The organism is Bacillus sp. T33-2 (assembly GCF_002860205.1).
In the GTDB taxonomy this organism is placed as follows: Bacteria; Bacillota; Bacilli; order Bacillales; family Cytobacillaceae; genus T33-2.
Map to the genome: position 1 here is coordinate 1 of NZ_PGVB01000009.1, position 52,099 is coordinate 52,099.

Genomic DNA, 52,099 nt, shown 5'->3' on the forward strand with positions numbered 1-52,099 from the left:
GTTAACATGCCTGCCTGTCACGCAGGAGATCGCGGGTTCGATTCCCGTCGGGACCGCCATTTTATTATCCTAAGAAGTAAATACGGCTCAGTAGCTCAGTCGATAGAGCAGATTGCTCGCTTCAATGAACCGCTTCTGTGGCAATCTGCGAGAAAGACCAGGAGGTCTTTTGAGCAAAGGTTAACCCAAAAACAATGTTTAGGACACAATTATTATTATGGCTCAGTAGCTCAGTCGGTAGAGCAAAGGACTGAAAATCCTTGTGTCGGCGGTTCGATTCCGTCCTGAGCCACCACTAAAGAATATTTGTTCAGGCATTTTCAAGCATATCTGGGAATAACATTACAGAATAGGTTTCTTTGAAAATATTTTTCCGAAGGCCAAATTATGTTATAATGGAGGGGTAGCGAAGTGGCTAAACGCGGCGGACTGTAAATCCGCTCCCTCAGGGTTCGGCGGTTCGAATCCGTCCCCCTCCACCATTAAATTATAGGGGTATAGTTTAAAGGTAGAACAGAGGTCTCCAAAACCTCCGGTGTGGGTTCGATTCCTACTACCCCTGCCAATATTATTATGAATATGGCGATCGTGGCGAAGTGGTTAACGCATCGGATTGTGGTTCCGACATTCGTGGGTTCGATTCCCATCGGTCGCCCCATTAAAATAACATGAATATATGATTTGAATATATGAATAGTGGGCTATAGCCAAGCGGTAAGGCAACGGACTTTGACTCCGTCATGCGTTGGTTCGAATCCAGCTAGCCCAGCCATTTGCGGAAGTAGTTCAGTGGTAGAACATCACCTTGCCAAGGTGGGGGTCGCGGGTTCGAATCCCGTCTTCCGCTCCAATTTATATGGCGGCATAGCCAAGTGGTAAGGCAAAGGTCTGCAAAACCTTTATTCACCGGTTCGAATCCGGTTGCCGCCTCCAATTAAATTAAAGATTCTGCCGGGGTGGCGGAACTGGCAGACGCACAGGACTTAAAATCCTGCGGTAGGTGACTACCGTACCGGTTCGATTCCGGTCCTCGGCATTGCAGGACTTGTCCTTGCATTGCAGAAAAATTTAATATGCCGGTGTGGCGGAATTGGCAGACGCGCACGACTCAAAATCGTGTTCCTTCTGGAGTGTCGGTTCGACCCCGACCACCGGTACCAATTAGCGGGTGTAGTTTAATGGTAAAACTCCAGCCTTCCAAGCTGATGTCGTGGGTTCGATTCCCATCACCCGCTCCATACATACTGTTTATAACGCAGTGTTTCGTTTCAGAATGAACGAAGCATTGCGTTTTTTCTTTATATCAAGTGAACTGTGACAGTATGGGACTAAAACTAAAAAAGGATGCCTATGATTTAGCATCCAATCAGTTTACAATCGGCCTTTCCTCCATGAATCTGAAGAAACATATTCATCAGGGATTCGGTCATTTTTCTATTAAGTTCTGTATCTGCAGTGGGCCGCAAATAAATAATTTGTACTGCATTTTTCGTTGAGGGAGAGACGGCGCTGCGTTCAGAATCAACGAATGGGCTGCCAAACGGGCCATTGGCATCTGCTGACACAATCAGGTTTTGCAGGCTGTTCTGCCTGCCGTTCAGGCCCATGTATTCTTCTCCCACGGCGCCTGTGCGTAAAACGATGCTGCCAGTGAGCTTATCGGAGTCATAAATTCCGATGGGAACCTGGTATTGCAGCGAAAAAAAGTTGTTTAAATCAGTCGCGCTATGTACAGACTGCAAGTAATTTTGCTTCTTTATTCTCCTAAACAGGGCTTCCGCAGAATGCCTGTAACGGTTTGGATCCTTTCCGGTGTGCTTGAAAATGGCGCGCCATTCCTGGATACCGTCCAGGTCCGTCACATTCTTGTCTTCCAAGTCAAAATAAATCGACTCCTGGAAAAGCTGAAGCCTGCCTTTCAACATTTGGGGCGAGGGCCCAACCTGAATGTTGCGATATTCGATGAAACCAACCGTAAACTGGGGAATTAAAGAGCATAATTCGCTCGACAATTGAATTTCCAATGTTTCCACCTCCAAAATCGCTTAAAAATAGTTTATCATATTAACCGGTACAATGAATAAACACGTCTTCGATATTTACGGGAAAGGAGAGAGGCGGATGAACGTTCATGAATTAAAAAAGGATATCATTGAATACAGTAAAACGATAGGAATAGACAAAATCGGATTCGCAGCACCGTCCACATTTGTCGAAATGAAAAATCGACTGTACGTGCAGCAGGAAATGCAATTCCAATCCGGATTTGAAGAACCTGACATAGAAAAACGAACTGATCCCGCGTTGATTTTTGAACAGCCTAGATCCATTATCTCCATTGCCCTGGCATACCCATCAAAAATGAAAACAACGGTTATAAGCAAGAAAGGTGAAAGACGGGGAATTTTCTGCCGTGCGTCCTGGGGTACAGATTATCATGCTGTACTAAGAGACAGGCTAAAAAAACTAGAGGATTATATTGCGTCCAAAGTTCCTGGCGCCAAGTTTAAGTCAATGGTCGATACAGGGGAATTGGTCGACCGTGCTGTTGCCCAGCGTGCAGGGATAGGATGGAGCGGCAAGAACTGCGCCATCATTACCCCTGAATTCGGCTCTTATGTATATCTGGGTGAAATGATAACCAATATCCCATTTGAAGCAGATACACCAATGGAAGACCGCTGTGGATCCTGCAATAAATGCGTGGATGTGTGCCCAACAGGTGCACTGGTGCAGGGCGGACAGTTGAATGCACAGAGATGCATCGCTTTTCTGACACAGACAAAGGGTTTTCTCCCTGATGAGTTCAGGGACAAGCTGGGAAACCGGTTATATGGCTGTGATACTTGCCAGACTGTCTGCCCAGAAAATAAAGGAAAAGACTTTCATTTCCATGAGGAGATGGAGCCAGATCCAGAGATTGCAAAGCCTCTGTTGAAGCCGCTTCTCCATATCGGCAATCGTGAGTTTAGAGCGAAATTCGGGCACGTCTCCGGGTCCTGGCGAGGGAAAAAGCCCATCCAGCGCAATGCGGTCATTGCACTTGCCCACTACAAAGATGATAGTGCCGTACCGGATCTTATTAAAGTCATGAAGGAAGACCCACGTCCCGTGTTGCGGGGGACAGCAGCCTGGGCTCTTGGGAAAATTGGCGGCGAAACAGCCAGGAATGCCCTGGAAACTGCTATGGAACAGGAAACAGATGCAGAAGTATTAGCAGAAATTGAGAAGGGGCTCAATTACTTCGCACCAAAAGTGTAAATCAGGCATTTAAATATGTAGTGGAAGGATGGATCGTGTCGATCCATTCTTTTTTTTGAAAAAGGGGCGAAGATTGTTTTTATGCCTGAACCATCTACTTTTTTCATAAGTATGATTATGAAAGGAGTGAAGGAGATGCGTGATCAGCTGCAGAAGTTACTGGACCAGCGTGTACGGCAGTGTGTCTCACAAGAGAGGGATTCATTGCATGAATGTGAAGTGATTGAAAGGAAAAAAGAAAGCTGTGCAAAAAGGTCTGCTGAAATAGTAAAAGCGAATGCAACGGGCAGAATAATCACTATAACCGAACACGAAGAACTGACTGATGTTCTGTATAATGTGCATTTCCAGTACTTGATCAAACAAAAGGGACAATTTTACCTTGAGGAAGAGGTTGAACAAAGAAAAGCGGAGTTTTACAAAGGGGTACTGGTCGAGGAGGACACGGATAGTGACCAGTATGATTTACGGACAGCTGAGGTTCCGGACTATAACCTGCTTGGCTTTCGTGCAGACCGCAGCATAGATGAATTTCAACCCTCATCGGATGAAGTCGGAAGGCCGTACGGGTATGACCGGAGAAAAGCGGTGCAGTACGCAGAAAGATGGTGGAACGACTACAATCCGGCCTATAAAAAATTTGACGTTGATTGCAGCAATTATATATCACAATGCCTACACGCTGGCGGAGCGCCAATGACAGGTTACCCAAACAGGGGAAAAGGCTGGTGGATGATGAAAAATAATTGGAGTTTCAGCTGGTCAGTGGCCAACGCTTTAAGATGGTATCTGACTTCATCAAAAGCAGGTTTAAGGGCAAATGAAGTCAAAAGCCCTGACGAATTGCTGCCGGGGGATGTAATCTGTTACGACTTTCAGGGAGATGGCCGCTTTGACCACACGACCATTGTGACAGCCAAGGATGCATATGGTATGCCGCTCGTAAACGCCCATACACATAACAGCCGGCTTAGATATTGGGCGTATCAGGATTCTACGGCTTATACACCTCAAATAAAGTATAAGTTTTTCTCGATTGTTGACGACCAGTAATCCCGCTTGTCCGGCTGGCATGAAGTGGTATAATAGCTTTTAGAGCTTTTGAATGAGGTGAAGAAACTTGGCATTGCATGTTGTTTTATACCAGCCTGAAATACCGTCAAATACCGGAAATATAGCAAGAACGTGTGCGGCGACAGGTACGGCTTTACATTTGATCAGGCCTCTTGGCTTCTCAACAGATGATAAAATGTTAAAGAGGGCGGGCTTGGACTATTGGGAGTTTGTAACAGTCAATTATTACGATTCATTGGATGAGTTTTTTGAGAAGAATGCTGGCGGAGAACTCTTCTACCTAAGCAAATTTGGTGAAAAGCCCCATACGACATTTGATTATAGTGACAAAGACAAGGAATATTATTTCATGTTTGGCAAGGAAACAACCGGGCTGCCCAAGGAATTGATCCATGAAAATAAAGACAGGTGCCTGCGCATTCCAATGAATGAAAATGTTCGATCATTGAATCTGTCCAATACCGCCGCCATTCTAGTATATGAGGCGCTCAGGCAACAGAACTACCCCGGTTTGCGCTGAAAATCAAGGACCTGTGTTTTCAGGTCCTTTTAAATGGGAATCTCTTAATTGTGAAGAAACGCAGGAAGGGTTTTTCCAAATAGCTTCGAACGCAGATAATTTACATATAGGATATCCGTTACCGGAAGAGGGGTTTTGCATGAATAACGTGATTGAACTAATTTTAAACCACAGGTCTGTACGAAGTTTCCAGGACAGGGCCCTGACAAAAGAAGAGATTGAAACGATTGTAAAAAGTGCGCAGGCCGCGTCGACATCAAGCTTTATCCAGGCTTATTCGATCATTGGAGTCACAGATGCGGAAAAAAAGAAATTGCTTGCTGAAATCGTTGGTAATCAGGCATATGTGGCTGAAAATGGGCACTTTTTTGTTTTTTGCGCTGACCTGTACCGCCATGAAACAATTGGTGCGATGGAAAAACGTGATGTTATCCCTGCAATTGAAAGCACGGAAAAGTTCATGGTTGCTTTAATTGACGCGGCACTTGCCGCCCAAAATGCAGCGATCGCGGCGGAATCAATGGGGCTGGGCATTTGTTACATAGGAGGGATCAGAAACAATCTTGAGGCAGTGACGAGCCTCCTGAAAACACCGGATCGGGTGATTCCTTTATTCGGATTGGCGGTCGGCCATCCAGATAAAATCAATGAAAAAAAACCACGGCTTCCTCTCGAACATGTTTACCATGAAAATGAATATGAACAAAATGGTGAGATATATAAAGGGCAGCTTGAGGAATACAATCAGATTGTAAGTAACTATTATTTTGAAAGGACAGGCGGCAGGCGGGATGATACGTGGACAAGCCAGATAGCCCAGATGTTGGAGCGGCAATCCCGCATGTACATGAAACAATTTGTGCAGGATAAAAAACTGGACCTCCGTTAGAAAAACGCTGCCGATTCGCGTCCGTTAAAGGGAAGAAAGAGGTGCAGAAGAGCATATACTAAATGCCATCAGCGCCGAATTGCCAGATTAAACAAAAAAGCTGCTGACATTTCAGCAGCTTTCCTATTTATTTCCTGACTCCTGGCTTATCATCGTAACCGGATGTAAAAATAGCAGCAAGGAATGCGACAGCAACCCCTAAAATCAAAATAGTCCCCATGTTATGTAAGCCCCCCTAAATTCCGTTATACAGCATATAAATTTATTATAGCCCATATTTTGAAAACTGTGAATAAAAACACAACCAATTTCCCGAAAACCGCTCAACAACCAAAAAAGGACAGGGCTGATGACATGTTCAAATCCTATGCCGCATAAGTATTATTAATCGTCTCTGATAAAGCGACATGGGGAGGTCTATATGGATATTTTAAAGAAGATTGAGATGTATCGCGAGGAAGAGGAGAAGCTGAGATGGGAAGGGTCGTTCAGAGAGTATCTCGAATTGATAAAGGTAAAGCCCTGGGTAGCTCAATCCGCACATTCACGGGTTTTTAATATGATTAAGGATGCAGGAATTGAAGAGGTTAAAGGAAAAAAACGGTATTCATTTTTTAGCAGCCAGCTGTTTGGACTGGAGGAAGCGCTGGAGCGCCTCGTACAGGAATATTTTCATCCGGCGGCAAAAAGGCTTGATGTGCGAAAAAGGATCCTGCTGTTGATGGGGCCAGTGAGCGGCGGGAAATCAACCCTTGTCACGATGCTCAAAAGAGGACTGGAAGCCTATTCCCATACAGACCGGGGATCTATTTTCGCAATAAAGGGCTGCCCAATGCATGAGGATCCGCTCCATCTTATCCCGCACCATCTCAGACAGGATTTTTATGATGAATATGGCATCAGGATCGAAGGGAATCTGTCACCGCTAAATATGATGCGCCTTGAAAAAGAATATGGCGGTAGAATAGAAGATGTGTTGGTTGAACGGATATTTTTGTCCGAGGACCGGAGGGTCGGCATCGGCACATTCAGTCCTTCAGACCCAAAATCCCAGGACATCGCCGACTTAACAGGAAGCATTGATTTTTCAACAATTGCCGAATATGGCTCTGAGTCTGATCCGCGCGCGTACAGGTTCGATGGTGAACTGAACAAAGCCAACAGGGGAATGATGGAGTTCCAGGAAATGCTCAAATGCGATGAGAAATTCCTGTGGCATCTGCTGTCGCTCACCCAGGAAGGGAATTTTAAAGCGGGCCGGTTCGCGTTAATCTCTGCGGATGAGCTTATCGTTGCGCATACAAACGAAACTGAGTACCGGTCCTTCATCTCCAACAAAAAGAATGAGGCGCTGCACTCCAGGATCATTGTGATGCCTATCCCGTATAATTTAAAGGTCACCGAGGAAGAGAAGATATATGAAAAAATGATTAAGGAGAGTGATGTTTCAAATGTCCACATTGCTCCACATACTCTAAAGGTGGCCGCCATGTTCACGATCTTGACACGGCTGAAGGACCCGAAAAAAGGTGACATCGACCTTGTCAAAAAAATGCGGCTTTACGATGGGGAAAACGTGGAAGGCTATAATAATGCCGATGTTGAAGAATTGAAAAAAGAATACCAGGATGAGGGAATGAGCGGAATCGATCCTCGTTACGTCATTAACCGGATTTCGTCTACAATCATCCGGAAAGAAGTCCAGTCCATCAACGCCCTCGATGTTCTCCGTTCATTAAAAGAAGGGCTGGACCAGCATCCTTCGATTACTTCAGAGCTGCGTGAACGGTATTTGAATTATATTTCACTGGCCCGTAAGGAGTATGATGATATCGCCAAGAAAGAAGTCCAAAAAGCATTTGTTTATTCCTATGAAGAATCGGCCAAAACTTTGATGGACAATTATCTGGACAATGTCGAAGCCTATTGCAACAAGGCAAAGCTTCGGGATCCGCTTACTGGTGAAGAAATTACACCGGATGAAAAACTGATGCGTTCGATTGAAGAACAAATTGGCATCTCGGAAAATGCCAAAAAAGCGTTCCGGGAAGAGATACTGATCAGAATCTCAGCTTACGCCCGAAAAGGAAGAAGATTTGATTACAATTCACATGACCGCTTAAGGGAAGCGATCCAGAAGAAGCTGTTTGCCGATTTAAAGGATGTGGTCAAAATTACAACATCCACTAAAACTCCTGATGAGCTGCAGCTGAAGAAAATTAATAATGTCGTTGCAAGGCTGATTGACGAGCACGGCTATAATTCAACATCAGCAAACGAATTGCTCCGTTATGTTGGCAGCTTGCTGAACAGATAAACAAATTGCTCCGTTACGTTGGCAGCTTGCTGAACAGATACACAAATTGCTCTGTTATGTCGGCAGCTTGCTGAACAAATACAATTTCTCTGTTATGTTGGGCTTAACAAAAAAACAAATTTCAAACAGGGGGATCTGCTCATCGCTGGCAGGTCCCCTTGTTTATTATTAGACAATTTCGGGTAAAGGAGGGGCAGAGGTGACGCCATGAATAAGAATGAATTGCCTAAAAACTATGTCCCGAAAAATGGTTCAATGGCCCCTGATGTGGAAGACATGAAAAATCTGGGCAAGCAGATGGAAAATCGCCGGACAAATGAAGAACTGGTAGAAGAATACGATAAATACCCTGATCCAATCCAGTATGATGAAGATAAAAGGTAGCCCTCGCCCCAGCAATAAGCGGGGGCTTTTTCTTTGGCATCCGGATAAATGAACTTGGGAGGTTCATTCGATCAGCACTGCACATCAATGAAATATGCCTTTTTTAAAAATTTATAAACAACATAATGAGCGGCGGCCCTTAATAGCATATATTAATAGCTTCTGAGAGGGACAGTCAGGTTGAAAATCAATTGGACTAATATTCTGTTAAGCATATTGTTATTTTATATTTTTAAAGAAGGACAGGCATTTGCCATAACGATAGATTTAAAAGCCGGGTACAGGCCAGCCCAGCCTGTTGAAGAAATGCTGAATATAGAAAACCGTACCTCTGCCATTAAAGTATCCGTACATTCGCTGGACAAACGTCTTTTGATTGGATCTGCCCACAGTAAAAAAATGCTGGGAAAAGAGGTGAAACAATTGCAAAGCAAGGACCCTGTTTCAGCCGTCCGGTCAGCATATTATTGCCTGTAAATCAAGGAACGGTTGCTGCTGCTTATCATCGACTATTTAAATTCAGGGGGATTATCCTGTGAGGCCTATAAGCCCGACTCACATTTCCAGAAGAAGTTTTGGAAAGATGAACGGCTGTAAAAATGGGCTTGTCCATATAAACAAGTATCAGCTCAATTGTCAAAATTCTTTGTAAATTATTTAGCCTTTCTGCATAGGATAGAGTAATTACAATTTCTGCCTGCCAAAAGCACATCGGGATATTGTATGTAGAAAAGGAGAAATTCGTTCCTTTCAAACTTTAAAACATAAGGAGGGGTAAAAAATGACCGATGAAAACAATCACCAGTACGTTATTTCCCAGGAAGATTGGTCCCTCCACCGCAAAGGCCATGATGACCAACAGCGCCATCAGGAAAAAGTCCAGGAGGCGATCCAAAATAATCTGCCTGATCTCATTACAGAGGAAAATATTATCATGTCTAACGGCCGAGAAGTTGTCAAGATTCCTATCCGTTCATTAGATGAATATAAAATCCGGTATAACTATGATAAAAACAAGCATGTCGGCCAGGGCAAGGGAGACAGCAAGGTAGGAGATGTTGTTGCCAGGGATGGTTCTGATGGCAAGCCCGGTCCTGGAAAAGGCCAGGGGGCAGGCGACCAGGCAGGAGAAGACTATTATGAAGCTGAAGTATCAATGATGGAGCTTGAAGAAGCATTGTTTAAACAGCTCGAGCTGCCTAACCTGCAACGGAAAGAGCAGGAAGAGCATCTTGTTGAAAACATTGAGTTTAATGACATCCGAAAAACCGGCTTAATGGGCAATATCGATAAAAAACGGACAATGATGACCGCTTATAAACGGAATGCAATGTCAGGGAAGCCAGCCTTTCATCCGATTTACCGGGAGGACCTGAAATTTAAAACATGGAACGAGGTCGTTAAACCAGATTCCAAAGCCATTGTGCTCGCGATGATGGATACGAGCGGCTCAATGGGGCTGTGGGAAAAATACATGGCCAGGAGCTTCTTCTTCTGGATGACCCGCTTCCTGAGATCCAAATACGAGACCGTTGAAATCGAATTTATCGCGCATCACACCGAGGCTAAAGTAGTGTCGGAAGAAGATTTTTTTTCAAAAGGGGAAAGCGGCGGAACCATCTGTTCATCCGCATACCGCAAAGCGCTGGAATTGGTTGAAGAAAAATACGATCCAAGAAAGTTTAACATTTATCCTTTCCATTTCTCCGACGGTGATAATCTGACATCAGACAACGCCCGCTGCGTAAAATTGGTAGAACAATTAATGAAGGTCTCCAACATGTTCGGCTATGGGGAAGTAAATCAGTACAATCGCCACTCGACCCTGATGTCCGCTTATAAAAACATTAAGGATGAGAAATTCCGCTACTATATCCTCAAGCAAAAAGCTGATGTGTTCCACTCGATGAAAAGCTTCTTCAAGAAGGAAGAAAACAAGATGTATGCTTAACACAGTAACCGACAGGTATAAGTGCCTGTCGGTTTTTCATTAATGCCCGCTGTACATATAAGCAACGAGTTTACTATGACAACAGTTCTATTTTGGTGAAACCCCTTTCAAATTCTGCTAGTTTTATAGTAGTATTATTTTTAAATCGACACCAGAAAGAACCCGTTTGCCTATAATGTTATGCCGAATTACCAAAAAGAGAATATTCCTAAGCCAAAAAATATTTTGTACCGGCTTCTGTCACATTCGGACAGGAGTTTTAATAAATGTAAAACCATTGGGGGAAAAGAAATGCTTACAAAGTCAGCCACGGTGATGTTAACAACTGAGGCCAAGGAAAAAATCACCGCGATTGTCGGCCGGGAAAATTTTGATGATTCACAGACTGGCTGCCTCGTCTATTCATATGATGCGACGCCGAATTTCCAGTCTATGCCTGATGCTGTCGTAAGCCCCAGGAATACAGAGGAAATCTCTCAAATCGTCAAAATTTGCAATGAATATAGAATTCCAATCGTGCCCCGCGGGTCCGGCACCAACCTCTGTGCCGGCACTTGTCCGACAGAAGGCGGTATCGTCCTTCTTTTCAAGCATATGAACAAAATTCTTGAAATCGATGAGGAAAACCTGACGGCAACCGTACAGCCAGGCGTAATTACTCTTGACCTGATCAATGCTGTTGAAGCAATAGGTTTATTTTATCCCCCGGACCCAAGCTCAATGAAAATTTCGACCATCGGCGGCAACCTTAATGAAAATTCCGGGGGGCTGCGCGGTTTGAAATATGGAGTGACAAGGGATTATGTGATGGGGCTGGAAGCAGTCCTGCCCAATGGGGATATCATCCGCACAGGCGGAAAGCTCGCCAAGGATGTGGCCGGATATGATTTAACCCGCCTTCTGGTAGGGTCGGAAGGAACACTGGCCATCATTACTGAAGCGACATTGAAGCTGATCCCGATGCCGGAAACGAAACAAACGATGCTGGCCCTATACCAGGACATTGAAGCGGCAGCAAGGTCAGTATCGAAAATCATTGCCAATAAAATCATTCCTGCGACGCTCGAATTTCTTGACCAACCCACGCTTGTCGTCGTCGAAGCGCATGCGCAAATCGGTTTGCCGACTGATGTGCAGGCGGTTTTGCTAATTGAGCAGGATGGTCCGCCAGAAGTGGTTGACCGTGATATTTTGCGGATGTCAGAGGTCTGCCGCCAGGAAAAAGCCGTTTCAGTCCAGATTGCGGCGTCAGAGGCAGAAGCAGATGCGCTGAGGACGGCACGGAGAGCGGCTCTTTCTGCCCTGGCCAGGTTAAAGCCAACAACCATACTTGAGGATGCAACTGTTCCAAGATCCGAAATAGCTAGAATGGTAAACGCGATCAATGATATTGCAGTGAAATACAATTTAAATATATGCACTTTTGGTCATGCAGGTGATGGTAACCTCCATCCGACCTGTCCGACAGATTCACGTGATCATGAAGAAATGGAGCGTGTTGAAAAGGCGTTTGCAGAAATATTTGAAAAGGCAATTGAGCTTGGGGGCACGATTACAGGTGAGCATGGTGTAGGGGTAATGAAGGCTCCTTACCTGGAATTGAAGCTTGGCCAGGAAGGTATTGCCGCCATGAAAGCGATAAAGAATGCGCTGGACCCGAATAATATTATGAATCCTGGCAAGGTGTTTGCAAAAGACAGCAGGAAGCGCGTGGTGGTAACCAGATGACAACAGTAAAAGAACAGCAAAAGATCCAGTCAGGATTTAAAGAACGGATGAATGAGGATGAGCTATTAAACTGCATGAGGTGCGGCTTCTGCCTGCCGACCTGCCCGACTTATATTGAATCCGGCTACCAGGAGACACACTCGCCACGGGGCAGGATTGCTCTGATGAAAGCAGTTGTGGATGGCCTGATTGAGCCTGATGAAGACTTTGAACGGTCTCTTGAACTTTGCCTGGGCTGCCGGGCGTGCGAACCTGTCTGCCCGTCCGGTGTCAACTATGGCCACCTGCTTGAGGATGCAAGGGATATCGTCAATCAGAATAAACGGCATTCACTGCCTGTGAAATTGGTAAGGAAGGCAGTATTCAAAGGGCTGTTCCCCCACCAAAACCGGATGAGGAACCTTACCGGGCTTATTGGGTTTTACCAGCGCTCCGGACTTCAAAAGGTCGCAAGGAATATCGGTGTCATGCACCTGCTCCCCGAAAGTCTTGCGGCGATGGAAAAGGTGCTTCCGGAAGTGCCAACGATGAAGGAAATGAAGAACAGGCCAGAGCACCTGCCGTCAGTCGGAAAGCAGACGGCCAGGGTCGCTTTCTTCAGCGGCTGCCTGATGGACACGATGTTTCTTGAAAGCAACAATGCGACGATGAAGCTCCTGCAGCTGGCAGGGTGCGAGATTGTCATCCCGAAAGGCCAGGTATGCTGTGGTGCCTTACACGGACACAGCGGGGAAAAAGATGATGCAAAAGCACTGGCCAGACGGAATATTCAGGCGTTTGAAGATTTGAATGTTGACTTTATCATCACCAATGCAGGCGGCTGCGGAGCATTCTTGATTGATTATGATTATTTATTAAAGGACGATCCCGAATGGAAAGACCGTGCGGTGGCATTCACAGAAAAAATGAAAGACATTTCGGAAATCTTAGCTGCTTTGAAGTTCCATGAAAAGGTGAACCTTGAACTTCCTCACCAAATCATTTCGTACCAAGATTCCTGCCACCTGAGGAACGTCATGAAAACGTCTCTTGCGCCGAGGCTGCTCCTTCAGGCCATCGCTGGAATTGAATACAGGGAAATGAAAGAGGCTGACCGCTGCTGCGGCTCGGCCGGAATCTACAATATCGTTGAAACGGAAATGTCAATGAAAATCCTCGATCACAAGATGAGCCAGGTCAAGGAAACCCGGGCGGCCACGATTGTGACCGCCAATCCAGGCTGCTTGCTGCAGATGAAGCTCGGGATTGAGAGGGAAGGGCTTGCCTCAAAAGTGAGGGCGGTTCATATTGTCGATTTGCTTTTGGCGGCCGCAACGAAGCATGGGGAGGGTTCTCCTGGTTCATTTAGACAGGAATAACTGGGTGAAATACTGCAACGTATCTGAAAAGGGGCGAATGTCCTCTTTTTTTAGCTTCTGATTTAAATAATCGCGGACAGTTGGTTATGATAGAAGGGAAATATATTTTTTGAAAGCGTGATAATAATGTGTTTAATTCTATTTGCTTATCGTGTCCACCCGCAGTACAGGCTGATTGTAGCCGCAAACCGTGATGAGTTTTACGAAAGGCCGACGGCTCCGGCCCATTATTGGGAAGATCATCCCGATATTCTTGCAGGCCGGGATTTAAATAAAATGGGAACGTGGATGGGGGTCGCTACTTCAGGACGGTTCGCCGCGCTGACAAATTATCGGGATCCAAACGAGGAAATAGAGGGCAAACGTTCCCGCGGGGAATTGGTGGCTGATTTTTTGAAAGGGAATGAACTTCCTGGACATTATATGCACACAGTGGCGGACAACCGTGATTTATATCCGGGCTTTAACTTACTGGCCGGGGATTTGAACGAGCTTTTCTATTATTCAAATATAGAGAACAAGGTCCAGAACCTTGAGCCGGGGATTTATGGAGTCAGCAATCATTTTTTGAATACAGACTGGCCAAAGGTGCAGCGTGGAAAAGAGGGATTGGCAAAAATCATAGCTGAAAAAAACGGGCAGATGGCCGAGCCGCTTATTGCCCTTCTCCAGAACGCAGACCCAGTACCGGACGAAATCCTGCCGAATACAGGAATTTCCCTTAAATGGGAACGGATTCTGTCGCCGTTGTTTATTAAGAGTGAAGGGTACGGAACGAGGAGTTCGACTGTTTGTTTGATGTCTGAAACGGAAATTTACTACAAAGAACGGGTTTATTCTAAAGAAAACATCAACGACAGGAAATTTAACATATTATTATGAGAAGATAAAAGAGACAGTCATCGTGATTGACTTTTAACAAATAAAGGGGGAAGGTCATGGAAAAAGAAATGAAAGCTGCCATCCATCCTGAAATAAAAGCACAGCTTGAAAAAGAGATAGCTGGCATGTGGTTCACAAAAAATTTCCGGTCTGCAACTGCTGAAGAGTGGTATATATTTCTCCCGGGCTATAAAGATCCTCAATCAGGAGGGGCTGCCGGGAAAGTAATTATCCATTACGATCTGTTTGGGAATAGGGACATCTTTATAAACACAACGGTTATTTTTGATGATCCCGCCATGTTTAAACCGGGGCTTCACCCGTTGGTCTATGGGCTGGCTGATGAACTGGTCAACCGGCTGGTCGGATATGCAGACACACTCTTATCCGTTCACGCCGGTGAAAACTCTTACAATGCGGAATATAAAAGGTGAGAGCCGAAATGAAAACAACTAACTAGGTCGTCCATCGTGATTAGTACACAGAACAATGGAAGTGCCAGATGAAGGTAAAACCTTGAGGAAAGAGAAAAATTTGTCCTTTCATAAGGGTGCCCGGGACAAATCCGTTGAGGGAAGAGAGAAGGTATCCTTTCATTATTATGTGAAGCACATAATCCGGAAAACGCAAAATTGTCCATCATGCTGGTTATGATGGACAAAAATCCCAAAAGTACACACAAAATTGTCCATCATGCTGGTTATGATGGACAAAAATCCCAAAGGTACATATAAAATTGTCCATCATATTAGCTATGATGGACAGAATCCCCCAAGGTACACGCAAAATTGTCCATCATAATGGGTATGATGGACAAAAATCCCCAAGGTACATATAAAATTGTCCATCATATTAGCTATGATGGACAGAATCCCCCAAGGTACACGCAAAATTGTCCATCATAATGGGTATGATGGACAAAAATCCCCAAGATACACGTAAAACTGTCCATCATGATGGTTATAACAAACAAAATCTGCGGAGCGAAGGGAAAGTTGCGAAATTGGCGGAGCATTAGTGATATAAAAAAACGAGGGGCCGTTCCCCTCGTTTTCGTATATGCCACTTGGTTAAAAATCAAAATTATCCGGATCGGCGCCAATTCGCTCGTTTTTGTTCAAGCCAGTAATTCTTTCCATATCTTCAGATGACAGTTCGAAATCGAAGATATTGGCGTTTTCGATGATGCGATGTTCTTTGATGGATTTTGGAATCGTGACAACTTCGTTTTGCAGATCCCATCGTAGGATAACCTGGGCTGCAGTTTTGCCATGTTTCTCGGCAATCTCCACGATTGTTGGCTCATTAAGCAGCTCTCCCTGCTTAAGCGGAGACCAGGCTTCAAGCTGGATGCCTTCTTTTTTGCAGAAGTCGTGGACTTCTTTTTGGGTCAGGTGAGGATGGTATTCGATCTGGTTCACCATCGGTTTAATTTCAGCGGTGCTTAGAAGGTCCTCCAGGTGATGGACGTGGAAATTGCTGACCCCGATCGCGCGTACCCGGCCATCTTTATATAGCTTTTCAAGTGCCTTCCAAGTGTCTTTATACTTTCCGGCAACAGGCCAGTGCACCAGATAAAGGTCCAGGTAATCAAGGCCAAGCTTTTGCATACTCGTTTCAAACGCCTTTATTGTAGATTCATACCCCTGATCGGCATTCCAGACTTTTGTAGTGATGAACAGTTCTTCGCGGGGTACTCCTGAATCCCTTATTGCCTGGCCGACGCCTTCTTCATTGCCGTACACTGCAGCAGTATCGATGCTAATATAGCCATTTTTAAGGGCCGCCATCACTGAATCGACCACTTCGGAACCCTCTTTCACTTTAAAAACCCCCAGCCCGAACCATGGCATTTTGACCCCATTATGCAACGTGGTTGTATCGCGGAGACTTTTTGGCATACAAATTCCTCCAATCAAATTAATTTCTTCTATATTTTCTCATATTTTAAACACAGATAAAAAGAATTGCACTCCCCGTTACAAAGTCCGGACATTTAAAAAGTAGGCTGTTCCTGTATAATAGTTATATTAACTAATAAACCAGGTGATTAAATGCCACGGAAAATATATCAAAACTACGATAACATCGATAATAACAAGACAATGTATGACATGATAAAGTGGTCGCGGGAACGCCGTGCAAAAAAGAAGGATTTATCTGTCCAGATTCCGCACAGCGAACGCAAGGAAGCAGAGAGGCTCAGAGGAAACAGGAAAGATTTTTCAATTACATGGATAGGCCATGCAACGTTTTTAATCCAATCGGGCGGTCTCAATATCCTGACAGACCCTGTTTGGGCAAAATGGATGGGGACCCAGCGACGGCTGACAGAACCCGGGATTGCCATCGAGGATTTGCCGGATATTGATATTGTCCTGATCTCGCACAGCCATTACGACCATCTTGATTTTGCCACAATAAAAAAGCTAAAAGGGGACATCACCTATTATGTGCCGGCTGGCCTTGAGCAGCTTTTTGCCCGAAGGGGTTATGCAAAAGTAGTGGAGGCTGACTGGTGGGATAAGCTGGATCACGCCAGTCTCAATATTTCATTTGTGCCTGCCCAGCACTGGACGAAAAGGACGCTGACCGATACAAATACATCCCATTGGGGTGGCTGGGTTATAGAATCGGAGAGCAAAACCATTTATTTTGCCGGGGACTCCGGGTATTTCCGCGGCTTTAAAGAAATCGGGGAGAAGTTCGAAATCGACTATGCGTTAATGCCGATCGGTGCTTATGAGCCAGAGTGGTTCATGAGGACCTCCCACATTAATCCCGAAGATGCCATCAAAGCATTTACCGAATTAAAGGCAACAAAGTTTATCCCGATGCATTATGGAGCATACCGTCTGGCAGATGATACCGGACCTGAAGCATTGGACAGGCTCCTTAAGGAATGGGAGAGGCTTGCACTTGACAAGTGCGCTCTTGCTGCCATGAAAATTGGTGAAACCATCTGGGATTAGCATTACAGGGAGATATAGAACAATACATGAACAATCAAAAGTTAAAGGCGGCAGTCCAACGAGCGGCTGGCCAAGCTTTATATCAAAAGGGCTTCGTATCGGTCGTAGACGTGCTGATCATCATGAACAAATTGGATAAAAAAAATCACGAACGTTGGAGAAGCGGACAGATTCCTTATCTTGAAAGGGTAATAGAGATGAATTTAAACACGATAAGCCTGGCCGTTAAAGAAATACACGCCCTCTGCCTGAAAATGGGGCTGAAACCTTCATATACGGCCAATTACAAATGGGGGAAGGGACCGAGGCGCAAGCTGCAGTTCAGCAAATCCGGGAGCCCGAACATTGAACAGGCCTACGCCACCCATTATGTTAGCAAGAGCCTTTCTAAAAAAATTAAAGGAAGTGGTGAAAGTGACGATAGGACGGAATGACCACTGCTCATGCGGCAGCGGCAAAAAATACAAAAAGTGCTGCATGAAGAAGGAAGCCGTGATAGAGATAAATCAAGTTAAGGAAGAAAGATTCATGCAGCAAAAGCATGATTTGGTTTTGAAAATTGATGATTTCTTGCTTTCTAAAATACCATTGCATGAATTGGCGAAACTTCGAAACGAATTTGAAAAGCGGGGAATCAATCGGGCTACTCCGAATTTTGACGGTTTGTTTCAATTTTGGCGCATGTTTTTTCATCGCTATCCGAACGGCAAACGGGGGGTTGAGTGGTTCTTTGAGAAAAAGACGAATTTAAGAACAGACGAACTGAATATGGCAAAGAGATGGGCAGGCCTGGTTCCTAAACTGATCCAGATTGTGGATAAACATGAAAAAGGGGCAATCGTCGAAGACCAGTTCACCGGAGACAGGCTTTTGCTGCTAGAATCAGAAACTTTTAAAGAAAGAACTCCGTGGGCAGGATGTTTCTGCCTTCTGGAGCCATTTGATGGCGGATATGCCATAAATGGGGTAACAGCCTTTCGCGATCCCGGTGTACTGAAGTTGGCCAAAGTCATGATCGAGGAACTTATGCATGAAAAAAATCTTGAATATAATGATGCTGTCTTTGAATACTTCCCCGAAATTTTTTCATTGTTTCTAAACGGGAAGAAGGCTGATGGAAAGGACCGGGGTGAACGGACAATTACTTCAACTGCCTTACAGCATAAGGTCTTGAATAAGCAAGAAGTGGTCCAATTTATCATGGCACAAGAAGAAATTGTTGTTGATGAATGGTCACAAGGCAACGGAAGTTTTTCTCTGAGCGGCGATTGGATTCGTTATGATGACAACGCAGCGAATGGTTCGGTATATCTGGCAAAAGTACACGGACAAATCCAGCTCAAGAATGACAATCTATCTTACTTGGCCAACGATGAACAGGGTATCGAAAACTTCCAACAATTTATCAAGCCAGTCGAAAGTGCATTGCTGTTAATGAACAAAAAGGAAAAAAGCTATAAAATACCGATGAATATTGAGGTAGGCACTTATGTTGTTTATATGGAGGAGGGTGTTCTCCAGGCTTTCGGTTCGCTGGCGCAGCACCAGCTTCTGCTCGGGGATGTTGACACCCCTTTCCCCCTCTTTGACAATTTATCGCCTAGAGAGATGGCCACACAGGGACGGGCTCAGGAAGTCGAGCAATGGCTGAGGGAAAAAGAATATAATTCATTTGACATCCTGATGGAACAACATAAAGAGCTGCCAGCTACAACAGATTACAACTCTGTCAGGAAAGAACTTGGGCTGCCATTGTCTCCATTCGTCACTTTGGGGGAAAAGAGGGTGACGGCTTTAACCAAATCAGTTAATCCATTTCCTCGCCCCCATTACATATCAGAACAGGATATGCCGATCTATCAGCAGTTAGGCTTTACACCGGAAACATCAAGGGCTTTCTATGCGAATGACATCCTGGGCTTTTTTAAGAAACAAGTGTCTGGCAAGTCGGCCGCAACCGTTCAGAAATATGTAACAGGGGTAAGCATCCTTGTCGATTATCTACAAAACGTTCAAATGGGAAAATGGAATGAATTGCAGAGGGAGAATTGGGAAGAACTCTTATCGTACTTCTATTTCGAAACTGTCTTTGAAACTAGCAATAATCATTTGAAGTCATTTTTATCCGTTCTGCGAAGCTTTATTAAATGGGTTGATAAGAGGCATCAAACCTCACATTATCAAATAGCAGACAATATTCTTGCTGAACTAGGAGAGCAAATATACAAGTGTGTCGAGGTGCTGGACCTCTTTGTTCCGTATTACCGCAGAAAGCATCAACAGACTTTCCATGATGGATTCTTGAACGTACGACAGGGACTTGTCGGTTATTTTCAGATAGAGTCGGTCTCAGTAAAATCGGTGAGGATACGTAATATTATTGAAAAAAAACCGCAGCGTTACACACTGATGCTGCCACCCCATTGCACGGCGATAATGGAGCCGGGAATGATCATTTCCGGGACTATCGCGAAAGACAATATTAATGCCTGGAAAGTAGAAACAGTTGAGAGGGTTTATCCAGAGAAAGCAGAACTTTATCTATTTGATGAATAGTTTCAGATTGGGAGGGGATTTACATGAAAATAGGCATCATCGGGCTGGGGGACATTGCCCAGAAAGCATATTTGCCGGTTCTTGCCGAACGTGGAGATATAGAGTTTCACTTATACACAAGGAACCAACAAAAACTCGCCGCTATCGGTGCGAAATACCGGTTTCACCAGCACAATGACTTTGACTCAATGTTGCAAAGCGGAATCAAAGGGGCATTTGTCCACTCATCGACAGAATCCCATTATGAAATTGTCCGCAAGCTGCTGGAAGCGGGAATCCATGTTTATGTGGACAAGCCGATTACATATGAGCTGGAATCAGCAAGAGAATTGACCAGGCTTGCCGAACAAAAGCAATTGATCCTCATGACTGGCTTTAACAGAAGATATGCGCCCGTTTACCGCAAATTAAAAGAGCTTGAACAGCCCAATATGGTAATCATGCAAAAAAATCGGAGGGCGCTTCCAGGCGAAGTGCGCAACTTTATTTTTGATGATTTCATCCATGTCGTTGATACGTTAAGATATTTGTTCCCTTATGAAATTGACCAGATGATTGTTTCCGGAAAGAAGCAGGATGGCTTGCTTTATCATGTTGTTGTCCAGCTTATTTCAGGTGGATCCATAGCAATCGGGATTATGAACAGGGACAGCGGAACGCTTGAAGAAAAAGTAGAGGTTTTTCACAGCAGTAAAAAGGGGACAGCCATTAATGTTTCAGACCTGTATATCAGCATGGACAGGGAAGAAACGAAAGCCGGAGGAAGTGATTGGGAACCTACTTTACATAAACGGGGATTTGAACAAATGATAAATGATTTTCTCCAGGCGGTGAATGAGGATTTCCTTCCGGGTATAACTGCGGCAGACAGCCTGGTTACCCATGAGATATGCGAGAAGATCGTGAAACAGCTAGAAACATTGCATTGAGTCCTAAAAGAAGCTTACCAACACTGGAAAGCTTCTTTTTTTGTGGGAAAAGCCGACGGAAATTTGTGCTTATTGGTTGGCTTCTTTATGGCTGAGTGGTGCCCAACACTTGCTGGTGCCGCGAAACGAATGGATTGCCGGTTATCCAGAATCTCCATGGATAGTCTTTGGCTTCACCGGAATTGTCAATGCCGATCCTTTTTCCGTATGAAATGCTGTGAGGTGTTTTTCCTTCTGCAATAAACAATGGCGGCAAATAGAGAGGCTGTCCATAATCGGACATGTCGATCGCGAGTGCTTTCGTCAATTTACCAGGTCCGTTAGTCAAGTTTGATTGGTCTGCCAGCTGCCTCCGCTCTTTCATCAGATTAATGCCAGACACTGGTTCAAGTGCCCTGATTAATGCAGCCTCAGGCTTTTCCGGTCCGCCGCTTACGACGTTTATCAGGCAGTGAGTATGCATAACGTATGTATAGGCAAGACCGGATTTTTGGAACATGACCTCCGTCCGTTTCGTTCTGCGGTTGTTAAAACTGTGCGCGGCCCTGTCGCCGGGTCCTATATAGGCTTCAGTTTCAGCAATATATCCGGATGCAGTGCCCGCTTCAGTTTCCTTGACAAGCAGGCAGCCGAGCAAAGATTTCGCCAGCTCAAGTGTGGGTTGTGCGAAAAATGTCTCGGAGACAGGACCAAGTACTATATCAGCCATGCTAATGAATCCTCCTTGGAGTGGTTCCTTAAAATATATACCCAATTTGCAGGTGAGCATTCTATTGACTGGATTTTTTGCCGGATGTGCAACAAGCTTTTATCTGTAATGCCAGTTTATAGTATAATTAAATTTAGTCATTCAACATAGAGGACGTGACAATTTGAATCAGAAACGAATTGGCTTTATCGGGAGCGGCAAAATGGCTCGTGCAATGATAGCAGGCTTGATCGGGTCAAAGCAGGCCGCCCCTGAAAATATAATGGCAAGTGCAGCCACTCAGGCCACAATGAAGTTAGTGGAAAAAGAATACGGAATATCGGTCAGTCAAAATAATTCCGAAATAGCTGGCTACTCCGATTATCTTGTGCTGGCCGTCAAACCGGGCCTCTATGAGAGTATCATTTCGGAAATAAAGCCGTCGGTAAAAGCACATACGATCATTATCAGTATCGCCGCGGGCATTAGCCTGGAATACATAGAAAACATGTTTGGCAGGAGTATCAAGGCAGTAAGGACGATGCCGAATACACCTTCTCTTATTGGAGAAGGCATTTCAGCGATTTGTCCAAACCGGCATATCAGCCACCAAGAATTGGATGAAGTCCTTGCTTTGTTTCGTTGCTTTGGCCAGGCAGAGGTACTTGAGGAAGCTTTGATGGATGCTGTGCCAGCGGTAAGCGGTTCTTCGCCCGCCTATGTTTATATGATGATAGAAGCACTGGCTGACGGCGGCGTGCTTCAGGGGATACCGCGAGATAAAGCCTACCGGATGGCTGCACAGGCCGTCCTGGGGGCTGCGAAGATGGTTCTTGAAACAGGGGAGCATCCGGCAAAGCTGAAGGATGATGTCTGCACACCGGGTGGAGCGACCATTGAAGCAGTAGCTGAACTTGAAAAATTACAGTTCAGAGCAGCGGTGATTTCTGCAATGGAACGCTGTACCGCCAAGTCAAAAATTTTGTCTGCTGAATAGCTGTGAAGCACACGCTCAAATGAGCTATGATAAAAAAAATCATGACAACCGGGAAAATAGAGCCAGGTATGATTGTAGTTGAAAGGCGTGGAATGTGTGATAAAAATAAGGCCTGAACGGCAAGAGGACATTGCAAAAATAGATGAAGTTGTCCACGGTGCTTTTGGCCGCAGCAATGAGGCACGCCTTGTGGAATTGATCCGGAACTCGGAAAACTTTATCCCCGGGCTTTCCCTGGTGGCAGAAAACGAAAACGATGAGATTGTAGGACATATTTTATTCAGTAAAATAACGATTGAGTCCGCAGAAAGCAAGCACACTACGGTCGGGCTTGCCCCGATGGCAGTCAAGCCTGGATTCCAGGGTCAGGGAATAGGGTCTGAACTCGTTCGGGAAGGATTGAATCGGTGCACGCACGAAGGCTTTACACATGCTGTTGTCCTGGGACACCCTCAATTTTATCCGAAATTTGGGTTTCTTCCTTCTGTACGGTTTAATATCGAATCGCCTTTTCCAGTTCCAGAAGACGTGTTCATGGCGGTCGAACTTGAAGAAGGTTCTTTGACCAATATTCAGGGACGAGTGAAATATCCTCCTGCCTTCGGTCAAGTATAGCGGGTCGCAATGGCAATTAATGAAATTTTAGCTCTACTAAGGAGAGTTGTTCGATAAATGTGGAAAAAGTGGATATGGACAGCAGTGGCTGCTGCCCTGGTTATTTTTCTGGTACCATACAGCCTTCCGCTGATTTTTGCTTTTGTAACAGCGGTAATGCTGGAAGGCATGGTCCAGTGGCTCATCAACAAGGTCCGGTTTAACCGGCTTCAGGCAGTTATGGCTGTCTTTACCGGATATGTTCTTTTGTTGGGAGTGATCGGATATAATTTGATTTCGATCATCGCCCAGCAAGCTGTATCCCTCTCACAGAGGACTCCGACATTTGTAAAGGACTTTTATACAACGGTCATTCGGCCCCTGATGCGAAAATGGGAATTCTATTCTAAAAATCTGCCTGCAGATGTCATAGCATCTATCGAAAAAACGATCGAAACAAATATAAATTCGCTTGATTCTTTCCTGCAGCGTGCTATTGAAAATATACTCAATCTATTGACAGCTGTTCCCGGCTTTTTGATTGAGATGCTTATTTATTTAATTGCCCTGTTTTTGCTGAGTCTGGAATTTCCACGCCTGAAAGAAAAACTGGAGTCTCACTTAAAAGAACAGACAAGGCAGAAAGTTTTTCTTGTTGGCCGCCAGTTGAGCAAGGCAGGGCTGGGGTTCATTAAGGCCCAGATCATTCTCAGCCTGATTACGTTTGCAATGGCAATGGTCGGACTTCAAATTTTGGATGCGCCATATCCCGGATTGCTTTCATTGCTTATTGTCATCGTGGATATTCTCCCGATTCTCGGGACCGGCTCCGTCCTCGTTCCTTGGGCAGTCATCTCCATTTTACAGGATAACCATTTCCTTGGAATTGGGTTGATTATCATGTTTCTGGTGATTACCGTTGTCCGCAGGGTCATTGAACCGAAAATTTACTCTACCAGCCTTGGAATTTCCCCTCTGGCTTCATTAATCAGTATGTATATTGGCTTTAAGCTGTTGGGGTTAGCTGGAATTTTTATCGGTCCGGCTCTGATAATCGTCTATGACACATTAAGAAAAGCAAACATCATCCAAATGAAATTTAAAATTTAGAGCATAACATGATGGGCGGGTATTTTTTCCCGCCATATTGGATTTTCAGCCTTTCTGAAATGATAGTCTCAAAGAAATCTTGGGCGCCTTGGTAACTTGGCTGCAAATCCAAAAAGATAAGGTTTTTCGAAAAATAATAGCGGGATATTTCACATTTCATTTTTCACATAAAAAAAATAGAAAAATAGCTCACACTCTGCATATCTTAAAATATATGGCAAAATAAAAGGGGGATAGCATCATTTATTCCGACTTGACTGATTGGAATATATGTAATATGTTTATCTCGATTCTAAAATGAAATGGAGGGAACAAAGTATGACAACAGGTTTAGTTATTTTGAATATTGCTATCATGCTATTAGTTATTGCCGGCCTGTTTTTCATGCAAAAGAAACATGTATCTTTCTCCAAACGTGTTTTCACCGCGCTGGGAGCAGGGATTGTGTTTGGTTTTGCGCTTCAGTTTGCGTATGGGCCAACGTCCGATGTCGTAGTAAAAACCGCGGACTGGTTCAACCTTGTAGGAGGCGGCTATGTAAAATTCCTGCAAATGATTGTAATGCCACTCGTATTCATTTCGATACTTGCCGCATTTACAAAATTAAAGCTTGCCAATAATATCGGAAAAATCAGTTCGTGGATACTTGGCTTGCTGATTGGGACAACAGCCATTGCCGCGGCAGTGGGTATCATTACCGCGACCGGCTTTGACCTTGAGGCTGTGCAAATCACACAGGGAGAAGCGGAAACTGCCCGTGCGGAAGAGCTTCAGCAGAGGTACGGCGATACACTTGAAGGCCGCACTTTGCCGCAGCAAATTCTTGAGCTATTGCCAGGGAACCCGTTCCTCGATTTTACAGGGGCACGGCCGACCTCAACTATTTCCATCGTCATTTTTGCCGCGTTTCTGGGCATCGCGTTTCTGGGGGTCAGAAAAAAGGCACCGGAGCATGCTGAATTATTTGCGAAAATCGTTGACGCTTTTTATGCGGTGATCATGAGAGTGGTTACTCTGATCCTGCGCCTTACTCCTTATGGCGTTCTTGCGATCATGACAAAGACGGTCGCAATGAGCGATGTTGATTCCATTGTTAAGCTTGGAAAATTTGTCGTTGCATCCTACGTCGCACTGGCAGTCATGTTTATCATCCACCTGCTGTTGCTGACAGCTTCTGGCCTGAATCCAATAACCTATGTGAAAAAGGCGTTTCCTGTACTGACATTCGCGTTTACATCACGCACAAGTGCCGGAGCGCTGCCAATCACGATCAAAACACAAAGATCACTCGGTGTTCCTGAGGGGATCGCCAACTTCGCCGGTTCTTTCGGATTATCAATCGGGCAGAACGGCTGTGCAGGAATCTATCCTGCCATGCTCGCGATCATGATTGCGCCGACGGTGGGCATCAATCCGTTAAGCCCATCCTTTATTGCGACCGTAATTGTTGTTGTTGCCATCAGCTCGTTTGGTGTTGCCGGCGTGGGCGGCGGTGCAACATTCGCGGCACTGCTTGTCCTGTCAGCTTTGAACCTGCCTATCGGGCTTGCCGGATTGCTCATTTCGGTTGAACCACTGATCGATATGGGCCGTACTGCTGTCAATGTGAGCGGAGCCATGACATCCGGGATTCTTACAAGCAGAATCACTAAAGAAATAGATCCCAATGTTTATAATGACATTAACCAAAAAATAGAGGCAGAAGCTTAATACTAACTATTAAGCTATAAAAACGGCGGGGAAACCTGCCGTTTTTTTTTGAATTCGTGCCATAGAACAAAGGGATTTTGCCATTATATCCAAGACTGTCAGAAATGCATTAAAATAGGCCAGCCCATCAACTAGGCTGGCCTGACGGTTGGCCTCTTTTATGTTCGGGCCTGTTGCAAATCCTACATCATCAAATCATTACTGCTTTCGATATTTAGCCGCTGCGTTTTTGATTTTTTAAAATGGAGCAGCTCATACACGACCGGGATGACAACCAGCGTAAGCATTGTTGCTACTGCAAGACCGCCAATGACCACGACTGCAAGGCTCTGGGACACAAGGACACCTGATTCAGCCTTTTTGAACAGTAATGGAACCATGGCAAAGATTGTTGCGACTGCTGTCATTACGATAGGCCGCATTCTGACTGCTGCAGCTTCTACGATCGCATCCCGGATGATCATTTTTTGTTCATTCTGTTTGATGCGGTCCAAAAGCACTATCGCGTTTGTCACTACTATACCAATAAGCATTAAGGCACCAAGCAATGCGGTAATATCGACTGGAATCCTGCTTATTAACAGCCCCAGAATAGCCCCGACTGCTGCAAGAGGCAAGGAGAACAGTATGGCAATCGGCGCCCGGATTGTTTTGAAGGTAATGACCATAATGATGAATACAACTCCGATTGACACCATCATAGTGATGAACAGGTCGGTAAAATCATCAGCCTGCTGCGCGCTGGCACCTCCCACATTCACTTCGACACCGTCAGGAACATCCAGGCCTTTTGTATTTTGGTCTCCGTTAATGATTCTGTTGATTTCTTTGTCAATTTCCGATACACGCTTTGAATCTATTGCAGCCGTTACCCTGACGTACTGGTCGCCATCCTTATGGAACCGGCTTGTTGGTTCCTCACTTTTATTAAGCTCTGCAACTTCAGATACTGGTACGATGCCAGCCGTGGTCATGACTGGTATGGTTTCCAGGTCCTCAGGCGTTTTCGGATCGAGCATCGGTTCAAGAATTACACTTGTCTGTTGTTCGTCCAGTTCCACGGAACCAATTGGGGTGCGATTTAACATAACGCCTAATTGCTGGGATAATTGTTCCGAATTTGCTTTTTCAGGATCGACTGTGAAAGAGTAGACGGTTTTCTTCTCCTCAAAATTGGTTGTTACTTTTTCTACACCGTCAACCTCTGATATTTCTTTCTTGATTGTTTGCGCAGTTTCTTCAATGTCGTCGATTGAGTTACCCAGGACATCTATTGTAATTTGTGTTGAATAACCGGTAATCATCGACGCAGCAGAAGCAGTGAATTGAGCGTCCTCGTAGTTAGCTTTCTGTTTTTCCATTGTTTCGACAAATTGATCAGTCTTCTTTTTATCATCCATGATAATGGTAAAAGTGGTTTGCGTTGGCGACCGGACGTCTCCGTATTGGGCGGATTCAGCTGAGTTACCCATCTGGGTGAACACGTGCTTTACTTCTTTTTGGTCTACAATAAATTCCTCTAGCTCAAGGGAATTTTCTTTTACCGTTTCTAAAGGCGTTTCATTCGGATAGCTCAAGTTGACCATGACAAAATCTGCAGTAGAGCTGTCAACTGTACCTTTTGGCAAAACAAAGTATCCGCCAATGGAGCCAGCAAAAAGCAAAAAGGAAACGGCGATTACCACGAATTTATGGTTCAATGACCAGGTCACAAGCTTTGAAAACCGTATGGCAGGCTTATGCTCAGGCATTTTTGTGTTTTTCAGCAAGCCCGCACTCATTAATGGTACAACCGTCAAGGCAACAATCAATGAAGCAAGCAGTGAGTACGTGATCGTAAGCGCGAATGGAAGCATGATTTCCTGCAAGCCCCCACTCACCAATCCGATAGGCAGGAAGACCGCGACCGTTGTCAAGGTCGATGATGTAATGGCTGCCCCAACTTCCCTGGTTGCTTCCATGACCATTGGGACGGAAAATTTCTCCTTTTGCATTTTCCTGAAGATATTTTCAATGACCACGATGCTGTCATCAACAAGACGGCCCACTGCTACAGCAACGCCACCAAGAGTCAGGACGTTCAGGGTGATGCCGGAACGAGACAGTAAGTATAATGTAAAACACAGTGACAAAGGTATCGAAACAATGGTGATAAAAGTAGATTTTAGGTTTCTAAGGAAAAGCATGATAACAATGGTAGCAAACAGCGCCCCGAGCAGGACTTCTTTAATCATGGAATGAACAGATGTTTCCACCATGTCTGCTGTGGATAGGACAACTGTTATCTCGGCCTGGTCATATTCCTTGTTCAATTTCTTTACTACTTTGTCAACTTCTTTACTGATGCTTACTGCGTTTGAGGTGCTGTCTTTTGTCACAATCAAAAACAGTCCGTCTTCACCATTGATATGGTTTAAGGTGTCGTCCGGCTGGCTTATCTGGATATTGGCGACATCTTGCAGAGCAACATTGGGCGCTACCTGCAAGTTTTTCAGTTTGCCGATACTGTCGATGTTTCCAATCACTTTGATGTTGCTTGCATTGCCGTCAATGGTTTTTTCACCGACAGCGGCAGACAGAGATTGTCCTTGAAGCACCCCCATAATATTTTGCAGCGTAACCTGCTTTTCGGCCATTTTCACGTTGTCTGTTTTTACAGAAACATAAGAATTGGCCTTACCATGTGACTGGACGTTGGCTACACCTTTAATGTCTTTAAATTGTGGGACTATTTTTGATTCTGCAAACTCGATGTTCTGAGCAGTCAATCCATCCTCAAAGGTAACCGAGATTTCGGAGATAGGAATCATGCTGGTATTCAACTGGACAATCGTCGGTTTTGACACGTTTGGTGGTAAAGTAAGTTCATTTACCGCTTCTTGTATTTCCAGCTTCGCATCCTTCATGACAGTTTTAGGTTCGAAGAATAGGTCTATTTTTGAAAACCCGTCACCCGTTGTTGACAGAGCAACACGTTTTCCTTTTACTCCGGATACTGCTTTCTCAATAGGTGATGTCACCTGTTTTTCCATCGTTTCGGAATCGGATCCCTGTCCAAGGACAACGACCGATATTTGTGGCTGGTCGGCGGCCGGGAAGAACTCCATTGGAAGGTTGGTATAACTCACCACACCCATTAAAAGTATAAGCAGAGACATGATGGTTACTGCCGCTTTGTTTCGAAAAGCCCATTTCGTAAACCAAGACATTAAGTATTTCTCCTCCTATGGTCCATAAGACCTAAATTTATCCTGGAAAATCGTAACATAATTTCCGTTTGAAGAAAATGAATAGTGCTAATTTTCACACGTAATTTACAAAATTACATTATAAGCAACGTGTTAACTCATGGAGAAATCCCCCTGTTAAAAAATGATATTTTTGCTGCGCTATTCCCTCCCTGATTATCATCCTACTTTGAACCCGCCTATCCCGAAATGATCCTTAGCATTATTTTTATCTCAGACCTCGGTCTTAGAACAAGTAAGACAAAAAAAAGAACCCGCAACGCGGATTCTTTCGGTGATGTTAATGAGGCAGGAACGCCAGCTGGTAGAAGAATAAAACAGCGAATACATATAGCAGCGGATGGACTTCCCGCCATTTGCCTTTCACTATTTTCATGAGCGGGTATGAAATGAATCCAAGCGCAATTCCGGTTGCGATACTTGATGTGAGCGGCATGCTCAAAATAATCAGGAAAGCAGGGAACGCTTCGTCAATTTCATTCCAGCGTATTTTGGAAATACTGCCCATCATCAGGCTGCCAACAATGATCAGGGCTGGAGCGGTAATCGCTGACAGTCCTGATACGGCTCCGACAAGCGGTCCGAAAAAGGCAGACAGGATGAACAGGATTGCAACAGTTAGAGATGTCAGGCCTGTACGTCCGCCAGCTGCAACCCCGGAGGATGATTCGATATAAGCGGTCGTCGGACTTGTCCCAAACATAGCACCAACTGCGGTCGCAATCGAGTCAGAAAGAAGTGCTTCCCTTGCCCGCGGCATTGAATCACCCTTCATCAATCCGGCCTGATTGGCAACGCCTATCATCGTTCCTGTTGTATCAAAGATGGTGACTAGAATAAATGAAAATACAACAGCATACAAACTATGCTGAATGACATCTCCGAGGGCAGTAAGCGGATTTCCCACGATTAACCCTTCCGGCAGGGAAGGGAGCGACATGAACCCTTCTTTAAAATCAAGCTGTCCGGTAAAGAAAGCGATTATTCCCGTAACCACCATGCCGATGAAAAGCGCGCCGTTGACATTCAATGTCATTAGTACAAGGGTCACAGCCAAACCAATTAACGCAAGGACAGCGGATGGAGAATGCAAATCCCCCAGCGCGACGAGATTGGTTGGATGTGCGGTTATGATGTGTGTCAGGCGCAGCCCGATAAAAGCGATAAAGAGCCCTATACCTGCAGTAATTCCATGCTTCAGATTATTCGGGATTGCCTCTATCAATTTCTCGCGGAATGGAGTAAGCGAGAGGATGACGAAAATGACTCCGGCAATGAATACAGCAGCGAATGCAGTCTGGTATGAAATATTGCCATGTGTGCCGACGACGGAATAAGCAAAATATGCATTCAGGCCCATACCTGGAGCGATGGCGATCGGATAATTTGCAAACAGTGCCATCCAGAGTGTACCTACTGCCGCAGCAATGATCGTGGCGGTAAAGACCTGTTCAAACGGCACCCCGGCATCTGCAAGGATGACTGGGTTCACCACGACAATATAAACCATTGTGAAAAATGTAGTAATACCCGCTAGAATTTCTGTTTTTGTATTGGTGTTGTTCTCTTTAAGTTTAAACATGGGATCCTCCAAAAAACGAACATTTTTAAATACAGATACTATATTATTCGTTTTTAGTTCAATTATCAAGTAAAGATTGCTCGCAGCAGCCATGTTTATAGCCGGGCTGGTTTAGTTATCTCCATTTTGCCCGGCCGCCTTTTCCAAGAAGAAATTCCTTTGAAAGAATCAGTCCAGCAATATAAAGGAATAGCGCAAAGTAAGCGGGCAATAGATGGATAAAATCTGTATACCCTATGAAAATATGTGTCAGGATTCCCGCAGTGAATGCAGGGATACCGCCATATAAAAAGCTTCTCCACAACCATGCGGAACCTTCCTGGAATCCCCACAATGCCATCATCAAAACAAGCACCCCAACGCTGAACAGGGCGCTCCCGAAACCCGCCCGGTCGTGGGCGATGACAGGAATCAGCCTTTCATTAAGATCGTTAAGCTGTTCAGGGGACATGCAAATAAATTCGATGTCAGTAGGAACAAATACATTAGTGGCGCCAATGAATGAAATAACGACACCGCCGGTCACAAAGGAAAAACCGAGAATCACAAAACAAAGCTGGCCATAAACACTTTTCACCCAGCCACGGTGGTTCTTCCTGTTTTTTGACGCGGGTGTATCAAGAGCATTTTTAGACTGCCTTACGCCAAGAATGAAAAATGGCAGCAACACAAGCCAGAACAAGCCGTGCAGCCAATCGAAATATCCAAATCCAAGAAATAGGAGTATGCCGGCAAACCCTGTTGCAGCAGCGATATTTACTGCTTGCCTCGCCCAATGAAGTCCGCGTTGAATCCCGTATTTTGAAAGGTACATATACAAAATTCCACCCGAAATCATCGTCCCTGCAAGAGTCATCCTGTCGTGGGACATGAATTTTAATATATTCGGGTTGGCTGCGATTAACTCAATTCTGCTCAACTGCAGAAACTGTTCATCGTAGAATAGGATGACCCTGGTCATGCTGAAGAAAAGAGCTGAAACGCCTCCGGCCAATATCAGCAGCCCAAACAGCCAGTACCATCTCCAGCCGGAAACCGTATTGCTGCATGAATCCTTGCTTTCATCAATGATGGCCTCATTGATGCGTTTTGGGAGGCCTGGGCCGGACAGGACATAACCCCCTGAAAGCAATATTAGTTCCGAACCGGCTGCAAGCAATTGGATTGCATCTGCTGGCTCCGATACTCCTCCAGAAGTTATGACAGGAAAATTGATGTCATTTTTTTTCAGTAAATGAAGCGCTTCAGCCATCTCTTCTGCCTGGCATGCGGGAATCAATTTTTCTGTAGCTGTTAAAACGGTATGTTCTTCTAAAATGATGCCGTTTATGTACCCGTTTGCAGACCATTCTTTAAGCAGGCTTATCATTTCCCTAACCTCAGTGTGGTCCACTGAAAAAAGTAGCGGCTTGCCGCCTATGGCCGATTTTAGCGTTAACAGATCCTGGGAAGATGCTGCCTGCTGGGGGCCAATCGCAAAAAGGTCGCTGTATTCAGCCAATTGCGCTGCCAAATCAGTAAGGTCCTTGTTTTCTTCTGGTCCGAGACGGATTAAAAGTGGAAAGCCGGTACGTCTCGATTCGCGCAGTTTCTTTATCGTTTCCTCAAGATCAAGTGTCTCTTCCTGAAGAGAAGTAACAAGAACGTCGTTCCTGAAGTGGGGCGCTAAGGAAGGTTTCCGAGGACTGCAGGTGACAGGACCGATCTCAATCAGGCCGAATCCAAGGTGCATAAATGCTCTTGTGCCGGAAAGACGGGGGTCGATCCTGCCGCCAAGGCCGATTGGACTGGCAAACTCTATATTGAACAATCGTTTTCCAAGCTTTCTTGAAGGTGATAAATGGCCAAGAAATTCGATTACAGCAACTCCGCCAGGGAGCTTTGACAGAAAGGACATGCCTTTATGGATAAATTCCCGGCCGGCACTGCCAGGAAGCCGCATCAGCCAGGGCTTGAAAAGGGGATGATAGGACCAGTCAGGCATTTTTTCACCACTCCGAAATTTTTATAAGATTTTTCTATGTATTCATTGTATTAAAACTGTGCGAGATATTAAACCGTCATTCAATATTCCGGGTAATTATCTTTTTTGAGGCATAAAATCCCTCCCGTGAAGAAAAATAAACATAAAAAGGAGGGATGACTCGTTGGATGCGAACAGGGTAAAGCAGATTCTTTCATCGCCTGCAGAAATTGATGTGAAATATAATGGAGTATCAGTTTGGATCGACAAGTTAAACGAAGATGGCAGGACGGCTACAGTGCACATGAGGGACCTGTCCAGGGAGCTGAATACAGTTGAAATACATGAACTGGAGGAAGCTTAATGCCTCCATAAAATGTATGTGAGGCAGTTTTTTATTATCTTCAAAGCGCTTTTTTGATAAAGCCCGAAATACAAAAAAAGCCGGTTTTTGCCGGCTTTTAACTAATTATTAAAAAATAGCATTTAAGATAAAATAAGCAATGCCTGCTACAGTACCAGAAATTGGAAGTGTGATCACCCATGTAATGAGCATACGCTGTGCTGTACTCCATTTAACCCCTTTTACCCGGTGAGCTGTACCAACGCCGAGAATGGATGAAGAAATAACATGGGTGGTACTGACGGGCAGATGGATATATGTAGCACCGAATATCACCATTGCTCCTGTTAAATCAGCGGCAACGCCGTTGACAGGGCGGATTTTCATGATGCCGCCACCCACAGTTTTAATAATCTTCCAGCCTCCAACAGATGTCCCCAGGCCCATTGCCAATGCACAGGAGAATTGGACCCAGAACTGAATATCAGATGAAGATTGGTAATTATTTGCAATCAAAGCCATCGTAATGATCCCCATTGCTTTCTGTGCATCGTTCGTGCCGTGTGTAAAAGCCTGCAAGGAGGCAGTCGCAATCTGGAAGATACGAAAATTCCTGTTGGTCTTTGTTAGATTACTGTTTTTGAAAATTAGCTTTATAATACTGTACACAATGTATCCTGCCACAAATGCAAGTAAAGGAGAGAAAATCAGTGCCTGGATGATTTTCAGGAACCCATGATAGTTAAGCGCATGGAAACCCGCTGCTGCAATTGCCGCACCGGCGATTGAGCCGATAATTGCATGTGACGAGCTGCTTGGTATGCCGTAATACCATGTCAACAGGTTCCAGAATATCGCTGCAATAAGGGCAGCAAGTATTACCAGTGAACCATTTTCTAATGTGAAAGGATCAACGATATCCTTCGTTATCGTTTTCGCAACCCCGGTAAAAGTCATCGCACCCACAAAATTCATTACTGCTGCCAAAATGATGGCGTGCCTTGGTTTTAAAGCTTTCGTTGAGACAGACGTTGCAATTGCATTTGCGGTATCATGAAATCCATTGATGAAATCAAACGCAAGAGCACCAATCACGATTAATATTGTTACAACAAATAATGCATCCATTGATCAGGCTCCTTAAGCGTTTTTCATGATAATGCTTTCAAGAGTATTCGCAACAGCCTGGCAGCTGTCGGCGATTTCCTCCAAGCTTTCGTAAATTTCTTTATACTTGATGATACGGATAGGATCCTTCTCTGTTGAGAACAGGTACTTGATGGATTGGCGCAAAATGCCATCACATCTTGACTCATAGTCTTTAATATTGATAGCATGGTTTCTGATTTGTGGAAGTTTTTTCGTTGTTAAAAGCTGGACGGATTGTTCAATTTCATCAACAGATTTCTTTAAGGCGTCTACAAACTGGACCATATAATCATCGGCGCTTGTAACATTATAAACTTCAAACAGGTTTGCACATTGTTCCATTCCGTCCAGGACATCATCCATTGTCATCGCGAGAGATAAAATATCTTCCCTCTCGATCGGGGTAATGAAGGCCTTATTCAGTTCGACGATAACTTCATGGATCAGGCTGTCCCCTTTTGTTTCATAATCCTTCATTTTTTCCGTGAATACCTTCAGGTCGCTGACATTATTAAGCTTATAATCTGCAAAATAAGCAGCGCTTTCTTTTAAATTCTCGGAAATATTGGTTAATAGGATTGCGAACTTATCTTTCTTCTTGAAAACCATTTGTTGACCCCCATTTATTTATCCAAGGTTTGTTAAGAGCGAAATTAATTCTAGCTGAAATTTGTCGAAATATGAAGATACTGTAATTAAAATTTACAAAAACTTAATATTAATAGGATTGAATTTTTAATAATTTGGCAAAAATTATGACTGTTATAACGAAAGCCTTCACATTCAATCATCCTATCTAATTGGATTGTTTAAAAGGTAGTGTTAAGATTTGTATATGATGTTATTTGGAGGGATACATAAGATGGGGCTAACGGACACAGTGACACTTAACAATGGCGTCAAAATGCCGCTGTTCGGCCTTGGGGTTTACAAGGTTGAAGACGGAAGGCAAGCTGAAGATACCGTGAGAACAGCTTTGGAAATAGGCTACCGGTTGATTGACACTGCGGCTTTGTACCAGAATGAAGAAGGGGTAGGCCGGGCAATTCGCCAGTCCGGCGTTCCAAGGGAAGACATCTTTGTTACTACCAAGGTGTGGAACAGTGACCAGGGATACGAATCTACGCTCCAGGCTTTTGGACAGAGCGTAAAAAAGCTCGGTGTGGATTATGTCGATCTCTACCTGGTGCATTGGCCGGTTAAAGGGAAATACACGGAGACTTGGCGCGCTTGAAAAGCTTTATCACGATGGAAGAGTAAGGACGATCGGGGTTAGCAATTTTCAAATCCACCATTTAAAACATCTTTTGGAAACCGCTGCCGAAATCCCTGCAGTGAACCAGGTAGAGCTGCACCCGCACCTGACACAGGAAGAGTTAAGAGAATACTGCGAGCATCAAAATGTCAAAGTTCAGGCATGGTCTCCGATAGCAAGGGGAAGGCTCGTGGATGAGCCAACATTGAACGAAATCGCGGCCAAATACGGAAAAACGGCAACACAGGTTACGTTAAGATGGCATTTACAAAATAATGTGCTTATCATCCCCAAGTCAGTTACACCGTCGAGGTTAAGAGAGAATGCGGATATTTTTGATTTTGAGCTGAACCAAGAAGATATGGAAAAAATAAACGCGATGAACATTAATAAACGTTATGGGTCTGACCCGGATAACTTTGATTTTTAAGTTGAGTAAAGCATCTGTCACTGTACAGATGCTTTTTTAATTTTTATCCTTTAAACTTCTGTTTTTCATAATACAGGACATTTTGGGTTACATTAAATGTAAGCCCAAAATTGTAGTACTGTCTTGCCTGCCAGTTTTACTTAAAAATGTTTTAACTATAATCAAGCGTGGTAATGTATGTGTACAAGCAGCTAAGGCAGAACAGGGGACAACAAGATTGCTCCCCGGTCTGGAAAAACAAGACTGCTTGGCGGCTGCAGGAATGCAGTTGAAAAGGAAGAAGTTGAATGGCACAGAAACAGAGCAAATACTGAAGCTGCCCGGGAAGCGTTAATATCAGTTTTGCTACAAGCAGCTGCCATTGTTAAAGGAAGAGCTTCTTCATAGAAACCCTGCATGATCAGCACTTCTAATTACACATGAAACTAGACAATAAAGGAGGAAATCACAATGTTAGAATTTCTTTGGTCATTAATTATTGGAGGAATTATCGGCTGGTTAGCCGGAATTATTGTAGGCAGAGATTTGCCAGGTGGAATTATTGGTAACATTATCGCTGGTTTCATCGGTGCATGGATTGGACAGGCAATTTTAGGTGATTGGGGTCCAGTCGTAGCAGACTTTGCCATCTTGCCAGCACTGATCGGGGCGATTGCACTTGTATTCATCGTTAGCCTTGTAATGAGAGGCATGAGAAAAACTCATGATTAATCAAAAAATCCTTCCGCCAGGAAGGATTTTTTTATTAGAAAGTGAAAGGATCAATGTCCCGAAAAATGGGTGGGTTATCAAGGAACGGTGCATGGCATACAATTTTCTCCCTGGTGAAGGGATGGGGCAATTCCAGCTTAAGCGCATGCAGTGCCTGCCTGTTAAATCTGCTGCTTCCTCCATACAGGACATCCCCTGCGAGCGGGTGGCCGATATCGCTGAAATGAACCCGGATTTGATGTGTTCGCCCTGTTTCTAAAGAGCACTGGACAAGTGTAAGATTATCACTTTTCATTGATTTGATAACCATAAATCGGGTCACGGCCTTTTGGCCGGTGCTGGAAACCCGCCTTCTGGTAGCGTGATGCCTATCCCGGCCGATCGGCTTGTCCAAGATTCCTTTTTTGTTTTTTAAAATCCCTTCGGCCAGGGCAATATACGTCCTTTTAATCATGCGATCCTCGAGCATTTTATCCAATATTGCCCCGGCGATTGCTGTTTTCGCGAATAATACCGCGCCTGTTGTATCCTGGTCAAGCCTGTGGATATGCCTGACTTTACGGTATTCCCCATTCACCTGGAGATGAAAAGCCGCCGCATTTGCAAGGGTATTTTTTTGCCCCGCAGTGTTCGGATGTACAGGCATACCGGCCGGCTTATTTAATATCAGAAGATGGTCGTCTTCAAAAAGAACGCCGATGTCATAAAACTCTGGCACCACATCAAACTCTTCTTCCTCAAACAGCTTCAGCTGCAATTTCGCGCCCGGAGTCAACCGAACGGTCCAGTCCGGCAATTTCCCGTTTATGTATATTGCCTTATCCATCCGTAGTTGATGGATCAATTTTCTTGGCGCTCCCCACACATTTCTTAACAATTCCTCCAAAGCATAATCCTTCCAACTTGAAGGAAGGACAATTTCATACCATTCACCTTTCCGGTTTGTCTGTATCATTTTTTCTCCTTCCGGTCAGTTCCTGAGCACGCAGAAACCGTTGATAACTGTCAACTTTTACCGACCCTATGGGCATAATTACCACCCTGCAAAAACTGTCTGATATGTTATTCTTAGTGTATATATTACGGCATCATTTCATGGTTTACAAAGGTGGGTTCATCAGTGAAGGTTGTTTTTGCATCGACACCTGGACAAGAAGCAAAAATCAGGGAATTGACCCGGTATTTTTATTCAGATGTTTTTCCTGTTTTTTTTAATGATCAAGACATAGCAGAATTTGAACAATTGATGGTATTACATACGACGAGGGAACACTTTGACAGCTTCAATACACTGGGCGAGGCTTTTCGGGTCATTACAAGCCTGCAAACGCTGATTTCCATTCTGGAGTCAGGAAAAATTTCAGAACAATATGAGACAGTCTTCAAAAAAAACGTTTGTACGCTGAAAAGCTACGGGATTTATTTCCCGTTCACATTTCGGCAGTTTTTACAAGCCAAAACTGCACATCATCCCTATTTAAGTGTTTATTCCAAAGCGGCAAACAGCTTGCTGTGTTAGAAAAGGACGTATCCACCCTGGATACGTCCTTTTCTTTATTTTGAATTCTCATTAAACCAGGCCTTGAACTCTTCTTCTTCGTGATAGCCGATAATCCGGTTGACTTCCTCGCCGTCTTTATACTGAACTATCGTTGGCGTTTCTTTAATATTATAATTGTTCCAGCCATCCTCAAACTCTAATAGGTTAAACTGGACTAAATCAACATCCATCTCCTTGGCCAGAGGTGCGACGACCGGGGTTGTGCGCTGACAGTGAGAGCAGGTCGGGCTGTAAAAGTATACTGTTACATCCTCATCGTCCTGCAGCTTCTGTGTTAATTCGTCAGGGGTTATGATGTTCTGGTAGTTTGGATCCTCGAGCTGGTCTACCGTTTCTGGATGAAGGGTATCTTTTCCGTATGGGTTGCCCGAAGCTTTTTCTGCATTCTGCATCCTGGTTATAGTGAAAAGTGCTGCGAATAACGCAATGATAATAGCAAGAAAGATAATTACTTTTTTCAATTTATTCGGCCTCCTTTGTCTGTTTCCACATGATCAAGCTCAAAATGAAAATAATGATGAACGCGACGAGCGCGAGGAATGGAATAGTGATAAACCCAAGCCAGTTGATATATTGCCCTGTACATGGGATCCGGCCGCAGCTGTAAGCATTGTCCGCCATGAAGGGAATCTTTTGAAGAGAATAATGGTATAAAGCTATAAGAGCTCCCAGTGCCGACATTATCATCGCATAGAATGAAATGCGGTAATCTTTCTTCACGGTTGCAATCCCGAGAATAAGTACAAGCGGATACATCAAGATTCTCTGGTACCAGCATAGTTCGCATGGTTCATATTGGCGGATTTCGGAAAAATACAAGCTTCCGAACATGGCAATGACCGAAATTGCCCATGCTCCAAATAAGTACGATTCTCGCGAATCTTTTTTAGGCTGCTTCATAATCGATCTCTCTCCCGTATAAGGTTACCTGATTTAACAATATGATTTATTAACTGTAACATGAACCTGGGAATTTATCCGCTTATAAGCTTTCCAGATTTGTCTCTTTTTCGTTTCACGTTTATGCTTATTTTAATCTTAAGGATAAACGTGAAATAGTTCAATTAACATGTTAATAGCTTTTGATAAGAAACAAGTTGTTTTGAAAGTGCTTACTTAAAAATGCTAGCGAACGGGAAATAGAACATATTTTTACAGCAAAAGATAAGCTAAAACATTACTACAAGAATTGACATTTTTTTTAAGTGAACTTGTACTATAATGGATGTTATAGAATTATTTTGTTTACAGGGAGGACATGTCATGGATTGGAAAACAAAAGCCGACAGGTGGCTGAACTTTGCTTGCCTGGACGCTGAGCTGAAAAATGAATTAAATGAAGTTAAATCAGATGAAAAGCACTTAGAGGAAGTTTTTTACAAAGATCTTGAGTTTGGAACCGGAGGAATGCGAGGGGAAATCGGTGCCGGTACAAACAGAATGAATTTATACACAGTCCGAAAAGCCTCAGCAGGCCTTGCAGCCTTTATCGATGAATACGGGGCCGAAGCGAAACGGCGGGGTGTGGTCATCGCATATGATTCCCGCCACAAATCTCCGGAATTTGCAATGGAGGCAGCAAAAACGCTGGCATCCAGGGGAATTCAGACTTATGTATTCCAGGAATTGCGCCCAACTCCGGAATTGTCATTCACTGTCCGCCATCTGCATGCTTTTGCAGGCATTGTCATTACAGCCAGCCATAATCCGCCCGAATACAACGGCTATAAAGTTTATGGAACTGATGGAGGCCAGCTTCCGCCTGAAGCCGCAGACCTTGTCATTTCAAAGGTGAATGAAATTGAAAATGAACTGGCGATCGAAGTGCTCCCGGAACAGGAATTAAAAGACAAAGGCTTAATTACAATGATCGGTCCAGAGGCTGACCGTGCCTATCTGGAAAAATTGCTGACGATTTCCGAAAACCCTGGACTTGCTGATGAAACGGATGTTAAGGTTGTGTTCACTCCGTTGCACGGAACAGCTAACATTCCGGTCCGAAGTGCATTGTCAGCCCTCAAATACCAACAGGTCACGGTAGTTGCGGAGCAAGAGCTTCCTGATCCCGAGTTTTCGACGGTGAAAAGCCCGAACCCGGAAGAACATGCAGCGTTTGAGCTGGCCATCAGGGATGCCCGGAAGGTCGACGCAGACATACTTATTGCCACCGACCCGGATGCCGACCGGCTTGGTATCGCTGTCAAGAATGAACAGGGTCAATATGTGGTATTGACAGGCAACCAGACAGGAAGCCTCCTCCTTCACTATATTTTGACGCAGAAAAAGGAGAAAAACACGCTTCCGGGCAATGGTGTCGTCCTTAAGACGATTGTTACGTCTGAGCTGGGAAGAAATATCGCTGCCTCCTTTGGCATTGACACGGTTGATGTTTTGACAGGATTTAAGTTCATCGCGGAAAAAATAAAGGAATACGAAGAATCAGGTGAATATAAGTTTTTATTTGGTTATGAAGAAAGCTACGGTTACCTGATCGGTGATTTTGCTCGTGACAAGGATGCAGTGCAGGCAGCGCTTCTGGCGGTTGAAGTATGTGCGTTTTACAAGAAGAAAGGCCTATCTTTATATGAAGCACTGCTCAGTATTTTTGAAGAATACGGTTATTACCAGGAAGGTCTCCGTTCTCTTACACTTAAAGGCAAGGAAGGGGCTGAACTGATCCAGAAAACCCTCGGGGCATTCCGTTCAGAACCAGTTGACAGACTGGGTAACTTAAGGGTTTCAATGATTGAGGATTACTTGACTGGAATTAGAGTGCGGGAAGGCATCGAGGAGAGGATTTACCTTCCGAAGTCCAATGTGCTCAAATATTATCTCGAAGACGGTTCATGGATGTGCCTCCGCCCATCAGGCACAGAGCCAAAAATCAAGTTCTACTTTGGGGTCAATGACCAGAGCCTTGCCGCTGCACAGCAAAAGCTTCAGAAACTCGAAAATGACTTTATGGAACTCGTTGACCTGAAAATGGATCAGGCAAAGACACTGTAGGTCATTGCTGAATACAAATCCGGAGAGTGCGTTGCTCTCCGGATTTTTTTATAAAATGGCAAGCTCCTTCTTTAGTCGTAGAACTTTTTCCGCCTTTTTTAGTGCGCCGATACTCAAGAAAAACGATATAATTAAGGCTGAAAAGCTAAACGAGGAGAGGATACAATGCTTGAAGGGACAAGGGAAAAAGCCATCAGCATTTTAAAAGAAATTGCCGAGCTCTTAAATGAAGGGACAGAAATCAAGGAGGTGCTGTCTGAAGTATTGACGAAATTGCTTGATGTAACCGGCCTTGAAACCGGCTGGATCTTTCTGATAGAAAACGATGGCAAATACGAGCTTGCAGCAAGCAAATCGCTTCCTCCCGCTTTGGCATATGAAAACAGCCGGCCAATGTGCAAAGGCGACTGCTGGTGCGTTGAGCGCTATAATAACGGGAAATTGACGAAGGCGACAAATATCATTGAATGCAAACGGATAGAAGATGCGATAGACGCCAATTTAGGGGATAATTTGGGGCTCACGCACCATGCGACCGTCCCTCTCCGGGCGGGAAACGAAAGATTCGGACTGCTGAACGTTGGTTCCCCGTATAAAACCCGGTTCCAGCCAGATGAACTTGCTTTGCTGGAGTCAGTGGCGTTCCAAATCGGTACAGCGCTGAAAAGGATCAAACTGACACAGACCGAGCAAGAAACTGCTCTCGCTGCGGAAAGGAACCGCCTCGCAAGGGATCTTCATGATTCTGTAAACCAGCTGTTGTTTTCATTGAGCCTGACTGCAAGAGCAGGGGTGGAAATGTCGGAAGCTGATGAAGTGAAGCAAACATTCACCTATATCCAGGATCTGGCCCAGGAAGCGTTGGGCGAAATGCGCGCATTAATTTGGCAGCTTCGGCCCCACGGCCTTGAGAATGGAATTGTATGTGCCTTAAGTGATTATGCCCGTATGCTCGGCCTGGCGATACATACAAAAATAACAGGGGTCGCCTGTTTTCCCGGAAAAGTAGAGGAAGCTTTATGGAGGATCGGACAGGAGGCGCTTGCCAATTGTAAAAAGCACTCGCAGAAAAGTGAGGTCAGCCTTGATTTAAATATTGACAGTGATTGTGTGTCGATGGTCATTTCTGACGGCGGGTGCGGTTTTTTCTACGATGACAGCCGCGAGATTCCGTCTCTCGGCTTAAGGAGCATGAAAACGCGGACTGAAAGCTTGAATGGCAAGTTTCGGCTCTGCAGCCACCCTGGCCAGGGAACGACGATACATATAGAAATACCAATCTAGGAGGGAAAATAATGGGGATTCGGGTGTTAATTGCAGACGATCATCATGTAGTAAGGCGGGGGCTTGTATTTTTTCTCCGTACCCAAAAGGATATAGAAATTATCGGGGAAGCCGCCCATGGGAGGGAAGCAGTGGATTTGGCAGAAAAGCTGCAACCAGATATGATACTGATGGATCTTATTATGCCTGAGATGGATGGGATCGAAGCAACGAGGGAAATCAAAAGGAAATTCCCTTCGATAAAAATCATGGTCCTGACAAGCTTTTCAGACCAGGACCATGTAATCCCGGCCCTTGAAGCAGGGGCATCAGGATACCAGCTGAAGGATATTGAACCTGATGAGCTTGTCAGATCCATAAAAAGCATGATGGCTGGCGCGAACCAGCTTCATCCGAAAGCAACCTCCCTGTTGCTGGCGAACCTTGCCAACAAGAACAGCCACGAAAAATATATTATGGAAGACCTGACAAAGAGGGAACTCGAGGTTTTGAAAGAGATTGCCAAAGGAAAAAGCAACAAAGAAATTGCTGCTTCCCTATTTATTACCGAAAAAACTGTAAAGACACATGTCTCCAACCTCCTGGCCAAGCTCGGCCTGGCCGACCGGACACAGGCCGCCCTGTATGCGGTGAAGAACCGGCTGGCAGATTAGGATCTGCGACTTAAGGAGTAGAGATATCGGAATTTTTTAAGTCCATGTATGTATGAGAACTTCATTCAATGCAATGAAGTAAAAAGCGCAAACTCCCGTTAAGATAAATATAGAGATAAAATCTGTTTCCTTTTCCATGGGAACCAAGGGAGTGTTAATACATGAGCGGATTGTACCAGGACCGGCGTTTTTATTTTATCCTCGCCGCCAATATATTTTCCTCAATAGGGACCGGAATTACGATGATCGGTGTTCCGTGGCTGCTTGTCAATGAACCCGGAGGCGGAACGTTGTTCGGTTATATAACGATCATCATGACGGCCATTAGTTTTTTGATCACGCCTTCAGTCGGCCAATTTATTGACCGGACTTCCAGGAAGACCATTTTGGCCGCCGGTGAATTCGCCGGGTTTATTTTAGTATCCCTGTTCGCGGCTGCCGGACTGGCAGGGATGGATTATCAGGTTTGGCACTTCATCGTTTTATATGGAACAGGCACTTTATATTACACCCTTTTTTACCCCGCGATTTTTGCGTTCAACCAGGAAGTGTTTTTGCCGGCGGTATACAAACCGTTGAACGGGGCTATGGAAATCCAGGGCCAACTGTCAAGCGTTCTGGCGGGCGCGCTTGCGGCAATGATGATTGTAAAAGTTGACCTGGAATGGCTGCTTATTATCGATGCCCTGACATATCTGGCTGCATTGTTGCTGTTTTTAGCCGTTCCTTATTCCGGAAGTGCAAAACAGGACAATGCCTCTGTATCATACTGGTTTCGGCTTACACAGGGATACCGGTACATGAGTGACAAGCCTTGGCTGTTTCTATTCCTGCTTGCTTCCTTTATGCCATTTATTGGCGTAATGGTCACCAACTATCTTTTCCCGGTGCATTTGGGTAACGTTTTAAAAGTGGAGGCATCCGTCTACGGCTTACAGAGCATGGTGTACGGAGCAGGAGCTGTTTTAGCTGGTTTTCTTGTTCCTGTGTTGTCCTCGAAGAGGGGCAATGAACAAATAATCACCCTGAATGTGCTGGTGTACACCTTTGCCATTTCCGTTATCGCTTTTGTCCAGAGCATCCCTGTTTACTTCATGCTTACGGTATTGCTGGCGTTTGGAAATGCGGGTACACGGGTAGCCCGGAATTCCTTCTTGATGGATTCAGTACCGAACCACATTATTGGTAGAGTCGACAGCCTGTTCAGGGCGGTCGGGCTCGCCATCAGGATTCTGCTTTTGTCTATATTCACCCAATTTGCTGCAGGACAAAATATTTCACTTAGTTTTTACTTGTTAAGCGGTGTTATTATTTTATCCTTCTTTGCGGTGCTTTGTTCGGGGAAAGTACTGACCAAAAAAGGTAAGCCAGCTTTTTTCGCATCTGTTGAGGGATAGTAGCACGAAAAATTCATTTAAATTCACGGATAAATCATAAAAAACACGGCACCTTAAATAGGGAGCCGTGTTTTCAATTGGTGGAATTCTTATTGTAACAATTATACGTTGTTCAAATTCTTGTCCTTCGAAAGGAACTATAGGTTGTTTTCTAGAAAAATATCCCTTGTTGGCATTTATTTATGTTAAGCCCGGTGCGACTGGCTCGATGTAGCCATCATCACCGGACGTTTCATTTGCATGGTCAATGTAACGAAGCAGGGAGTACAGTCGTTTTTCAATGGCTGAATAGTCTCGTTCAAAGTTGTATGCATGGAGAAAATGTTCTATTTTTTTAGCCAGAAATTGATCGTCTGTCCTGACCATCAGGATCAGTAAATTGTCCCATTGTGACCGATGGGTATAGTACAGGGCCCGGTCGTAGTCGGTTTTGTTCATGTCTCTCCTCCTTTTAAGGAGTTGATTTTATTATATGGACTTTATCGGTTGATGTTACTCAGCAAATGTTGGTCTTGCCTTGGAACATGGCTTTTCAAGTTTTACCTGTATAAATCGCAATGATCATTGGTTTTGTGCCAGCCAGTGAAATTGATTTCCCCTTGTACTATACAATGCATAACTGGTAAAAAAATGACGGAAACTAAATGAAAAATATATATGGAGGTCATCATCGTGAAAAAATATATGATTGCTTTTATCATGCTTTCATGCCTGTTTCTTCAGTTTGGCTCTGGAGCTGATGCCGCAAATACCGAGAGGCAGGATTATGAAAAATACGGACGGATTGCGATGGCTGTAATCAAAGAGGATTATCCAGGCCAGCCGGTCAGGGATTACCAATACCTGGGCAGGAGACAGGCAGACCAAAACAATGTGACTGATTCGTTCAAATTCCAACTGACTCAAAATGGACAGCCACGTACCGCCACTGTACACGTTACGCACAACCTTCAAAATAACAGGCTTGTGAGTCTGTCAGTTACCGAGCAAAGTCAGTAACCTGAAAATTATAAGCTTGTGAATCTGTCGGGGCAAAGTCAATAATCTGAAAATAACCTGTTCATCTTTCCCTTGTTTTTTTCATACATTGTGGTAAGAACAAGAAGGGAGAGAGACGGGTGACCGAAAACCAACAGGCATTGGAATATGCCATTTCCGAAATAACTGAAATTGCCCGAGGATTCGGGCTTGACTTTTATCCGATGCGTTATGAAATTTGCCCGGCTGATATCATTTATACTTTTGGTGCTTACGGGATGCCGACCCGGTTTTCACACTGGAGCTTTGGAAAACAGTTTTACAAAATGAAGCTGCATTATGATCTCGGCCTTTCGAAAATTTATGAGCTTGTCATCAATTCGAACCCATGCTATGCATTTTTGCTTGACTCTAACTCGCTGATTCAGAACAAGCTGATCGTGGCTCATGTGCTCGCACATTGTGATTTCTTTAAAAACAATGCCCGGTTCCGCAATACAAAGAGGGATATGGTGGAAAGCATGTCTGCGACTGCTGAGAGGATCCGCGGCTATGAGGTCGCGCACGGCAAGCATGAAGTGGAAACATTTCTTGATGCGGTGCTTGCGATTGATGAGCATATTGATCCGTCTTTGATGAGGCCGAAGCTTTCCTGGTCTGTTGATGAAGCCGACTATGAAGATGAGGACAGCCGGTTGACCTCTCCATATGATGACTTATGGAACCTGGATTTAACAGAGAAGAAGGCCGAGCAAAAAAAGAAAAAGAAAAAGAAGTTCCCACCACAGCCTGAAAAGGACCTGCTTCTGTTTATTGAAAGCTACAGCAGGGAACTGTCTGACTGGCAGCGTGATATTTTGACGATGATGCGTGAAGAAATGCTTTATTTTTGGCCCCAGCTTGAAACTAAAATTATGAACGAGGGCTGGGCGTCCTACTGGCATCAGCGGATCCTGCGTGAAATGGACCTTACTTCCGGCGAATCGATCGAATTTGCGAAGTTGAATGCAGGGGTGGTCCAGCCGTCCAAGACTGGCATCAATCCATATTATCTGGGACTGAAAATGTTTGAAGATATTGAAGAACGTTATAATAATCCAACTGAGGAAATGAAGGAACGTGGCGCGAAGCCGGACTCCGGGCGGGACAAAATTTTTGAGGTCCGCGAAATCGAATCTGACATTTCTTTTTTGCGTAATTATTTAACAAAAGACCTGGTCATGCGCGAGGATATGTATTTGTTCCAAAAGCAGGGCAGGGAGTATAAAATAGTCGACAAAGCATGGGAGCAGGTCAGGGATCAGCTTGTCAGCATGCGTGTAAATGGCGGGTTCCCTTACCTCACCGTCAGCGATGGCGACTACATGAAAAATGGCGAGCTTTATATTAAGCACTGGTATGAAGGAATTGAGCTGGATATTAAATACCTTGAGAAAGTGCTGCCGTATATCCACCAGCTTTGGGGAAGGAAAGCCCATATTGAAACAGTCGTCGAAGGAAGAAATATGCTATTTACGTACGACGGCAAAGGAGTCAGCCGGAAGTATTTATAAATTGAAACTTCAATCAGTGGGGGTTTTGTTCATTCCCCACTGATCGTTAGTTGAACCAATCGGGCTTTTTTTACCCCCACCTAGAATTCTCGATTTCCTCTATTACTAGAGGCGGGTGTGTTACTGCCCGTTAATGCGGGATAAGTGTTTTTTGAAGGGTCAAAAAAACAGCAGAGACTAAACGTTCTCTGCTGTTTTTAACAAAAACTTCTTAGCCTGGATTGGTATCGATTGAGCCGTCATCTGTGTCGACCACGAGTGAATCACAGCTGTTATCATAATCAAATGGGAGTGCAAGCTCGTATGGCGGCGGCATTAATTCTGCGTCCCTATATTCACGATACGGGGTGTCCACAATAGAGCCGTCTGCATTACGATCCTTCTGGAGTTCTCGAACCGCGATCAAGCCAATTTGCCTGCCGAGACGTAGTCCTTGTTGATTGTCCACTGGAAAATGGATGCCTGCATATAGCCTGGACATTGCAGCCTCTTCAGCCAATGCATAAAGCCTCTGGCGCTGGGCAGGAAAGAAATAGCTTAGGATGGTTGCCGCCGCTCCTGACAATGTAGCATGTCCAGACGGGTAAGAAGGGTGTCTCGGGGTACAAATCACGGTGGCAAGATTTTGATCAAGCTGATTGGGCCGGGCAACCAGCCATTTGTACTTGAAGTGCCAAGTGACAATCATGGCATCATTCAAACCGGCAAAAAAAGCCCCCAGAATCCTGGCTGCCCTAGGAGCCGGAACTGCGTAGATGTCAATCAGCCGGTCAACTATTGGAAGCCATTGTTTTGAGGGTGGGCCGGCACCCCAGAACTTCACAATCGTAATTTCCCTTTCAGTAAGATTTCTATTTACTCGTTGGACAACTCTCAGTTGCTGGTTCCAGTTAATCGTATTCGGATGACGGATTGGCCAGTTTATCGGCGTCCCGGATAATGTTTCAAAGTCCCCATCTTCGTTCTTCTTTATATAATGAGTCCTCCATGAACCTGCCGACGGTTCAACCCCGTTTCTTGGAGGCTGTTCCTCCCCAGCATAAGGAAATTCCGTCCATAGCTCATAATTGCTTTGTTGTTTATCCACATTTTCACCCCGCTTTTCTATAATGTATGTCATAAATCTAACAGTGTTATAGACAGAACCATTAAAAACGGCAAACCTAAAACTACATGTGCGTGTCCATTATCGTTATATCTCCACTGGCCGTTGCGGATTTTAAGTGAAAAGGTTGAACGATTGACCGTTTTTCAGCATAATAAAATATACGCTGCTTTATAGAGAGAGGGGAAAGACAATGGGCCATGGGCATCACCACGGGCACAGCCACAGCCATCATCATACAAGCAATAAAAAAGCTTTGTTTTTATCGTTTTTGCTTATCTTTACATTTATGCTGGTGGAAGTCATCGGCGGGATCATGACCAACAGCCTTGCCCTTATATCTGACGCCGGGCATATGCTAAGTGACGCTGCTGCACTCGGATTGAGTTTGTTTGCCTTGAAACTCGGGGAACGGAAAGCAACAAAGTCGAAAACTTTTGGTTATAAACGTTTTGAGATCATTGCAGCAGCACTGAATGGATTAACATTGATCATTATTTCTGTATATATTTTTTATGAAGCATACCACCGCTTTTTGAACCCTCCCGAGGTTCAGAGCATTGGGATGCTTGCGATTTCAACCATTGGGCTGCTGGTCAATATTGTGGCTGCCTGGATACTGATGAAGGCTGACAAGGAGGATAACCTGAATGTAAGGAGTGCTTTTTTGCATGTTTTGGGTGACATGCTTGGATCCTTTGGAGCGATTATCGCAGCACTTCTCATTTACTTTTTTGGATGGGGAATTGCCGACCCGATCGCAAGTGTGGCGGTCTGTGTTTTGATTCTGGTCAGCGGGTGGAGAGTGACAAAAGAGTCATTGCATGTCCTGATGGAAGGGGCTCCCGATGAGTTAAAACTAGACGAGATTAAACCTGCTCTTCTCCGCATTCCCCATGTTTGCGAAGTTCATGATTTGCATGTATGGTCCATTACCTCCGGCGTTCCGATGCTGAGCTGCCATATTTCAATTACGGAAGACGGCGAGCATGATGCAGCATTGCACAACGCCCAGTCAATTCTCCATGACCAGTTCGGGATTGACCATAGTACTATCCAGGTGGAGAGGGAAGAAAATGGGTGCCCGAGCCATCATGGGGTTTGTAACTAAGCTGGCGAATTAAATACATTATGGAAAAGAGCTGCCCCATTTTTACGGGGCAGCTCTTCTCATTAAACAGCCAGGTCTGTCTGCTGTGGTTCTCCTTTTGACCTCATGAAGAAAACCAGCAGCGCCAGTGTAGCGAAAATAATCAGGTAACCAAGCAGGATGGCTAAATTTGTCAAGCCTGTGCCGAAATCGCCTAATGTCATAAGTGACTTGAAGCCTGCGATAGAATAAGTAAATGGCAGGAAGTCGCTTAGTGTTCGCAGGTATTCTGGCAGCATATCAATCGGCAGGTTTGCTCCGGTTGTAGAAAGCTGCAGTACTACAAATGCGAGTGCCAATAGGCGCCCGATGTTTCCGAGGGAAGCGAAGAACAATACAATCCCCGAAAACACTATGCTGGCAACGACCGCAAAGAATACAAATCCAAATAGATTTTGGACATCGACATTTAAGAACAGTAAGACAACGGTGGAAAGCAATAGTGCCTGGCCGACTGCCAATGCAGCGAGATTCAGGAACTTGGCCCCAAACCAGCTGATGGCTGAAACGTCTTCCGGCCGTCTGAAGTTAATGAATAAGGACATGATCAAAATTCCGACGAACAAAGCTAGTGTTATGACGTAAGGAGCAGTTGAATCCCTGTAGTGCTCATATCCATGCACCTTATCGCTGATCAGCTCAACAGGGGACGCAAACATGCCAATATTATCATCCTCCGCTTTTATGCTGCTCGTTTGCTCAGCCCCGTCTTTAAGTCCTGAAGCGAGTTCGCTGCTTCCGTCATTCAGTTTGCCAGCGCCGTCATTCAGTTTTGTGACACCCTCAGTCAGGTCACCCCAGCCTTTTTCAACACTGTCGGTACCATCACTGACCTGGACTGTGCCCGAGTGGATCTGTGAAGCACCACTTGTTAGCTGGCGCCAGCCACTGTCGACTGTGGCGTTCCCGGTTGCGATTTGTCCTGCACCGGAATCAAGTTTTGTTACTCCAGCGGTCATTGTGGTCCAGCCGGTTTCTACGGTTTTGGTACCTCCAGCAATTTGAGTGGTACCTGCATGTAATGTACCCACATTTGTTATTAGTTCATCCCATTTTGAATTAAGTTCTGACGTACCTTCAGCGAGTGCCGGTGCTTTTGCAGCAAGTTCTTTAACTCCATTGTTAATTTCCGTTTGTCCAGCAATCAAACCATTTAGTGCGTCAATAGGAGTTACAATTTTACCAGATTCACCACCGGGTTCAAATGTTTTTGGTAGAGCAGCAGCACCTGCTTTGAGAGTAGCGAGACTGTCTTTGTTTGTTTGAAGGTTTAATTCGTCTGAAATCTGTTGAAGCGTTCCAATTGCAGTTAAATAAACCTGTTTATTCTCTTCTGTAGGCTCGGTTACATATTTTTGAATAGCAGGTAGATAACCTTGAAGCGCAGCCGAAACTCCTGAAAGATTATCCACAGCAAGTGTTACACCTCTAGCTAAATCTTCAGTCTTAGGTTTAAGTTCGTGTACAAGTCCATTCTTCGTATCTTGTAAACCTTTTAGAACCTGTTGAGTTCCATCATACAACAGTGGAGCTTTTTGGGATAAATCTTTTCCACCTTGAGCCAATAACTGAATTTTTGGTTGTCCTTCTTTTAATTTTTGCAGCAGTAATCCTGTTCCAGCATTTGCAGCAGCAGAACCGTCAGCAAGTCTTTTTATATCCCCAGACTTTTCATTTAAAGATGATAGCAACTGTCCGGTACCAGCTTTCAATTCATTGGAACCGTTTGCGAGTTTGGTTATATCACTTTGTTTAGAAGATAATGAACCTAATAATTGACCAGTGCCGTTCTCAAGCTCATTTGCACCATCCGCCAGTTTGGATATATCTCCGGATTTTTCTGTAAGCGATTGCAAAAGTTGGGTCGTTCCATCTTGCAGCTGGCCAGCACCATCGTTCAGCTGTTGTGACCCATCAGCTGCTTTTTGGAATCCATCTGAAACATCGCTGAGGCTGTTGAACACATTGGTTGTATAGTTTTCGGTAATCTTGTTTGCAAGCTTCTCCCTGATTTTTTCAGTCGCACTTCTTGTGACCTGGGCTGCCATGAAGTTCAAGCCTTCGTTCTGGATGTAATTTAACTCAGGGACTTTTGGATCGGAGTCAAGAACGGAGGCAACTCTTTGAGAGAAATCCTCCGGAATTTCTATAACCATATAATACTTAAAGCTATCAAGTCCCTTTTGTGCTTCCTGGGAATCTACGAATTTCCAGCCGAGATCCGTACTTTTTTCCAGATCAGCGACCAAATCCTTGCCTACATTGATTGGCTCATCCCCGGATGTAGCACCCTGATCATTATTGACAACCGCTACAGGCAAGTTTGACAGGTTGTCATATGGGCCCCATTTTGGAGACAGAAGAATGCCGCCATAAACAACTGGTACCATCAGGGCAGCGATAACCGAAACCAGGACCCCTTTTTTCGCTGCCAGCTTGGCCATTTCAGCTAAAAACAAGCTAAATACGTTCATCCATTTACCCCCGTATTTCTAAAGAATCATATATATAAAGGTGATTTGGAGGTTTTATAGGTCCAAATCACTCGTTTAACAATATATAATTCTAAAAATAGTAAAAAAATCCTGCTTATTTTTACAGAAAATAAAGAATATTTTAATAATATTTCAGTATAGGAAACTTGCATACAAATGAAGATAAATTCCCAAGTGAGGAAGAATATTGTCCCTCCTGTTTGTTATAAAAGACAAAATCACCCGGCGTGATCTGAAAACTGTCCATCATAATGTCTATGAAAGACAAAGTCACCCGGCCTGAGCCCAAAACTGTCCATCATAATGTCTATGAAAG

45 protein-coding genes, 10 tRNA genes and 1 pseudogene are annotated in these 52,099 nt (G+C 44.6%); 41 read left to right on the forward strand and 15 right to left on the reverse strand.

The window, feature by feature from the left end; all coding sequences use genetic code 11:
- Positions 1-219: 219 nt before the first annotated feature.
- From CVD19_RS06660 to CVD19_RS06705, 10 genes are all read left to right on the forward strand, one after another.
- Positions 220-295: transfer RNA gene (locus CVD19_RS06660), tRNA-Phe, on the forward strand.
- A 102-nt stretch (positions 296-397) separates the two neighbouring features.
- Positions 398-482, forward strand: a tRNA-Tyr gene (locus CVD19_RS06665).
- 9 nt (positions 483-491) lie between these two features.
- Positions 492-565: transfer RNA gene (locus tag CVD19_RS06670), tRNA-Trp, on the forward strand.
- Positions 566-582: 17 nt separating this feature from the next.
- Positions 583-658 (forward strand) — tRNA-His (locus CVD19_RS06675).
- Between the two features lie 39 nt (positions 659-697).
- Positions 698-772 (forward strand) — tRNA-Gln (locus CVD19_RS06680).
- Positions 773-775: 3 nt separating this feature from the next.
- A tRNA-Gly gene (locus CVD19_RS06685) sits at positions 776-850 on the forward strand.
- Positions 851-858: 8 nt separating this feature from the next.
- Positions 859-933 (forward strand) — tRNA-Cys (locus CVD19_RS06690).
- Between the two features lie 17 nt (positions 934-950).
- Positions 951-1,036: transfer RNA gene (locus tag CVD19_RS06695), tRNA-Leu, on the forward strand.
- 39 nt (positions 1,037-1,075) lie between these two features.
- Positions 1,076-1,160: transfer RNA gene (locus tag CVD19_RS06700), tRNA-Leu, on the forward strand.
- Between the two features lie 4 nt (positions 1,161-1,164).
- Positions 1,165-1,238: transfer RNA gene (locus tag CVD19_RS06705), tRNA-Gly, on the forward strand.
- Between the two features lie 117 nt (positions 1,239-1,355).
- Here the strand turns inward: CVD19_RS06705 and CVD19_RS06710 are convergent.
- On the reverse strand, positions 1,356-2,024 hold the full coding sequence (locus tag CVD19_RS06710; protein ID WP_101581086.1) for a B3/B4 domain-containing protein: 669 nt from the start codon (positions 2,022-2,024) through the stop codon (positions 1,356-1,358).
- A gap of 97 nt (positions 2,025-2,121) precedes the next feature.
- Here CVD19_RS06710 and queG point away from each other — a divergent pair, with 97 nt between their 5' ends.
- The 12 genes from queG to CVD19_RS06765 all read left to right on the forward strand — a co-directional run bounded on the left by queG (position 2,122) and on the right by CVD19_RS06765 (position 14,798).
- Positions 2,122-3,261, forward strand: a complete 1,140-nt coding sequence (queG, locus tag CVD19_RS06715) for a tRNA epoxyqueuosine(34) reductase QueG (protein ID WP_101581087.1) — start codon at positions 2,122-2,124, stop codon at positions 3,259-3,261.
- Between the two features lie 135 nt (positions 3,262-3,396).
- Positions 3,397-4,314, forward strand: coding sequence for an amidase domain-containing protein (locus CVD19_RS06720; protein WP_101581088.1), 918 nt, complete (start codon positions 3,397-3,399; stop codon positions 4,312-4,314).
- 67 nt (positions 4,315-4,381) lie between these two features.
- A complete protein-coding gene (trmL, locus tag CVD19_RS06725; protein WP_101581089.1) occupies positions 4,382-4,855 on the forward strand; it encodes a tRNA (uridine(34)/cytosine(34)/5-carboxymethylaminomethyluridine(34)-2'-O)-methyltransferase TrmL in 474 nt (157 codons plus the stop codon).
- A gap of 139 nt (positions 4,856-4,994) precedes the next feature.
- Positions 4,995-5,744, forward strand: coding sequence for an oxygen-insensitive NADPH nitroreductase (gene nfsA, locus CVD19_RS06730; RefSeq protein WP_101581090.1), 750 nt, complete (start codon positions 4,995-4,997; stop codon positions 5,742-5,744).
- 421 nt (positions 5,745-6,165) lie between these two features.
- Complete coding sequence (locus tag CVD19_RS06735) at positions 6,166-8,061, forward strand: PrkA family serine protein kinase (protein ID WP_101581091.1); 1,896 nt, start codon at positions 6,166-6,168, stop codon at positions 8,059-8,061.
- Positions 8,062-8,268: 207 nt separating this feature from the next.
- Positions 8,269-8,445 carry a hypothetical protein gene (locus tag CVD19_RS24625; protein WP_180953547.1) on the forward strand — a complete coding sequence of 59 codons (177 nt, stop codon included), beginning with the start codon at positions 8,269-8,271 and terminating at the stop codon, positions 8,443-8,445.
- 180 nt (positions 8,446-8,625) lie between these two features.
- On the forward strand, positions 8,626-8,922 hold the full coding sequence (locus CVD19_RS06740) for a hypothetical protein (RefSeq protein ID WP_101581092.1): 297 nt from the start codon (positions 8,626-8,628) through the stop codon (positions 8,920-8,922).
- Positions 8,923-9,226: 304 nt separating this feature from the next.
- Entirely contained in the window at positions 9,227-10,396 is a 1,170-nt protein-coding gene (gene yhbH, locus CVD19_RS06745; protein ID WP_101581093.1) for a sporulation protein YhbH, read from the forward strand.
- A 315-nt stretch (positions 10,397-10,711) separates the two neighbouring features.
- Positions 10,712-12,124: a glycolate oxidase subunit GlcD gene (gene glcD / locus CVD19_RS06750; RefSeq protein ID WP_101581127.1), complete on the forward strand. Its 1,413-nt coding sequence runs from the start codon at positions 10,712-10,714 to the stop codon at positions 12,122-12,124.
- Positions 12,121-13,482 carry a (Fe-S)-binding protein gene (locus CVD19_RS06755; protein ID WP_101581094.1) on the forward strand — a complete coding sequence of 454 codons (1,362 nt, stop codon included), beginning with the start codon at positions 12,121-12,123 and terminating at the stop codon, positions 13,480-13,482. Before glcD ends, CVD19_RS06755 begins: the two co-directional genes overlap by 4 nt.
- Before the next feature lie 126 nt (positions 13,483-13,608).
- Positions 13,609-14,364 carry an NRDE family protein gene (locus CVD19_RS06760; protein ID WP_101581095.1) on the forward strand — a complete coding sequence of 252 codons (756 nt, stop codon included), beginning with the start codon at positions 13,609-13,611 and terminating at the stop codon, positions 14,362-14,364.
- Between the two features lie 68 nt (positions 14,365-14,432).
- Positions 14,433-14,798: a hypothetical protein gene (locus tag CVD19_RS06765; protein WP_374702870.1), complete on the forward strand. Its 366-nt coding sequence runs from the start codon at positions 14,433-14,435 to the stop codon at positions 14,796-14,798.
- A 636-nt stretch (positions 14,799-15,434) separates the two neighbouring features.
- Here the strand turns inward: CVD19_RS06765 and CVD19_RS06770 are convergent.
- Entirely contained in the window at positions 15,435-16,265 is an 831-nt protein-coding gene (locus CVD19_RS06770) for an aldo/keto reductase (protein WP_101581097.1), read from the reverse strand.
- Between the two features lie 153 nt (positions 16,266-16,418).
- On the opposite strand from CVD19_RS06770, the gene CVD19_RS06775 reads away from it, so the two are divergent.
- From CVD19_RS06775 to CVD19_RS06790, 4 genes are read left to right on the forward strand one after another with little or no spacing between them, the layout of a single operon-like run.
- Entirely contained in the window at positions 16,419-17,336 is a 918-nt protein-coding gene (locus CVD19_RS06775) for an MBL fold metallo-hydrolase (RefSeq protein ID WP_101581098.1), read from the forward strand.
- Positions 17,337-17,362: 26 nt separating this feature from the next.
- Entirely contained in the window at positions 17,363-17,770 is a 408-nt protein-coding gene (locus CVD19_RS06780) for a hypothetical protein (protein WP_101581099.1), read from the forward strand.
- Entirely contained in the window at positions 17,751-19,892 is a 2,142-nt protein-coding gene (locus tag CVD19_RS06785; RefSeq protein WP_101581100.1) for an SEC-C metal-binding domain-containing protein, read from the forward strand. The genes CVD19_RS06780 and CVD19_RS06785 overlap by 20 nt, the downstream gene beginning before the upstream one ends.
- Positions 19,893-19,915: 23 nt before the next feature.
- Positions 19,916-20,821 (forward strand): Gfo/Idh/MocA family protein, encoded by a 906-nt coding sequence (locus CVD19_RS06790; protein ID WP_101581101.1) that lies wholly within the window; start codon positions 19,916-19,918, stop codon positions 20,819-20,821.
- Between the two features lie 85 nt (positions 20,822-20,906).
- Here CVD19_RS06790 and CVD19_RS06795 read toward each other — a convergent pair whose 3' ends face one another.
- A complete protein-coding gene (locus tag CVD19_RS06795; RefSeq protein WP_101581102.1) occupies positions 20,907-21,530 on the reverse strand; it encodes a DNA-3-methyladenine glycosylase in 624 nt (207 codons plus the stop codon).
- 163 nt (positions 21,531-21,693) lie between these two features.
- Between CVD19_RS06795 and proC the strand changes: the two genes are divergently transcribed.
- The 4 genes from proC to CVD19_RS06815 all read left to right on the forward strand — a co-directional run bounded on the left by proC (position 21,694) and on the right by CVD19_RS06815 (position 25,920).
- A complete protein-coding gene (gene proC / locus CVD19_RS06800; RefSeq protein ID WP_101581103.1) occupies positions 21,694-22,506 on the forward strand; it encodes a pyrroline-5-carboxylate reductase in 813 nt (270 codons plus the stop codon).
- 96 nt (positions 22,507-22,602) lie between these two features.
- A complete protein-coding gene (locus CVD19_RS06805) occupies positions 22,603-23,121 on the forward strand; it encodes a GNAT family N-acetyltransferase (RefSeq protein WP_257985052.1) in 519 nt (172 codons plus the stop codon).
- 57 nt (positions 23,122-23,178) lie between these two features.
- Positions 23,179-24,210, forward strand: coding sequence for a sporulation integral membrane protein YtvI (gene ytvI / locus CVD19_RS06810; RefSeq protein ID WP_101581104.1), 1,032 nt, complete (start codon positions 23,179-23,181; stop codon positions 24,208-24,210).
- 318 nt (positions 24,211-24,528) lie between these two features.
- The gene (locus tag CVD19_RS06815; protein ID WP_101581105.1) at positions 24,529-25,920 is read left to right on the forward strand and encodes an L-cystine transporter; all 1,392 of its coding nucleotides are present in this window, start codon (positions 24,529-24,531) and stop codon (positions 25,918-25,920) included.
- A 182-nt stretch (positions 25,921-26,102) separates the two neighbouring features.
- Here the strand turns inward: CVD19_RS06815 and CVD19_RS06820 are convergent, their stop codons facing one another.
- From CVD19_RS06820 to CVD19_RS06830, 3 genes are all read right to left on the reverse strand, one after another.
- A complete protein-coding gene (locus tag CVD19_RS06820; RefSeq protein WP_101581106.1) occupies positions 26,103-29,129 on the reverse strand; it encodes an efflux RND transporter permease subunit in 3,027 nt (1,008 codons plus the stop codon).
- A 319-nt stretch (positions 29,130-29,448) separates the two neighbouring features.
- The gene (locus CVD19_RS06825; RefSeq protein ID WP_101581107.1) at positions 29,449-30,750 is read right to left on the reverse strand and encodes an NCS2 family permease; all 1,302 of its coding nucleotides are present in this window, start codon (positions 30,748-30,750) and stop codon (positions 29,449-29,451) included.
- A gap of 115 nt (positions 30,751-30,865) precedes the next feature.
- Entirely contained in the window at positions 30,866-32,734 is a 1,869-nt protein-coding gene (locus CVD19_RS06830) for a dihydroorotate dehydrogenase (protein WP_101581108.1), read from the reverse strand.
- Positions 32,735-32,897: 163 nt separating this feature from the next.
- On the opposite strand from CVD19_RS06830, the gene CVD19_RS06835 reads away from it, so the two are divergent.
- Positions 32,898-33,077 carry an H-type small acid-soluble spore protein gene (locus CVD19_RS06835; RefSeq protein ID WP_101581109.1) on the forward strand — a complete coding sequence of 60 codons (180 nt, stop codon included), beginning with the start codon at positions 32,898-32,900 and terminating at the stop codon, positions 33,075-33,077.
- Between the two features lie 108 nt (positions 33,078-33,185).
- Here the strand turns inward: CVD19_RS06835 and CVD19_RS06840 are convergent, their stop codons facing one another.
- Both CVD19_RS06840 and CVD19_RS06845 read right to left on the reverse strand, forming a co-directional pair.
- Positions 33,186-34,184, reverse strand: a complete 999-nt coding sequence (locus CVD19_RS06840; RefSeq protein ID WP_101581110.1) for an inorganic phosphate transporter — start codon at positions 34,182-34,184, stop codon at positions 33,186-33,188.
- Positions 34,185-34,196: 12 nt separating this feature from the next.
- On the reverse strand, positions 34,197-34,814 hold the full coding sequence (locus CVD19_RS06845) for a DUF47 domain-containing protein (RefSeq protein ID WP_101581111.1): 618 nt from the start codon (positions 34,812-34,814) through the stop codon (positions 34,197-34,199).
- A 253-nt stretch (positions 34,815-35,067) separates the two neighbouring features.
- On the opposite strand from CVD19_RS06845, the pseudogene CVD19_RS06850 reads away from it, so the two are divergent.
- A pseudogene (locus CVD19_RS06850) lies at positions 35,068-35,890 on the forward strand (aldo/keto reductase).
- A gap of 191 nt (positions 35,891-36,081) precedes the next feature.
- Here the strand turns inward: CVD19_RS06850 and CVD19_RS24210 are convergent.
- Positions 36,082-36,288 (reverse strand): hypothetical protein, encoded by a 207-nt coding sequence (locus tag CVD19_RS24210; protein ID WP_142383510.1) that lies wholly within the window; start codon positions 36,286-36,288, stop codon positions 36,082-36,084.
- A 52-nt stretch (positions 36,289-36,340) separates the two neighbouring features.
- Here CVD19_RS24210 and CVD19_RS06855 point away from each other — a divergent pair, with 52 nt between their 5' ends.
- Entirely contained in the window at positions 36,341-36,601 is a 261-nt protein-coding gene (locus tag CVD19_RS06855) for a GlsB/YeaQ/YmgE family stress response membrane protein (RefSeq protein ID WP_101581112.1), read from the forward strand.
- Between the two features lie 34 nt (positions 36,602-36,635).
- Here the strand turns inward: CVD19_RS06855 and CVD19_RS06860 are convergent, their stop codons facing one another.
- On the reverse strand, positions 36,636-37,553 hold the full coding sequence (locus tag CVD19_RS06860) for an RluA family pseudouridine synthase (RefSeq protein WP_374702871.1): 918 nt from the start codon (positions 37,551-37,553) through the stop codon (positions 36,636-36,638).
- A gap of 168 nt (positions 37,554-37,721) precedes the next feature.
- On the opposite strand from CVD19_RS06860, the gene CVD19_RS06865 reads away from it, so the two are divergent.
- On the forward strand, positions 37,722-38,120 hold the full coding sequence (locus tag CVD19_RS06865; RefSeq protein ID WP_101581114.1) for a YhcU family protein: 399 nt from the start codon (positions 37,722-37,724) through the stop codon (positions 38,118-38,120).
- 35 nt (positions 38,121-38,155) lie between these two features.
- Here CVD19_RS06865 and CVD19_RS06870 read toward each other — a convergent pair whose 3' ends face one another.
- Together CVD19_RS06870 and CVD19_RS06875 are read right to left on the reverse strand one after the other, a co-directional pair.
- Entirely contained in the window at positions 38,156-38,623 is a 468-nt protein-coding gene (locus CVD19_RS06870) for a thioredoxin family protein (protein ID WP_101581115.1), read from the reverse strand.
- A gap of 1 nt (position 38,624) precedes the next feature.
- Complete coding sequence (locus tag CVD19_RS06875) at positions 38,625-39,062, reverse strand: disulfide oxidoreductase (RefSeq protein ID WP_101581116.1); 438 nt, start codon at positions 39,060-39,062, stop codon at positions 38,625-38,627.
- Positions 39,063-39,425: 363 nt separating this feature from the next.
- On the opposite strand from CVD19_RS06875, the gene CVD19_RS06880 reads away from it, so the two are divergent.
- The 4 genes from CVD19_RS06880 to CVD19_RS06895 all read left to right on the forward strand — a co-directional run bounded on the left by CVD19_RS06880 (position 39,426) and on the right by CVD19_RS06895 (position 44,502).
- Positions 39,426-41,168, forward strand: a complete 1,743-nt coding sequence (locus tag CVD19_RS06880) for a phospho-sugar mutase (RefSeq protein WP_101581117.1) — start codon at positions 39,426-39,428, stop codon at positions 41,166-41,168.
- A 165-nt stretch (positions 41,169-41,333) separates the two neighbouring features.
- Positions 41,334-42,452, forward strand: a complete 1,119-nt coding sequence (locus tag CVD19_RS06885) for a GAF domain-containing sensor histidine kinase (protein WP_101581118.1) — start codon at positions 41,334-41,336, stop codon at positions 42,450-42,452.
- A gap of 11 nt (positions 42,453-42,463) precedes the next feature.
- Complete coding sequence (locus CVD19_RS06890; protein ID WP_101581119.1) at positions 42,464-43,105, forward strand: response regulator; 642 nt, start codon at positions 42,464-42,466, stop codon at positions 43,103-43,105.
- A 161-nt stretch (positions 43,106-43,266) separates the two neighbouring features.
- Complete coding sequence (locus tag CVD19_RS06895) at positions 43,267-44,502, forward strand: MFS transporter (RefSeq protein WP_101581120.1); 1,236 nt, start codon at positions 43,267-43,269, stop codon at positions 44,500-44,502.
- Between the two features lie 180 nt (positions 44,503-44,682).
- Here the strand turns inward: CVD19_RS06895 and CVD19_RS06900 are convergent, their stop codons facing one another.
- Complete coding sequence (locus tag CVD19_RS06900; RefSeq protein WP_101581121.1) at positions 44,683-44,940, reverse strand: YhdB family protein; 258 nt, start codon at positions 44,938-44,940, stop codon at positions 44,683-44,685.
- A gap of 234 nt (positions 44,941-45,174) precedes the next feature.
- Here CVD19_RS06900 and CVD19_RS06905 point away from each other — a divergent pair, with 234 nt between their 5' ends.
- Both CVD19_RS06905 and CVD19_RS06910 read left to right on the forward strand, forming a co-directional pair.
- A complete protein-coding gene (locus CVD19_RS06905) occupies positions 45,175-45,501 on the forward strand; it encodes a DUF3889 domain-containing protein (protein ID WP_101581122.1) in 327 nt (108 codons plus the stop codon).
- A gap of 119 nt (positions 45,502-45,620) precedes the next feature.
- Entirely contained in the window at positions 45,621-47,033 is a 1,413-nt protein-coding gene (locus CVD19_RS06910; protein ID WP_101581123.1) for a SpoVR family protein, read from the forward strand.
- A 211-nt stretch (positions 47,034-47,244) separates the two neighbouring features.
- On the opposite strand, the gene CVD19_RS06915 is transcribed toward CVD19_RS06910, so the two are convergent.
- Entirely contained in the window at positions 47,245-48,120 is an 876-nt protein-coding gene (locus tag CVD19_RS06915; RefSeq protein ID WP_257985053.1) for a phosphatase PAP2 family protein, read from the reverse strand.
- A 211-nt stretch (positions 48,121-48,331) separates the two neighbouring features.
- Between CVD19_RS06915 and CVD19_RS06920 the strand changes: the two genes are divergently transcribed.
- Entirely contained in the window at positions 48,332-49,249 is a 918-nt protein-coding gene (locus CVD19_RS06920; protein ID WP_101581125.1) for a cation diffusion facilitator family transporter, read from the forward strand.
- Between the two features lie 62 nt (positions 49,250-49,311).
- Here the strand turns inward: CVD19_RS06920 and CVD19_RS06925 are convergent, their stop codons facing one another.
- Positions 49,312-51,762 carry a YhgE/Pip family protein gene (locus CVD19_RS06925; protein WP_101581126.1) on the reverse strand — a complete coding sequence of 817 codons (2,451 nt, stop codon included), beginning with the start codon at positions 51,760-51,762 and terminating at the stop codon, positions 49,312-49,314.
- Positions 51,763-52,099: the final 337 nt, after the last annotated feature.

Bases quoted from the DNA above. Each gene is read 5' to 3' on its own strand.
- queG (WP_101581087.1), top strand. From the start codon at position 2,122: ATGAACGTTCATGAATTAAAAAAGGATATCATTGAATACAGTAAAACG.
- CVD19_RS06845 (WP_101581111.1), bottom strand. From the start codon at position 34,814: ATGGTTTTCAAGAAGAAAGATAAGTTCGCAATCCTATTAACCAATATT.
- CVD19_RS06795 (WP_101581102.1), bottom strand. From the start codon at position 21,530: ATGGCTGATATAGTACTTGGTCCTGTCTCCGAGACATTTTTCGCACAA.
- CVD19_RS24210 (WP_142383510.1), bottom strand. From the start codon at position 36,288: ATGCAGGGTTTCTATGAAGAAGCTCTTCCTTTAACAATGGCAGCTGCT.
- CVD19_RS06840 (WP_101581110.1), bottom strand. From the start codon at position 34,184: ATGGATGCATTATTTGTTGTAACAATATTAATCGTGATTGGTGCTCTT.
- CVD19_RS06855 (WP_101581112.1), top strand. From the start codon at position 36,341: ATGTTAGAATTTCTTTGGTCATTAATTATTGGAGGAATTATCGGCTGG.
- CVD19_RS06765 (WP_374702870.1), top strand. From the start codon at position 14,433: ATGAAAGCTGCCATCCATCCTGAAATAAAAGCACAGCTTGAAAAAGAG.
- CVD19_RS06925 (WP_101581126.1), bottom strand. From the start codon at position 51,762: ATGAACGTATTTAGCTTGTTTTTAGCTGAAATGGCCAAGCTGGCAGCG.
- CVD19_RS06825 (WP_101581107.1), bottom strand. From the start codon at position 30,750: ATGTTTAAACTTAAAGAGAACAACACCAATACAAAAACAGAAATTCTA.
- CVD19_RS06830 (WP_101581108.1), bottom strand. From the start codon at position 32,734: ATGCCTGACTGGTCCTATCATCCCCTTTTCAAGCCCTGGCTGATGCGG.
- CVD19_RS06890 (WP_101581119.1), top strand. From the start codon at position 42,464: ATGGGGATTCGGGTGTTAATTGCAGACGATCATCATGTAGTAAGGCGG.
- CVD19_RS06815 (WP_101581105.1), top strand. From the start codon at position 24,529: ATGACAACAGGTTTAGTTATTTTGAATATTGCTATCATGCTATTAGTT.
- CVD19_RS06720 (WP_101581088.1), top strand. From the start codon at position 3,397: ATGCGTGATCAGCTGCAGAAGTTACTGGACCAGCGTGTACGGCAGTGT.
- CVD19_RS06895 (WP_101581120.1), top strand. From the start codon at position 43,267: ATGAGCGGATTGTACCAGGACCGGCGTTTTTATTTTATCCTCGCCGCC.
- CVD19_RS06760 (WP_101581095.1), top strand. From the start codon at position 13,609: ATGTGTTTAATTCTATTTGCTTATCGTGTCCACCCGCAGTACAGGCTG.
- CVD19_RS06920 (WP_101581125.1), top strand. From the start codon at position 48,332: ATGGGCCATGGGCATCACCACGGGCACAGCCACAGCCATCATCATACA.
- CVD19_RS06735 (WP_101581091.1), top strand. From the start codon at position 6,166: ATGGATATTTTAAAGAAGATTGAGATGTATCGCGAGGAAGAGGAGAAG.
- CVD19_RS06755 (WP_101581094.1), top strand. From the start codon at position 12,121: ATGACAACAGTAAAAGAACAGCAAAAGATCCAGTCAGGATTTAAAGAA.
- CVD19_RS06900 (WP_101581121.1), bottom strand. From the start codon at position 44,940: ATGAACAAAACCGACTACGACCGGGCCCTGTACTATACCCATCGGTCA.
- CVD19_RS06885 (WP_101581118.1), top strand. From the start codon at position 41,334: ATGCTTGAAGGGACAAGGGAAAAAGCCATCAGCATTTTAAAAGAAATT.
- CVD19_RS06790 (WP_101581101.1), top strand. From the start codon at position 19,916: ATGAAAATAGGCATCATCGGGCTGGGGGACATTGCCCAGAAAGCATAT.
- CVD19_RS06880 (WP_101581117.1), top strand. From the start codon at position 39,426: ATGGATTGGAAAACAAAAGCCGACAGGTGGCTGAACTTTGCTTGCCTG.
- CVD19_RS06770 (WP_101581097.1), bottom strand. From the start codon at position 16,265: ATGCCAAAAAGTCTCCGCGATACAACCACGTTGCATAATGGGGTCAAA.
- CVD19_RS06775 (WP_101581098.1), top strand. From the start codon at position 16,419: ATGCCACGGAAAATATATCAAAACTACGATAACATCGATAATAACAAG.
- CVD19_RS06780 (WP_101581099.1), top strand. From the start codon at position 17,363: ATGAACAATCAAAAGTTAAAGGCGGCAGTCCAACGAGCGGCTGGCCAA.
- CVD19_RS06875 (WP_101581116.1), bottom strand. From the start codon at position 39,062: ATGAAGCAGCCTAAAAAAGATTCGCGAGAATCGTACTTATTTGGAGCA.
- glcD (WP_101581127.1), top strand. From the start codon at position 10,712: ATGTTAACAACTGAGGCCAAGGAAAAAATCACCGCGATTGTCGGCCGG.
- ytvI (WP_101581104.1), top strand. From the start codon at position 23,179: ATGTGGAAAAAGTGGATATGGACAGCAGTGGCTGCTGCCCTGGTTATT.
- CVD19_RS24625 (WP_180953547.1), top strand. From the start codon at position 8,269: ATGAATAAGAATGAATTGCCTAAAAACTATGTCCCGAAAAATGGTTCA.
- CVD19_RS06820 (WP_101581106.1), bottom strand. From the start codon at position 29,129: ATGTCTTGGTTTACGAAATGGGCTTTTCGAAACAAAGCGGCAGTAACC.
- yhbH (WP_101581093.1), top strand. From the start codon at position 9,227: ATGACCGATGAAAACAATCACCAGTACGTTATTTCCCAGGAAGATTGG.
- nfsA (WP_101581090.1), top strand. From the start codon at position 4,995: ATGAATAACGTGATTGAACTAATTTTAAACCACAGGTCTGTACGAAGT.